Here is a 57,671-nt window from a genome sequence, read left to right as displayed (position 1 = left end):
GCATGCCGCCGAGGTTCTCGGCCATGTCGAATGCGGTCTCGGCGCGCAGGAAGAAGCCGCGCTTGTTCGGTCGTGGGCCACGAAGCATTCGAGAACCCCGCGGCGTGGTCTCGAGTTCGAGTACCTCGCCGAGGGCGCTGGTCACCTCGTCGAGTCGACGTGATTGCTGCGCCGCCCGACCACCACGGGCATCGATACCGAAACCCTCGGCGATCGCCTCGACGAGGGTCGATTTACCGGAACCGTTGTCGCCGACCAGAATTGTGACCGGTGCCAGGAACTCGAGTCCGTCGCGAGCGAGGTCGGCGACAGCAGGCACGGTGAAGGGCCAGTCCGATCCGACGTCGTCGGCGTGGACGTGGGCGCGTTCTACGAACATGGTTCAGGCAGTGACCAGACGGTCGACGTAACCGGTCTCGTGGGCGGTGTCGGCGCTGCAGGTGTAGTAGACCCACTCCGCCGACCGGTCCGCCGAATCCCCGAAACGATGGTCGACCTTCGCTGCGCACAAACTGCCCGTACTGGTGTCATGGCAACGGAGACTGCTGGGTATGTACATGACTCCACTGTAGGCGCGATCATGGGCGGCCATTACCGACCGCTCGATCGTGTCAAGACCGCGCTTCGCTGTTGTGGTGCCCTCGGTGAGACTCGAACTCACACTGGACGGGTTTTGAATCCGTTTCCTCTGCCAATTGGGATACGAGGGCTGGCGTCTTTCAAGCAACGATTGACGAGTTTAGAAGATGCGCTTTCGGGGGCGCGCACCGGTACCCTTCAGATGCTCGACGGCCCTGATGGGCGATGACTGTCAAAGGAGACCGATACAGATGAATGCTCCTGGTGCGCACGGTACTGGCAAGCCCCCGCTTCGCGTGGTGGTCGCGGAGGACGAATCCCTGATCCGACTCGACCTCGTGGAGATGCTCCGGGAAGAGGGTTACGACGTGGTCGGTGAAGCGGCCGACGGTCAGCAGGCGGTGGAGTTGGCCGTCGAACTGCGTCCCGATCTGGTCATCATGGATGTGAAGATGCCGCGTCGGGACGGAATCGATGCGGCATCGGAGATCGCCGAGAAGCGCATTGCGCCCGTTGTCATTCTCACCGCGTTCAGTCAGCGCGAGCTGGTGGAGAAGGCGCGCGATGCCGGAGCGATGGCGTATTTGGTCAAGCCGTTCACCAAAGCCGACCTGATGCCCGCGGTGGAGTTGGCCGCCAGTCGTTTCGGTGAGATCTCCGCTCTCGAATCCGAGATCGTGGATCTGCAGGACCGGCTCGAGACGCGCAAGCTCATCGAGAAGGCCAAGGGTATCCTGATGACCTCGCAATCGCTCACAGAACCGCAGGCGTTCAAGTGGATTCAGCGTGCCGCCATGGATCGCAGGACGACGATGAAGGCCGTCGCGGAGGTCGTGATCGAGACTCTCGGTACCCCCGCGAACAAGCCTGTGGCAGAGAGCTGATCGACCCGCGAAAGCTACGGACACGTAAAACTTCGACTCTCTAGGTCACAGTCAGGTCACGAGCGTCGTTCTAGGCCTTGCGAATCAGCTCCGAGCATTAGCGTCTGACCCACACGTGAGCCACATGTAACTCAGGTGCGCTTCATCGACGAGCAATTTCAAGGAGAACCTAGATGGCAATTCGGACCTATGTCCGCACGGCTGCGGTGCTGAGCGTTACCTCGCTCGCACTGTTCGGCTGTTCGTCGAGCGACGACTCGGGCTCGACCGACTCCACCAGTGCCAGCGGCGGCACTGCAGCCGCGGAAACGACCGTCTCCACCGACTGCACGCCCGAGCAGGCCACTGCCGGGGCAACCCCCGACACGGCACCGCTGGTGGTGGGAACCCTCCTCCCCGAGACCGGAACCCTGGCCTTCCTCGGCCCGCCCGAAGTTGCCGGCGTGCAGTTGGCCATCAACGACGTCAACGAAGCCGGTGGTGTCCTCGAGCAGCCCGTCACGCTCATCCCCGGTGACTCGGGTGACACGACGACAGATACCGCCAACACCACGGTGGACCGTTTGCTCGCCGGCGGCTCCGACGTCATCGTCGGTGCAGCGTCGTCCTCGGTCTCGCTCAAGGTCATCGACAAGATCGCCAGCGCAGGCGTCGTGCAGTTCTCGCCGGCGAACACGTCCGATCAGTTCGTCTGCTACCCGGACAAGGGCCAGTACTTCCGTACCGCACCCACCGACGTGCTGCAGGCCCAGGCCTTGTCCCAGCTGATCGCCCAGGACGGCGCGCAGCGCGTGTCCATCCTCGCGCTCAACGACCCGTACGGCACGGGCCTGGCCGCGAACACCGCGGACAACCTCGAAGAGGCGGGCATCGCGGCGGACCAGATCCAGACCACGATCTACGACCCGAACGCACAGTCGTTCAACGCCGAGGTCGACGGTGTGAAGAACTTCAACCCGGACGCCGTGGCCATCATCGGCTTCGAGGAGTCCGCGAAGATCATCACCCGTATGCACGAGATCGGCATCGGACCGTCCGACGGCACGCTGGTCTACGGCGTCGACGGCAACATGGGTAACGCCCTCGGTGAGTCGGTTGCACCGGGTCTGCTCGACACGATGCGCGGCACCACTCCGTTGACCGATGTCGGCACCGGATTCCAGGACCGTCTCAAGGTCGTCGATCCGGCTCTGGTGGACTTCAACTACGCGGGTGAGTCCTACGACGCAGTGATCATCTCGGCGCTCGCTGCAGAGCAGGCCAAGTCGACGGCAGGCACCGACATCGCTGCCAACATCAACAGTGTCACCAAGGACGGCACCAAGTGCACCAGCTACGCCGAGTGCCTTCCGCTCGTCAAGGCCGGAACCGATATCGACTACGACGGAATCACCGGCGCGCTGAACTTCAGTGACGCAGGAGAGCCCGCCACCGGTTCCTACGGCAACCTGGTCTTCGGACCGGACAACACCCTGACGACGGAAGATTACATCGTCGTCGGTGAGTGATCTGTAACTGTCACACAGCCTCTGGGCCCGAGTCCTCGATCAGGACTCGGGCCCAGAGGTTTTCGTATGCGTCGCATGTTCGACGGCAGCGAGAAGGCCCCGGTTCGATGGCGATCGAACCGGGGCCTTCGTCGTTGTCGAGCAGCTACTTCTTCTCTTTGCTTCCTGCCAGTGTGCCGAGGTACAGCTCGATCACCTTCGGGTCGTTCATCAATGCCGGACCGGTGTCGGTGTAGGCGTTGCGGCCCTGGTCGAGGACATAGCCACGGTCGCAGATCTGGAGGCAGCGACGGGCGTTCTGCTCGACCATGATGATCGAGACGCCAGCTGCATTGATCTTCTTGCAGCGGATGAACACCTCGTCCTGGAACATCGGTGACAATCCGGCCGACGGTTCGTCGAGGAGCAGTACCGACGGCTCCATCATCAGTGCGCGTCCCATGGCGACCATCTGTCGCTCGCCGCCGGACAGCGCGCCGGCCTTGACCTTCTTGCGCTCACCGAGCAGCGGGAACAGCTCGCTGACGAACTCGAAACGCTCGCCGAACTTCTTGGGACGCAGATAGATTCCCATTTCGAGGTTCTCTTCGATGGTGAGCGACGGAAACACGTTCTGCGTCTGCGGAACGTAGCCGACTCCCTTGGTGACCAATACGTGCGCTTCTGCGGAGGTGATGTTGTCACCTCGCAGTTTGACGCTGCCCTCACGAACGGCGACCAGCCCGAACAGGGTCTTGAGGAGGGTCGACTTTCCGGCACCGTTGGGCCCGATGATGCCGACGATCTCCCCGTCGTTGAGGAAGAAGTTGCATTCGCTGAGGATGTTGACACCGGGGATGTACCCGGCCACCAGCCCATCGGCGCGCAGCAGTGCACCCTCGGCGAGTCGCGCGTGCTCCTCGGGTGTCGCGGCGAATTCCGCAGGCGTCAATGTCTGTTCGCTCATCAGTTGTCCTCCTTGGCCCGGTGTGAGCCGCCCTCGGCGACGTCGGGCGTCACTGGGCTGACGAACTCCGGTTCCGAAAGATCGCCTCCCGCTTCGAGTTCCTCTTTCTCGGCCTGCTTCAAGGCCTCGGCCAGTTCGGCGGTGGCTCCGACCGGATTGCCGTCGGCGTCGAATTCCAGAGCCTGATCGTGATGGCTTCCGAGATACGCGTCGACGACGGCTCCGTTGTTGGAGAGCTCCTCCGGGGTGGACTCGGCGATGATGCTGCCCTGCGCCATCACCACCACCCAGTCACTGATGTCGCGGATGACGTCCATGTCGTGCTCGACGAACACCACCGTCATACCGTCGTCGCGAAGCGACTTGATGTGCCCCAGAAGTGACTGCGTCAGAGCCGGATTGACCCCGGCCATCGGCTCGTCGAGCATGACCACCGACGGATCGGTCATCAGTGCTCGCGCCATCTCCAGCAGCTTGCGCTGACCGCCGGACAACGAGCCGGCCAGGTCGTCGGCCTTGGCGTCGAGCTTGAAGCGGCTCAGTAGCTCGTATGCGCGTTCGGTGATCTGACGTTCCTGGGCCTTCCACGTCCACGGCATGAACGTGTTGATCATGCGTTCACCGCGCTGACCGGTTGCACCCAGTCGAACATTGTCCAGCACAGTCAGTTTCGACAGCGCCTTGGTCAACTGGAACGTGCGCACCACACCTTTGCGGGCCACCTGGTGCGGATGCATCCGACCCAGTTCCTGGCCGTCCATCGACCACGTGCCGGTGTCGGGTCGATCGAATCCGGTGAGCAGGTTGAACAGGGTGGTCTTGCCTGCACCGTTGGGCCCGATCAGACCGGTGATGCAGCCACGCTGAATTTCGAGGTGCGCCACGTCGACGGCTTTGAGGCCGCCGAAGGTACGCGAGACGCCGTCGACCACCATGGTGGCGTCCGGCTTCGGCGCGCCGGGTTCGTTGGGCACACCGGCGAACAGGGCGGCGAGTTGATCGCTCGACAACGCCTGGGCAGCGCGTGATTCGAGGGTGCTGGCTTTCTTGCTCGGTGCGGCCGTTGCAGCAGCATCCTTGCTCGGGTCAGGCATTGAGTTGAACCTCTCGCTTGTTGCCGAGAATGCCCTGAGGTCTGAACACCATCAAGACGGCGATCAGGATTCCCAGGAGCACGAATCGCGTGGCACCGACCTGGGCACCGGTGAGGTTGAGCACCGGGTCGTCGCCGGAGATCAATTGCCGCAGAATCGCATCGGGAATGGACAGCAGGAACCAGAAGAGCATCGCGCCCAGCACCGGGCCGAACACTGTTGCCGCCCCACCGAGGATCAGTGCGCCGAAGGCGAAGAACGTCTGCGCGGTCGAGTAGAAGTCGGGGTTGATGGACTGGGTCTGCAATGCGTTGAACACACCGCCCATGCCGCCGATGACGCCACCGAGAACCAGTGCCTGCATCTTGTAGACGAAGACGTTCTTGCCCAGTGAGCGGGCAGCGTCCTCGTCCTCACGGACGGCCTTGAGGACGCGTCCCCAGGGGCTGTGCGTCAGGAGGTAGATCACTCCGCACAACAGCAGGACCAGTGTCCAACCGACGAGCATGGCCCACAGGTCGTTGCCCAGGAAGCGCACGCCGAGGAAGCTGTACGACTTGCCGCCCTCGAACGGACTCATGCTGGTGAACGGTCCGGCGAAGCCGGTGATGCCGTTGGTCGACTTGGTCACCGAATCCGTTGCGGTCGAACGGAACACCAGTCGCAGAATTTCCGAGGCGGCGATGGTGACGATCGCGAGATAGTCGGCTCGCAGTCGCAGCGTCGGAATGCCGAGCACCAGGGCGAGCAGCCCCGCTGCGGCGAGTCCCACCAGAATGCCGAGCCAGAGCGGCTGTTCGTAGGTGATCGTGGTGATGCCGACGCCGTATCCGCCGAGCAGTGCGAAGCCGATCTGGCCGAAGTTGAGCAGTCCGGCGTAGCCGAAGTGCAGGTTCAGGCCGATGGCGAGCAGAGCGTAGAAGATGGCGGACGGGCCGACCAGCTGAGCGAGTGAGATCTGAAGTGCACCGATGATATCCATGTGAAGGTCACCCGATCCTTTGTCGCGAGCCGAGGATGCCCTGTGGGCGGACGACGAGGATGAGAATCAAGACGAGCAACCCTCCGATGTATTTGAGATCGGGATTGATGACCAGCGTCGACCACTGCACGAGCAGACCGACGATGACGCAACCGAGGAAGGCGCCGTAGGCCGTTCCCAGTCCACCGAGCGTGATGCCGGCGAACATGAGCAACAGGAGTTTGAAGCCCATCTCCCACTGCACGCGACCGCCGAGTTCGGAGAGCCCGAACAACACGCCGCCGAGGGCAGCCAGGCCACCGCCGAGGCACCAGACGAACGTGACCACGCGCTCGACGTTGATGCCGGAGGACGCGGCGAGGTCCCGGTTGTCGGCCACCGCACGCATGGCCTTGCCGATCTTGGTGCGCTGCAACATCAGTGCAACGCCGACCAGCACGACGATGCTGATGACGATGCAGGCGAGGTTGACGTTGGTGATCGACAGCGGACCCCAGTTGTTCTCGGTCTGAGCCTGGTAGTCGTCGAAGGGTTCGGAGCGGTCCGAGAAGAAGATCAGGATGAGATAGCGCAGTGCGATCGCGAGGCCGATCGTCACCACGAGCTGTGCGATGAGGCCGGTTCGTCGCTTGCGCAACGGCCGCCATATCAGGGCGTTGTTGAGCCAGCCGATCGCGACTCCCACGACGATCGCCAGCAGCGTGGCCGGAATCAGTTGTATCCCGACACTGACGTTGAAGAACCACGCCGCGACGGCACCGAGCGTGACCATTTCTCCGTGCGCGAAGTTCGTCAGACCGGTGGTGCCGAAGATCAGACTCAGTCCGACCGCGGCGAGCGCGATGACGAGGCCGAAGCGAAAGCCGTCGACGGTGGTGCGGACGAACTTCTCGTAGAACGGGATGCTGGTGGCGGTTCTGGCCTCACCGAACGAGAAGATGACGGTGTTGGAACGCCCTGCCTGCACATCGCGCTGGACCTCGCCCTGGACGCTGACCCCGTCGGGGAGCGTTTCCTGAACGACCTGGAATGTGTATGTGCCGGGAGACAATTCGAGGGTCCACCGGCCGCCGGTTTCGCTGGTGGTGCGGGCGACTTCGGAGCCGGACGCGTCCAGCGCCGCGACATCGACGCCGATGAGTCGTTCGCCACCGTTGTTGAGAGATCCGGCGACGCTGACCGCGTCCGCAGGCGGTGCTTGTTCGGCGCTGGTCCCCGGTGCTGCCGGGGGAGTGGGGGTAGGTTCCTGGGCCAATGCCGGCGCACTGAACAGCAGCGCGGCAATGGAACTCAGAACGGCGAGTAGGAGTGTTCGCTGGAAGAGCCGAACGGCAGATCTTGCGCGCAACCTCGGCGGTTGCACCTTTCTGGTCCATCGAACATTTGGAGCCACGCACGTCCTCCGGACGGTTGTCGTTGAGTCACGGGTTGGGGATTTACTGCAATTGTCGGACTCTATCCGCTGAAACGACGCAAAATCGGCGACTGAGATTTCCGGAAAGTATCGGTTGTGTTTCGCGGTGCGCGACGCGAGCCGTGAGTGCGTTCGCGTCGTGGCACCTGCATCCGGCTACGAGTTGTCGGACCGGCTCCCTAGACTGATCAATCGTGAGCCCAGTAACGGAGAAAAGTGCAGCGCCGGCAGCCGAGACCGATGCGAAAGCGGGCGGGGAGCGGCCCACGTTGCTGCTCATCGACGGCCACTCGATGGCGTTCCGGGCATTCTTCGCGTTGCCTGCGGACAACTTCAAGACCACCAGCGGTCAGTCGACCAACGCCGTCTACGGGTTCACCTCGATGTTGATCAATCTGTTGCGGGACGAGAAACCGACGCACATCGCGGCGGCGTTCGACGTCTCTCGGCAGACCTTCCGCGCCGAGCGGTTCCCCGAGTACAAGGCGAACCGCAGCAAGACGCCGGACGAGTTCGCCGGCCAGGTCGACATCACCAAGGACGTACTCGGGGCCATGGGTATCCCGGTGATGGCAGAGGCGGGCTTCGAGGCAGACGACATCATCGCCACTCTGGTGACCCAGGCGGAGGCGCTCGGCTACCGCGTTCTGGTGGTCACCGGCGACCGCGATGCGCTGCAACTGGTGACCGACAACGTCACGGTGTTGTATCCGCGCAAGGGCGTCTCGGATCTGACTCGCTTCACCCCCGACGAGGTCGCCACCAAGTACGGGTTGACGCCCTCGCAGTACCCGGACTTCGCGGCCTTGCGCGGAGACCCGAGCGACAACCTTCCTGGCATTCCCGGGGTCGGCGAGAAGACGGCCACCAAGTGGATCATCGAATACGGTTCCCTCACCGCGCTCGTCGACAACGTGGACAAGGTCAAGGGCAAAGTGGGAGATGCACTGCGCGCCAACCTGTCGAGCGTGGTGCTCAACCGCGAGCTCACCGAGATGGTGCGCGATGTGCCGTTGCCGTACACCCCAGATCAGCTCGAACTCGCTCCGTGGGACCGCGAGAAGATCCACGCCCTGTTCGACGATCTGGAGTTCCGCATTCTGCGGGACCGGTTGTTCGAGACTCTCGCGTCGGTCGAACCCGAGGCGGAGGAAGGGTTCGACGTCCGCGGTGGCATCGTCGCGCCGGGCGAACTGGCCGCGTGGCTGGCAGAACACGCAGCCGACGGCCGGCGGAGCGGGCTGTCGGTTCTCGGCCCGCGTCGGCCGTTCGACAGCGACGCGACGTCGGTGGCGATCGCCGCGGCCGACGGTGAGGGTGCGTTCGTCACGACGACCGCTCTGGACGAATCCGACGAGCAGGCACTCGCCGCCTGGCTCGCCGATCCGGCGCAACCCAAGGCACTGCACGAGGCCAAGTGGGCTCTGCATGCGGTTCGTGGGCGGGGCTGGACCCTCGCCGGGTTGACCACCGACACCGCCCTGGCGGCGTACCTGGTTCGGCCCGGTCAGCGATCGTTCAATCTCGACGACCTGTCGTTGCGCTACCTCAAACGCGAACTCCGGGTGGAGGATGCAGGCGAAGGTCAGATGTCGTTGCTCGACGCCGAGGACACCGCAGATGCGGCGTTCGCGGAGGGCGAGATTCTCAAGGCGCGGGCCGTCATCGACCTGGCCGATGCGCTGGACGCCGAGCTCGCCGCCATCGAGTCGACCACCCTGCTCTCCGAGATGGAGCTGCCTCTGCTGACGGTATTGGCCGATGTCGAGGCAACCGGTATCGCCGTGAACGGTGATCACCTGCGCGCACTGCAGTCCGGATTCGCCGCTCAGGTGGACGAGGCCGCGAACTCCGCGTACGGCGTGATCGACAAGCAGATCAACCTCGGGTCACCGAAGCAGTTGCAGGTGGTGCTGTTCGAGGAACTCGACATGCCCAAGACGAAGAAGACCAAGACCGGGTACACCACCGATGCCGATGCGCTGCAAGGGTTGTTCGAGAAGACCGAGCATCCGTTCCTGAAGTTCCTGCTCGATCACCGGGACGCGACGCGGATGAAGGTGACGGTCGACGGCCTGCTGAAGTCCGTTGCCGACGACGGACGTATCCACACCACGTTCAATCAGACGGTCGCGGCCACCGGACGACTGTCGTCCACCGAGCCGAACCTGCAGAACATTCCGGTGCGCAACGAGGCGGGTCGCCACATCCGGGACGGCTTCGTCGTCGGCGCCGGGTACGACACCCTGCTCACCGCCGACTACAGCCAGATCGAGATGCGCATCATGGCGCACGTCTCCGGCGACGAAGGGCTGATCGAGGCGTTCAACACCGGCGAGGATCTGCACAGTTTCGTCGGTGCCCGGGCGTTCGGCGTGCCGATCGAGGAGGTCACTCCCGAGCTGCGTCGTCGGGTCAAGGCGATGTCGTACGGATTGGCCTACGGTCTGAGCGCATTCGGTCTCGCCGCGCAGCTCAAGATCTCCACCGACGAGGCGAAGCAGCAGATGGAGGCGTATTTCGCGCGGTTCGGTGGCGTCCGTGACTATCTGCGCAACGCCGTCGAGGAAGCGCGCAAGGTGGGGTACACCTCGACGCTGTACGGCAGGCGTCGCTACTTGCCCGATCTGAACAGCGACAATCGTCAGCGCCGCGAGGTCGCCGAGCGGGCCGCACTCAACGCCCCGATCCAGGGCACCGCCGCAGACATCATCAAGGTCGCGATGATCGACGTGCACCGATCGCTGGCGGAGTCGACGCTGAAGTCACGAATGCTGTTGCAGGTGCACGACGAACTGGTGCTCGAGGTCGTCGAGTCCGAGCGTGAGGAAGTCGAGGCGCTGGTACGCGACAAGATGTCCTCGGCCATCGAACTGTCGGTGCCTCTCGAAGTGTCGGTCGGTACCGGCCGCAGCTGGGATGCCGCAGCTCACTGAATCGGGCCAGCTCACTGATCGAACCCGTGGCACAGCGAAGGGCCGCTCACCGAAAACTCGGTGAGCGGCCCTTCGCGTCGTTCTGTGTGACGAGCTACTCCGCTGCGGGAGCCTGCTCGGCGATCTGCTGGCGCACGACGTCCATGTCGAGTGCCTTGATCTGACCGACGAGGTCCTCGAGCGCCGGAGCAGGCAGTGCGCCTGGCTGTGCGTACACGAGAATTCCTTCGCGGAACGCCATGATCGTCGGGATCGACTGGATCTGCGCTGCGGCTGCCAGGCCCTGCTCGGCCTCGGTGTCCACCTTGGCGTGCACGACGTCGGGGTGTGCGTCGGACGACTTCTCGAACGTCGGCGCGAACTGGCGGCACGGTCCGCACCAGGATGCCCAGAAATCGACCAACACCACGTCGTTGTTCGTCACGATCTCGTCGAAATTCTGCTGGGTCAAAGTCTGAGTGGCCACGCGGTCCCTTTCGATTGATTGCGCTTCTGGATTGTCTCAACGCAGCTACCGGCCGGAATCATCCCGGCCGGGTCGGAGAGCGGCGTATCAGGCGGGCTGAGGTGCGGCGCGGAACGTGCGGCGGTACGAGTTCGGTGTGGTGCATCGCAACCGCACGAAGTGCTGCCGCAGAGCGGCGGCATTTCCGAAGCCGACCACCTCGGCGATCGAATCCATCGGCAGATCCGAGTTCTCCAACAGCTGCTGCGCTGCCAGTACTCGTTGGTCGTTGAGCCAGCGCGCGGGTGTGGTTCCGGTTTCGGCCGCGAACTTGCGGGCAAAGGTTCGCGCCGACATGTTCACCCGCGCCGCCAACCGACCGATGGTGAGCTCGGAGTCGAGATTCTCGGTCATCCAGTCCAGCAGCGGAGCCAGCGTCTCGGTGCGAGTGGCGGGCAGGGGACTGGTCACGAATTGAGCCTGGCCACCGTCACGATGAGGCGGAACGACCATCCGACGGGCAATCCCGTTGGCCACGACGCTGCCCTGGTACTTGCGCACGATGTGCAGGCACAGGTCGATGCCGGCTGCCGTGCCTGCGCTGGTCAGCACGTTTCCGTCGTCGACGTAGAGAACGTTCGGATCGACCTGCGCCAGTGGGTATTTCGCGGCCAGCAAAGCGGAATGCCGCCAATGCGTCGTGCAGGGGCGGCCGTCGAGCAGGCCGGCCTTGCCCAGAACGAACGCGCCGTTGCACAGGCTGGCGACCATGGCACCCCGGTCGACGGCCGCGCGAAGTTTGGCCAGTAACGGCTCGATGGACGAGTTGTATCCGACTCCGCAGACATAGGTACCGTCTTCGGCGGCTTCGGTGCCACCGGCCGGAATGATGATCAGATCGGCGCTGTCGAGACTGTCGAGATCGTGTGGCACGTCGATGGTGTAACCGACGCGGGTGCGGATCGGTTGGGGGACGCCTGCGATCAGGGAGAAGTCGTAGGTGGGTAGGCCCTCGTCCGAGCGATCGAATCCGAACACCTCGCAGGCGACGCCCAGCTCGAACTGTTCGGTCAACGGCATCAGCGCGACAACCACTCGTTTCAGCATGAAAAGCAGTATGGCAGAAAGTCGTCGATATATGGCGTTACTGCCACTCGTGCACGCTCTCCGCAGGTTGGAAGCTAGCGGCATGACAATTGTATTGGTAGTTGTGTTGTTGTTGCTCGCCCTCGACGCCCTCGTGGTTGCAGGCTTCGCTCCCGATACCCACGCGGAGGTGACCCAGTTCGGCGATTTCCGGTTCTGAGGTGCCCGGCCTCAGCCGATCCGCCATTCGCGCTTGGCCTCGCCGTCCCATCGGCGCAGCGCAACCGCAGATCCGACCAGATCGTCGACGTCGGCCGAGAGCAGGCGCACCGCCGCTCCTGCCTGCTCGGGCGTCAACCGTCGGGCCACCGTCACATGCGGTGTCCATCGGCCGGGTTCGAGGTGGTCGAGCGAACGTTCGCCCACGACCTCGTGCAGCCGTGCGTGCAGTTCGAGCAACTCGCTCGACGGAACGACCAATCGGGCCAGGGTGATCGTTCGCCCGCCGAACACGACGAGTCCTCCGAGACGCACATCGAACGGATCGAAGCGGACCGCGTCGCCATCGTCCACCGCGGCCGGCATCGACGACGCCACCGCGACGGTGACGTGCGGGCGGTTCGACTCACCGCGGTGGCGGTTCTGGCTCGGGAGTCCGGCTTCGGACAGCGCCGCCCACTCGCGGCGCACCGCTGCGTCGAGGCCGGCGTCGAGGAGAAGTTCTGCGGACTGCACCATGGAGGCCATGATGTCTCAGACGGACGGTCTCTATGCAACGGCGCTACGGATCGGAGCCGTGACCGGCGACGGCATCGGCCACGAGATCGTTCCCGCAACGATTCGGGTGGTCGACGCGGCCCTCGCAGCCGCCGATGGACCGGCCGTCGACTGGGTGCACCTGCCGCTGGGGCTCGGTGCCATCGACGAGCACGGAACGCCGATACCCGACAGCACGTTGGGAGAACTGTCCGCACTCGAATGCTGGATTCTGGGACCACACGACAGTGCGTCGTATCCGGAACCGTTCCGATCCCAGTTGACCCCGGGCGGACGAATTCGCAAGAACTTCGACCTGTTCGCCAACATCCGGCCGGCGAAGGCACTGCCCGGCGTACGGGCGGTGTCCCCGCGGATGGATCTGGTGGTCGTGCGGGAGAACACCGAGGGGTTCTATGCCGATCGCAACATGTTCGTCGGCAGCGGGGAGTTCATGCCCACTCCCGATGTGGCATTGGCGGTCGGAGTGTTCACGCGCGCGGCTTGCGAACGCATCGCACGCGAAGCGTTCTCGCTGGCCGAGCGACGCAGCAGGAAACTGACCATCGTGCACAAGACCAACGTCCTGTCGATGACGACGGGACTGTTCCGCGATGCGTGCCGCGCGGTGAGCGAGCAGTTCCCGCACGTCGATGTGACGGAGGAGCACGTCGACGCGCTCGCGGCGCATCTGGTTCGGCGGGGCGAGGACTACGACGTCATCGTGGCCGAGAACATGTTCGGCGACATTCTGTCGGATCTGACGGGTGAGCTGTCCGGGTCGCTCGGCACCGCGCCGTCGATCAATTCCTCGGAAACGCAGGCGATGGCGCAGGCCTCGCACGGATCTGCCCCGGACATCGCAGGCAAGAACCGTGCCAATCCGACGGCGCTCTTCCTGTCGGCGGCGATGTTGCTCGAGTGGCTCGCGCCGCGGCATCACGACGAACGGTTGGCCGCGGCCGCAGGCAGGATCCGACACGCTGTCGACGCCACGGTCGAATCCGGGGTCGCGACAGCCGACCTCGGCGGGCAGGCGTCGACCAGTGCATTCACCGAGGCCGTCGAGGCCCGAGTTCACCGGCGCTGATCGCGGCGCTCCCGGTCAGAGCGGTTTGCGGCTGCTGAAGATCGCGGTGCCCGGAAAGAGTTGCCCGCGCAGTGGGCTCCACTGACCCCACTCACGGTCGAGCCACTCCGGCCAGTCCGGTTCGACGATGTCGCGCACCTCGAGACCTGCGGCGACCAGCTCGCGCACACGGTCACCGATCGTGCGGTGATGCTCCACGTAGTTCGGGGTCCCGTCGGCGTCGTACTCGACGTACGGGGTTCGATCGAAGTACGGAATCGTCGCGGTCAGACCGCCGACGCCAGGATCGTCGGGGAACACCCAGCGCATCGGATGATTGACCGCGAACACCCAGATCCCGCCCGGCCGCAGTACCCGCGCGACCTCCTTCATCACATTGGCGGAGTCCGCGACGAACGGCACCGCCCCGAAGGCCGAGCAGACGATGTCGAACCGCTCGTCGCCGAACGGTAAGGACTCGGCACTGGCCTGGACCAGCGGAACCGTCGATCCGCCCGTGTTCATCGCGTCGACGCCGCGCTGCAACATGCCCATCGAGATGTCGAGGCCGATGGCGTGCGCACCCTGAGCTCCGAGCCAGCGGGCGCACGGTGCGCTGCCACAGCCCACTTCCAGGACGTCCTTGCCCACGACGTCACCGAGCAGATGCACGTCGCCCTCGTGCAGTCCCTCCGGGCACCAGACGAACTCCCCGGATTCGGTCGTCACGCCGAGAAACGCGCCGTGCGTACGGTGGTAGTTGTCGGCGTCGGAATCCCACCAGAGACGACTCGCACGGTCGCTGGCGACCGAATCGATTCGGCCGCGGCCGGGAGTGGACGACGGTGTGGAAAGATCGGTCACACGCCGACTCTAACCGGGTTTGTGCTGGTACTGCGGCATCGCGTACCCTGTTCAACGCGAGTGTGTTCATGCTGCGCCCAGGTCGGGTTCGCTCGACGTCGGCGCATACGGATCCGTCAACGGATTCGCCGAAGATGCTCGTGTTGCACACGTTTCACCAAGTCCGACCGAACATCCATCAACCGATACCCAACCCGTCCGGAGCAACTCAACACATGCCCTCAACCACAACCTCACCGCAGGTAGCCGTCAACGATATCGGCTCCGCAGAGGATTTTCTCGCCGCCATCGACGCCACGATCAAGTACTTCAACGATGGTGACATCGTCGAGGGCACCATCGTCAAGGTCGATCGTGACGAGGTTCTACTCGACATCGGTTACAAGACCGAAGGCGTCATTCCTTCCCGCGAGCTCTCCATCAAGCACGACGTCGACCCCAACGAGGTCGTCTCCGTGGGAGATGAGATCGAAGCACTCGTCCTCACCAAGGAGGACAAGGAAGGCCGTCTGATCCTGTCCAAGAAGCGAGCTCAGTACGAGCGCGCTTGGGGCACGATCGAGGAGCTCAAGGAGAAGGACGAGGCCGTCAAGGGCACCGTCATCGAGGTCGTCAAGGGTGGACTCATCCTCGACATCGGTCTTCGTGGCTTCCTTCCCGCCTCGCTCGTCGAGATGCGTCGCGTCCGCGATCTCCAGCCGTACGTCGGCAAGGAGATCGAGGCCAAGATCATCGAGCTCGACAAGAACCGCAACAACGTGGTCCTGTCGCGCCGCGCATGGCTCGAGCAGACCCAGTCCGAGGTCCGCAGCGAGTTCCTGCACCAGCTTCAGAAGGGCCAGGTCCGCAAGGGCGTCGTGTCCTCCATCGTCAACTTCGGTGCCTTCGTGGACCTGGGTGGCGTCGACGGACTCGTGCACGTCTCCGAGCTGTCCTGGAAGCACATCGATCACCCGTCCGAGGTTGTCGAGGTCGGCACCGAGGTCACCGTCGAGGTTCTCGACGTCGACCTGGACCGCGAGCGTGTTTCCCTGTCGCTCAAGGCAACTCAGGAAGATCCGTGGCGCCAGTTCGCTCGCACCCACGCGATCGGCCAGATCGTGCCCGGCAAGGTCACCAAGCTGGTTCCCTTCGGTGCATTCGTGCGCGTCGAAGAGGGCATCGAGGGCCTCGTGCACATCTCCGAGCTGGCCGAGCGCCACGTGGAGGTTCCGGACCAGGTCGTGGGTGTCGGCGACGACGCACTCGTCAAGGTCATCGACATCGATCTCGAGCGTCGCCGGATTTCGTTGAGCCTCAAGCAGGCCAACGAGGATTACGCAGAAGAGTTCGATCCGTCCAAGTACGGCATGGCCGACTCGTACGACGAGGGTGGCAACTACATCTTCCCCGAGGGCTTCGACTCCGAGACCAACGAATGGCTCGAAGGTTACGAGAAGCAGCGTGAAGAGTGGGAAGGTCGCTACGCCGAGGCAGAGCGTCGCCACAAGATGCACACCGCTCAGATGGAGAAGACGGCCAAGGACGAAGCTGCCGAAGCCGCCAACACCAACTACTCCTCCGAGTCGGGTCAGGCCCCCGCCGATGCAGAAGGCGACGCTCCCGCAGCGTCGGCTCCGGCCTCGACCGGTGGATCGCTTGCCAGCGATGCGCAGCTCGCTGCACTTCGCGAGAAGCTGTCGGGCAACGCCTGATAGAAGTGGTCCACCCGTGAGGGTGTGACACCGAGCCCCGGTTCTCCACGTGAGAACCGGGGCTTTCTCGTTCGAATCAGGTGAGCGGAGAACGTGCGGACACGACAATGGACCCGGTTCGGATGAACCGGGCCCATGGTGGAGGGGGAGTGCGAACTACGCGGCGGTGGCTGGACTCCACTGGCCGACGCTCTCCGTGCGCTTGCGCATGGTGGCGAAGCTGTGGCGGGCGGGGGTCAGGAGGTTGGTGAACCAGTTACGCCGGTGGTCGGCCAACGCCGAGGCAACTTCCGGGATGAGAATGCAATGAACGCCTGCATCCATGCCAAGGCGGTGCCGACCCGGTTGGATCTGATTGCTTCGCATGGGTGTCCTTTTCAATAGCTGCGGGTCGGCACATCGAGGTCGCGCTCGTCGAAGATAACCGACCGACCTCCGAAACCGGTGCATTTGAGGCTGGTGTGCTTCGGCGTGTTCGAGTGTCAGACTGGGTGCATGCTGAGACTGGGACTGACCGGTGGAATAGGTGCCGGAAAATCGACCGTTGCCAAGGTGCTGACCGAACTCGGGGGAGTGCTCGTCGACTCCGATGTACTTGCCCGTGAAGTCGTGGAGCCGGGAACACCTGGGCTGCAACGCCTGACGGATACCTTCGGAGCCGACATACTCGCACCCGATGGCTCGCTCGACCGTCCGGCCTTGGCGGCCAAAGCATTCGGCGACGAGGAATCCCGCAAGAAACTCAACGCGATCGTTCATCCGTTGGTCGGTGAGCGCACCGCCGAGATCATCGACGGAGCAGCGCCGGATGCCGTAGTGGTGCAGGACATTCCGCTCCTCGTCGAGGGATCGATGGGCCCGTTCTTCCACCTCGTGGTCATCGTGTGGGTCGACGCCGAGGAACGGGTGCGTCGTCTGACGGGACAGCGAGGTATGCCCGAGGCCGACGCTCGCGCGCGGATCGCAGCGCAGGCAACCGATGATGCGCGCCGAGCCGCGGCAGACGTGTGGATCGACAACACCGGCGCGCCGGGCAGCGTCGACGACGTCGTCCGAGCCCTGTGGAACGACCGTCTGATCCCCTTCGAGCGCAACATCAGGGAGGGAGTCATCGCTCGTGTTCATCCGGAACAGGTGACGGCCGACCCCACGTGGGAGTTGCAGGCCCGACGCATCATCTCGCGCCTGGCCCTGGCCTGCGCGGACAAAGCGGTCCGAATCGATCACATCGGATCCACCGCAGTGCCCGGCCTCGACGCCAAGGATGTCATCGACATTCAGATCACCGTGCGAGGCCTCGACGACGCTGATTCCGTCGCCGAGGAGCTGCGTGTGGCGGGGTTCCCCCGACGAGAGGCGAGCAACTTCGACCATCCGAAGCCCGCATACGGAATCGGCGGCGAAGCGGATCCGGCCGTGTGGGCCAAGCGTTTTCACGGCAGCGCGGACCCCGGCCGGCCGGCGAACGTGCACATCCGGGTGGACGGCTGGCCGAATCAGACATTCGCACTGCTGTTCCGTGACTGGCTGCGGGCGGACGACAGCATCACGACCGAGTACGGCGGAATCAAGCGACGAGCCTCCGAGGCCGCTGCCGGAATCACCGACTTCCGATCTGCGATCGAGGCCTACGAGAACGCGAAGGCCCCATGGTTCGATGTGGCATACCGTCGGGCATGGCAGTGGGCGGAGCAGACGAACTGGACCGCGTGAATCGGGGTCGACCGACTCAGGACGGCTTGCCGTTCCACTCGGTGGGCATTCCGACGGATGCGAGCCACGCGTTCAGGTCGTAGTCGTGCCGCGTCAGTCCTTCGATGGCGGTGATCGATCTGGCCAGCGCGAGCTCGGCGGTCGGGGTGTCGAGGTGTTGCGCCACCCGAGCGTCGAACAGTTCGTCGACGTCCAACAGGTCGTAATCACGGCCGGTACGGACACTGAGGTCGAGATAGTGGTCGACGGACGTCCACTCGGTGGTGCCGGCGGTGTACTCGCCGATGTCGACGTAGTAGTCCTGGTCCCTCGCGTGAGCCGGCAGGTAATGGAACACCGAGGCGCGGAGCCCGAGAGCGGGCAGTAGCCAGGACTCGAGGTAGTCGAAGTGGGCATGGTCCGAGGGTCGGGCCATGTACAACCCCCACGGCTCGACGCGGTATTCGTCGACGACACGGACGAACCCCTTGGGATCCACGTTCGTCTTGGCGACGAGGTCGAACGTCTCGTGCTTGGGGGCATGAACGACGGCGTGCGCACCGGCTGACGTGTGAGCGACCATGCCTGTAGAAGCTACCGGGAACCGACGTCCTGGGTCTGCCCGACGGAACTTGTCGGTGGTCGCGTCTACGCTTGTGTAATGGCGTTTGCATCCGAACATCCCGTTGTCGCGCACTCCGAACACCGTCCGGTGGGTGCCATCGAGCGCACCGGACCGGCGTTCGAGGTCGTCAGCGAACACGTGCCGGCCGGCGATCAGCCGACCGCCATCGCCGAGCTCGAACGGCGGATCAAGGCGGACGAGAAGGACGTCGTTCTTCTCGGTGCCACGGGTACCGGTAAATCGGCCACCACGGCCTGGCTCATCGAGAAGCTGCAGCGCCCCACTCTGGTGATGGCACCGAACAAGACTCTGGCTGCGCAGTTGGCGAACGAGCTGCGAGACATGTTGCCCAACAACGCAGTCGAGTACTTCGTCTCCTACTACGACTACTACCAGCCCGAGGCGTACATCGCGCAGACCGATACCTACATCGAGAAGGACTCGTCCATCAACGACGACGTCGAGCGGCTGCGGCACTCGGCGACGGCATCTCTGCTCTCGCGCCGCGACGTGGTCGTGGTGGCGTCGGTGTCGTGCATCTACGGTCTCGGTACCCCGCAGTCGTACGTCGATCGGTCGATCGAGCTGGAGGTCAACGTCGAAGTACAGCGTGACGCGCTGCTGAGGCTGCTGGTGGACGTGCAGTACACCCGCAACGACATGGCCTTCACCCGCGGATCGTTCCGGGTTCGCGGTGACACCGTCGAGATCATTCCGTCCTACGAGGAACTGGCGATTCGCATCGAGTTCTTCGGCGACGAGATCGAGGCGCTGTACTACCTCCATCCGCTCACCGGCGACATCGTTCGGCAGGTGGATTCGGTGCGCATCTTCCCGGCCACCCACTACGTTGCCGGTCCGGAGCGGATGGAGCGAGCCGTCAAGGACATCGAAGCCGAACTCGAAGGTCGGCTCGCCGAGCTGGAGGGCAAAGGAAAGCTGCTCGAGGCGCAGCGGCTACGGATGCGGACGCAATACGACCTGGAAATGATCAAACAGGTCGGGTTCTGCTCGGGCATCGAGAACTACTCGCGGCACATCGACGGCCGTGGGGCGGGCACTGCGCCCGCCACGCTGATCGATTACTTTCCTGAGGACTTTCTGCTCGTCATCGACGAGTCTCACGTGACGGTGCCGCAGATCGGGGCGATGTACGAGGGCGACATGTCGCGCAAGCGCAACCTCGTCGACTTCGGGTTCCGCCTGCCGTCCGCGACCGACAACCGACCGTTGACGTGGGAGGAGTTCACTCAGCGGATCGGTCAGACGGTCTACCTCTCGGCTACTCCGGGGAAGTACGAGCTGGGGCAGACCGGGGGAGAGTTCGTCGAACAGGTGATTCGTCCGACCGGACTCGTCGATCCTCAGGTCGTCATCAAACCGACCAAGGGCCAGATCGACGACCTCGTCCACCAGATCCGGGAACGCGCGGAGAAGGACGAGCGTGTGCTGGTGACGACGCTGACCAAGAAGATGTCGGAGGATCTGACCGACTACCTGCTCGAACTGGGCATTCGTGTCCGCTACCTGCACTCCGACATCGACACGCTGCGCCGCGTCGAACTGCTCCGGCAACTCCGGCTGGGGGAGTACGACGTACTGGTGGGCATCAACCTGCTCCGTGAGGGTCTCGACCTGCCCGAAGTCTCGTTGGTGGCGATTCTCGACGCCGACAAGGAAGGCTTCCTCCGCAGCGGTACCAGCCTCATCCAGACCATCGGACGTGCCGCCCGAAACGTCTCCGGTGAAGTCCACATGTACGCGGACAAGATGACAGACTCCATGACCTACGCGATCGAGGAAACCGAACGTCGGCGCGAGAAGCAGATCGCGTACAACAAGGAAAGAGGCGTCGATCCTCAGCCGCTGCGCAAGAAGATCGCCGACATCCTCGACCAGGTGTACCAGGAAGCCGAGGACACCGAGTCGGTCGTGGAGGTCGGTGGGTCCGGTCGCAACGCCAGCCGGGGTCGACGCGCGCAGGGCGAGGCGGGCCGGTCGGTCAGCACCGGGGTGTACGAGGGCCAGGACGTGTCGTCGATGCCGCGCGCCGAACTGGCCGATCTGATCAAGAACATGACCGATCAGATGATGAACGCCGCACGCGAGCTCAAGTTCGAGCTCGCCGGCCGACTGCGCGACGAGATCCAGGACCTGAAGAAGGAACTGCGCGGGATGGATGCGGCCGGCCTCAAATAGGTTCGGTTACGGTTCAACGATGGACGCAACCACCGCAGGCCGCACCTCTCGCGCGCTCGAACTGATCCACTCGATGACCTATTTCCTTCCGGAGACGCAGGACGCACTCGTCGCCACCGGGTTGCCGCCGCGGGCCTGCTACTTCGCGGGCCGGGCAGCGCCTCTGGGCCGGGTCGGTGCAGGTGTCGTCACCGCGACGTTCTACAACTTCAACCGAGAGCTGGTGGCGCCGCTCATCCCAGCCGCCTGGGACATCGCATCACCCGACGAGATCATGGCCATCCGGTACGCCACTCTCGATGCCGCCTTCGGTCGATTGCTCGGCCCCGAGGTTCTCACGTCAACGGACATGGCCGAGGCCGCCGACCTGGCATCGATCGCGGCCCGTGGAATTCCCGGTGACGACGGTCGACCCCTGTACGCCGCGTACGCCGAGCTCGACTGGCCGACGGCTCCGCACCTGGTGCTGTGGCACGCCCTGACTCTGATCCGCGAATACCGCGGTGACGGCCACATCGCGGCGCTGCAGACGGCGGGCCTGAGCGGTCTCGAAGCGCTCATCACCCATACCGCCACCGGCTACGGCTTCGAGAAGGAGTTCGCGCGCAAGCGTCGCGGATGGTCGACCGAGCAGTGGGACGGGGCGGTCGCGTCTCTGGCCGACCGAGAGTTGCTCTCGTCCGACGGTGCGCTGACCCAGGACGGGAAAGATCTCCGTACGTTGGTCGAGGACATCACCAACGACCTCGCAGTTGCGCCGTGGGCCGCTCTCGGCGAGGACGGTGCCGCTCGGCTGGTTTCGCTCGCGACGCCGTGGCGCGAGACGATCGTCGGTGCGGGCGCCATTCCCGAGGGTGTCTTCGGGCCCGCAATCAAGAAGAAGTAGGCCGCTTCAGCTGGTGATGTCCTTGGTGCCGAAACGTCGCCACGCGATCAACCCGAACACGGCTGCGTACGTGATGGCCGAGAACGAGCCGACCACCATGTCGTTCCAGTCGATGCTCGTGCCGAAAGCGTCGATCCAGGAATTGGCGTAGTGCCCGGGCAGGTAGTTGCGGAGTGATCCCAGTGCCGTGATCTGATCGAGAATCTGCATCAGAATCGACGTCATCACGGCGCCGCCGACGGCCCCGAGAGGGGCGTCGGTGAGCACCGACAGCAGCATCGCGAGGCCGGCGACCCACAGCAGGTTGATCCCGATGTAGGCGACCGCGATCAGCAGCCGTACCAGCGAGGTGCCGTAGGGCAGTCCTTCACCCAACGGGGTGATCAGCGACTCCGCGCCGTACATCACGGTGCCGATCAACAGCGACACCCCGACGAGCACCAGGATCGCAACACTGGACAGGGTCGCCGACACCAACGCCTTCTGCGTCAGCAGACGACTCCTGGGCACGGGAATGGCCAGCAGGTATCGCAGGCTCGACCACGAGGCTTCGCTTGCCACCGAGTCGCCGAAGAACAGGGCCACCACCACGATCAACAGAAAGCCCACCGACATGAACAGAGCGAAGACCGTGAAGTTCATGCCACCGCGGGTGCCGAGCTCGATGAGCCCATCGGCATCCGAGTCCGCACTCGAGCTGCCGACGGTGAAGGCGATGGCCAAGATCACCGGAAGCAGGGCGAGGAAGCCGATGGCCAGCTGAGTGCGGCGACGTCCCAGTTGCCTGCGCAACTCGGTACGGAACGGCAAGGTGCTGCCGCCGGTGTATCCGGCAGCGCGCCCGTCTGCGTGTGTGGTGCTCATGAGCGATCCTTGCTGGTGTCGGACCCTGGGGTGTCTCGGTGGACGAGGTCGAGGAACACGTCTTCGAGACGCGTCGACTGCGAGAATCCGCGTACCGAGATCCCCGCGGTGACGAGCTCTCTGATCACGACGGCGGCATCCGCATCGGTCAGGTCGACGGTCACCGTGCCGTCGTCGACGATCACCGCGCCGTCGTGGCCGGAGGCACCCAGCACCGACTGCGCGCGGGTGGCGTCGTCGACCCTGATCTCCGTTTGTCCTCCTGCCGCGGTCAGTTCGCGGACGGTGCCCGAACTGATCACCGATCCGCGATTCATGACGACCACGTGGGTGCAGGTCTGCTCCACCTCGGCGAGTAGATGGCTCGACACCAACACGGTTCGTCCGGTTTTCGCGTAATCGATCAGCACGTCGCGCATCGTCCTGATCTGCGGTGGGTCGAGTCCGTTGGTCGGCTCGTCCAGGACCATCAGATCCGGCAGCCCCAGCATGGCCTGCGCGATCGCGAGCCGCTGCCGCATGCCTTGGCTGTACGACTTGACCTTGCGTTCGATCGCTGTGCCGAGGTCGGCGATCTCCAGGGCTTCCTCGAGATGAGCGTCCTCGATCGGGCGACCGGTCGCTTCCCAGTACAGCCGCAAATTCTGTGTTCCGGTCAGGTGCGGCAGGAAGCCGGATCCCTCGACGAAGGAGCCCAACCTGGACAGCACCGGGGCTCCGGGCGTCACCTTGTGGCCGAAGACCCTGATGTCGCCGCCGGTGGGAGTGATCAGGCCCATCAACATGCGCAGGGTAGTGGTCTTTCCTGCACCGTTGGGCCCGAGGAGACCGAGAACCTGGCCCTGCTTCACCTCGAAGCTGACGCCGTCGACCGCGCGGAAGCCGTTGGAGTACGTCTTGGCCAGATCGGTGATCACCAGGGGAGTGTCGATCAGACTCTCGTCCACTTCGGCAACTGCGCGGCGTCTGGTCCGTACGACTCCGGCCACGATCGCACCGGCGACCGCGAGCAGGACGACCCCGATGCCGATCAGCGGTGCCACCGGCACGGTGCTGTTCGAACTCGCCTCTGCGGGGACCGTGGGCAAAGCGATGGTGTTGTCGGCCATGGCCACGCTGAACTGCGCCGGTTCGAGCGGAACGGCGTAGGCCTGATCGGTGGTGGAGATGCTCAGTTCGAGGCGATGACCCTGCTGCACGGTGTAGCTGATGCCAGGCAGCGCAACGGTGACGTCGACGGGGTCGATGCCCTCGGTGGTCGGCAGGCGGATCGCCGAGACCGCACCACCCGGAAGTGTTCTCGTGCCGTTCGGCGCGACGTCGTAGAGCTTCGCGAACAGAACGGTTTGATCGGGTGCGGCCAGAGACGCCACGCGCAGGTTCACTCGCGGGGCACCGGTGATCGTCACGGACGTATCGACGGGATCGCTGGTGAACGTTGCCGATTGGCCTGGCAGGTCCGCGGTCAGGGCTGCTCCGGCCCCGGTCGATCCAAGAGTCGAGAGCACCGAGCCCAAACCGGGTACCGACGAGATCGCCGACGGGGACGCTCCGGGCGGACGAATGATCGACTGGTTCTCCGCAGCGGGAGTGAACGTCACCGATCGGGTCCGGGTGGGTTCGGAGTCGTCGGTCAGCCCCGGGTAGTCGGGAGCTGTCATGCGGCGGTTGCGGTCGCCGCCGCGCTCGTCGGCTGCCCGCTGAGTGGAGTAGACGAACGGTTCGGCGCCGGCGTCGGTGTCGGTGTCACGCAACGTCGTGTCGAAGAAGTCGGCGATGGCCTGATCGCTCGTGCTGTCCGTTCCGCCGGCGTCGTGGCCGCCGTCGAACCATCGGACGGTGACGTTCCCACCGGCCGCCGCGATTTGACGCGCCGTCGCATCGGCCTGATCCAGACCGAACAGCGTGTCCTGGGTGCCCTGGACCAACAGGGTCGGTGCGGTGATGTTCGACGCCACCGCGACCGGCGAGTGGGCCGTGAGCAGATCGAGGAGTTCTTGGCTGGGAATTCCGGTCACCGCGGATTGGGTGTAGGCGTCGCAGAATTCGGGTGCGAACCGTCCGCAGGCCGAGGTGCCCTCGGCGGTGCCGGAATCGGTGCCGCCGTCGCCGCTGCCGCCGGGCGGTGCACTCGCTGCGCCCACTCCGAAGAACACTCCGGCCCAGCCGCGCTTGAGTACCCCGGGTCCGCCGTATTCGGCAGCTGCGGGAGTGACGGTGTCGCCGAGGCTTTCTCGGCCCTCGGCGGAGGTGACGCCGTAGTTGGGGAACAGGGCCTGACCCAGGTCGTTCCAGGTGATCGCTGCGGCTATCGAATCGATCCGTGGGTCGGTGCCGCCTGCGCTCAGTGCCAGTGCGCCGCCGTACGATCCGCCGGCGACGCCGACGTGCGGGTCACCGGGAGCGTCGAGTTCCACCTCCGGTTGTTCGGCGAGCCAGTCGATGAGTCCACGGGCATCGGCGACCTCACGATCGGGGTCGTTGAGCGAGATCGAACCCGTGCTGTCGCCGAACCCGCGTGCGCTGTAGGCGAGCACGGTGTAACCGCGCGCCGCGAGGTCACGTGCCTCACCGTCGACCGAGTCCTTGCTGCCGCCGAAGCCGTGGGCGAGCAGCACCGTCGGCGCGGGGGTGACGGCGGGGGCGTAGAGCCGTGCGTCGATGTCGACGGTGCCCGTCGACCCGGGGCTGTCCGGTAGCGTGATGCGCGCATCACGCGTGGATGTGTCGGCGCTCGAATCCTGGGGGAGGACTACGAATGCGAGAGCGGCTACCGCCAGAACTGCAATCACTGCGGCACCGACGGTCATGGCCCGTCTCGACAGTGGCGGGCGGGGAATCGGCATGCAAACCAATGTATGTGAGTGGCGCGGATCGTGTTGTTCCCCAAGTTCACGTGCCGATCGGCCGCTTGCGGCTAATGTCAGCGAATCAGTCCCCGGACCACGTCTTTCGGTCCTGTGACTTGCACCAATCGAGTTGGACCAGAAGTGTCACATCTGTGTGTGACCGACAAATGGAGGAATGAATGAGCGCCTACCGCACCGTCGTCGTCGGGACCGATGGCTCCGAATCGTCACTGCGGGCAGTGGAGAAGGCCGCGGCTCTGGCGGGAGACGCCGATGCCACCCTGGTGATCGCCTGCGCGTACTACCCGGCCGATCCGAAGGACACGTCCGCTGCCGCCGACGCATTGCGCGAGGACGCCTACCAGATCACCGGATCGGCACCGACGCGTGAGATTCTGCGCACCGCGCGCGAGCACGCCACCAAGGCCGGTGCGAAGAACATCGAGGAGAAGGCGATCGTCGGTGCTCCCGTCGAGTCGCTGTTGGCACTCGTGGACGAGGTCAAGGGCGACCTCCTCGTCGTGGGTAACCGCGGCCTGAACTCGTTGACGGGCCGCCTGCTGGGATCGGTCCCGTCGGACGCCGCTCGCAAGTCCACCTGCGACGTTCTGATCGTGCACACCGTCCGCTGATTTCACCCCCGCTCGAGCAACGGCCCGCTCCGTCGAATCGACGGAGCGGGCCGTTGGTGTGTGCGGTTCTCTAGGCTTCCGGCTCGAACGGTTGCAGCGCCGAGAGTTCACCCGGTAATGCGTCGACGTGCACCACGCCGAGTCGCTGCGTGGCTCTGGTGAGCGCCACGTACAGATCGTTCATACCTTTGACCGAATCGGCCACGATGGCACCGGGTTCGACGATCAGGACCGAGTCGAACTCGAGTCCCTTGGCCTCCTTGACCGTCGATACGGTGACCAGCTCCGATGCCAGATGGCGGAATCGGTCGACGTGGCCTGCGGGAACCAGCACGGCGCTCAGGCCCGGGCGCGGGTGATCGGCCACTCGCTTCTCCACCGCGGTGACCAGATCAGCATCTGCCACTCGCTGTGCCCACGGTCGCGCTCCGGTGCTGCGAATGGACCGGGGCTCGGACTGCTCGGGATCGATGGCAGCCAACACGTCGTGCGCCACGGCCATGATCTCGGAGGGTGTTCGGTAGTTCACCGTCAGTTCGGTTCGCTTCCAGCGCTTGGCCACATACGGTTCGAGAACCGAACCCCACGACGAGGTCCCGGCGGGGTCACCGGTCTGCGCAGTATCGCCCACCAGTGTCATCCACCGATTCGGTATGCGCCGCATCACCATTCGCCACGCCATCGCAGAGAGTTCCTGCGCCTCGTCGACGATCACGTGCCCGTAGGTCCACGTTCGGTCACCGGCGGCCCGTTCGGCCGTTGTGAGTCGCTGACCCGAATTCTGCCGTCGCGCAAGCTGATCGGCATCGATGAGGTCGTAGGCCATCAGGATCTCCGGATCGAGTTCGTCCTCGAGGTCCTGAGGTGCCGAACCGGTCAGGATGTCCAGTGCACCCTGGGCATCGGCGATCTGACCGCGCCATTGACGTTGTGCCTGTTCACGTTCGGCCGCGTCGTCGACGCCGAGCAGCTCGGCGAGTTCGTCGAGCAGGGGAGCGTCGGCCGACGAGAAGCCGTGGCCCCGACGAACGAGCGCCGCACGCTCCACCTCGTCCAGTGCAGGCGCGGCCGAGGCGATCTTCTCGGGCGATGCGAAGAGGTCGCGGAGAACCTGCTGGGGAGACAGGTCCGGCCACAGTTCGTCCACGGCCGCCATGACGTCCCGGTCCTCGCGCATCTCGTCGCGCATGTCCGCGATGTCGTCGGCGCTGAGCAGGCTGGACCCGTCGACGAGGTTCTGCCCGAGTTTCGCGGCCAATTGGTTGGCCAGCTGGTCGATGACCGAGGACACGAACAGTGGCCGAGCCAGGTTGTGTGGTCGCCGCGACGAGCGGGCGCGACCGCGAGCCCTGGTGACGATCTTGCGATCGAGTGTGATGTCGTAGGTGTCGAACTTCAGTCGACGGGGCTGCGCGGGGACTTCCTGACGGTCGCGTACCGCTTGGGTCAGCACCTCCACCATCGACAGTCTGCCCTTGACCTCGGTCGCCACGGCCGAGTCCTCGCGTTGTGCGCGGACTCCCGGGTAGAGATCGCCGATCGTCGACAGCAGTACTCCCGTCTCGCCGAGTGACGGCAGCACCTGACCGATGTAGTCGAGGAACGTGGCGTTGGGTCCGATGATCAGCACGCCGCTCTTACCGAGCTGCTGGCGGTAGGTGTAGAGCAGGTAGGCGGCGCGGTGCAGTGCGACGGCTGTCTTGCCGGTGCCCGGTCCGCCCTGAACCACCAACACACTGCGATGCTGCGATCGGATGATCGCGTCCTGCTCGCTCTGGATCGTCTCGACGATGTCGTTCATCTGACCGGTACGGGCGGCATCGAGCGCCGAGAGCAGTGCGCCTTCGCTCGCGACGCCGCCTGCCACGGCTGCGTCGCTCGACGATCGGGCGGAGTTCAGGTCGAGGAATTCGTCGGCGATCGACGTCACTCGCCGACCGCGGGTCCGAATATGTCTGCGCCGCAACACGTTCTCGGGTGCGGCGGGTGTCGCCAGGTAGAACGGCCGGGCCATCGGTGCTCGCCAGTCCAACAGCAGCGTCTCGTAGTCGTTCTTGTCGTCGAGAATTCCGACTCGGCCGATGTAGCGCTCTGGCCGGTCGTCGACCTTGGGGTCGAGGGACTCGGGATCGAGGTCGATGCGTCCGAAGCAGAGTCCGTTCTCGGCGGCGTCGTACTTGGCGATGTCCTCGGTGTACATCTGGTTGAACGATTCGCGTTCACTACGGGCCTGCGGAGTGCCGCCGGTCTCCAACAGCACTGCACGCAGTCGGTTCGCGGCGTACTCACGTAAGGCGTCGAGCTGCGTGTACAGCCGCGTCAGATGCGCCTGCTCGAAGTCTTCTTCGAGCGGCACGGCGGAGTCGCTCGATGTGTGGCCGTCGTCCGGCAAAGGGTCTCCTCGGGAGTTCGGCCGAGGCGTAGATATCGCCTCGAAATCAGCCAGAGCAGTCTACGCCGCACAACGGCCCTGCCGCAGAACCGCTGGTTCCGGGGCAGGGCCGTATGTGCGAACGTCGCTGAGTTGCTATCGGCGCGAAACTACTTCGCGTACTGCTGCAGCTTCTTGTCCAAGTTCTTCTGAGCCTTGGCAACTCGCTTCTCGAGCTTGGCGCGAGCCTGCTCGGTCACCTTCTCGAGTTCCTTGCTCTGCTTCTCGGCGCGCTTGCGCGCGCGCTTGCTCAGCGTCTCGACGCGGTCGGACGCCAGATCGGCCCACGTGACTCCGCGCTTCTGCGCTTCGTCGGCGAGGACGGAACCCTTCTCGGCAGCCAGATCGGCGAACTTGGACGCGCGCTTCTGCGCGACATCGGCCAATTCACTGCGGCGATCTGCGGCAACGTCGACGAGCTTGGATCCGCGCTTCTGCGCGAGCTCTGCGAGGTCGGTTCCGCGATGCGCTGCCTTGTCGGCGAGCTTGGATCCGCGCTTCTGTGCCTCGTCGGCCAAGTCGCTGCCGCGGTCGGCAGCGAGCTCGGCGAGCTTGGATCCGCGCTTCTGTGCTTCGTCGGCCAGGTCGCTGCCGCGGTCGGCGGCCAGTTCGGCGAGCTTGGATCCGCGCTTCTGTGCTTCCTCGGCGAGCACGGAGCCCTTGTCGGCGGCCACGTGAGCCCAGCGGCTCAGTGCCGGCTGAGCGACCTCGGCCAGCTCCGAGCCCTTGTCGGTAGCGATGTCGGCGAGCTTGGCCAACTTGGGCTGGGCGGCGTCGGCGAACTTGGCCAGCTTCGGCTGCGCAGCCTCGGCGAGATCGGCGCTGCGGCTCGCGGCGACGGCTGCGATTTCCTTGACGCGCTCACCGGTCTCGTGGGTGGAGTGCCCCGGCAGTGCCGAGACGACGGTCTCCTGCGCGCGGCGTGCTGCCCGCTTGCTACGCCACGCGACGGACGGCTTGCCCTCGGTGTCGACTGCTGCGATGAGCAGTCCGCCGAGCAGGCTCAGGTTCTTGAAGAAGTGAATACGCTGCGCAGCCTTGGTCTCCGGGTCGGTCTCGTTCCAGAAGGCGTGTCCGGCGAGCGTCGTCGGTACGAGACTTCCGGCGAGAGCGAGCGAGGCGATGCGCGGTGCCTTGCCGGTGGCCAGCAGGATGCCGCCCGCGACCTGGATTCCGCCGTTGATGCGGACCAGCGTCTCCGGGTCGCTCGGCACGTTCGCGGTGACCTCGTTGGGGAGGACGTCCTTGCCCTGCTCGATCAGCGGGGTGGCGGCCTGCGCCTTGCCGGCGGGATTACGGAGTGCGTCGACGCCCCCTGCGATGAAGATCGTAGACATCAGCGGACGGGCGATACGGCGGACCAGCATTGACAGCCTCCTGCATAGTTTCTCGTGTCATCGGCGGTGGAACCAGAACGGCACGGCGGTACGAAAACCTACCGCTGCGCGTCCTTTTGTCACACTATTCATACCCCGTGGTTCTCGGTCTCAAGCACGCCGATCGTCACCAACCCCGTGCGCGCCATTCGTCCAGGTGAGGACGCTCGGCACCGAGCGTCGTGTCCTTCCCGTGGCCGGGGTAGACGACGGTCTCGTCGTCGAAGCGGTCGAACAGTTTCGCCGTCACGTCGTCGAGCAGGTGGGTGAAATCCTCGGGGCTGCCCGTCTTGCCGACGCCACCGGGAAAGAGCGAATCTCCGGTGAAGAGGTGAGTGCGCGCGCCGTCGGCATCGGTGAGTGCGAGTGCGATGGAGCCGGGGGTGTGTCCGGTCAGGTGCACCACCTCGAACGTGAGCTCACCCACCGACACGGTGTCCCGATCGGCCAGCAGGCGGTTCGGAGCCACCGGTAGAGGTTCGGCGTCGAGTTCGTGGGCAGCGGTCGGAGAATCCGTTCCGCCCGCGATGTCCGCCAGCGCCTGCCAGTGATCGGCGTGCTGGTGGGTGGTCACGATGAGTGAGAGTGTCGGCGCGTTCTCGTCGATGAGCAACGAGATTCGGTCGGCCTCGTTGGCGGCGTCGATCAGAAGCGAGTGACCTGTCGCGGAACAGACGACAAGGTAGGTGTTGTTGTCCATGGGGCCGACCGACATCTTCGTGATCGTCGCTCCGGGAATCGTTCGCCGCTGCGGCTGCGAACCCTGAGAGACGACGCCGGTGTAATTGTCATCGATGACCATGAGGTGCTCGTCCATTTCGAGGACGCTACCGTCGTCGACGGCACGAGGGGCGGCGGGGTCGCGCACATGGAAAAGTGTGTCGGTGCCTGGATCTACCATTGCTACTGCGTGAGGTTCGTCCCTCACCACAACAGGTTTTCGACGTGGGGTCCACGGTTACACGAGATGTGACCGATGCGTCGGCATCACACGTCATCACGCGACTCGACAGTCGTGCAGTGCTGCGTCCTGCAGCAACTCGGCTGAACGTGCTCGTTCGGAAAGAAGGGAACACAGTGGCGGATCGCCTGATAGTGCGAGGTGCACGAGAGCACAATCTGCGGGGAGTCGATATCGACCTGCCCCGCGATGCGCTGATCGTGTTCACGGGTCTGTCCGGCTCGGGCAAGTCGTCCCTCGCCTTCGACACGATCTTCGCCGAAGGTCAGCGCCGCTACGTGGAGTCGCTGTCCGCGTACGCGCGGCAGTTCCTCGGCCAGATGGACAAGCCGGACGTCGATTTCATCGAGGGCCTCTCGCCTGCGGTCTCCATCGATCAGAAGTCGACCAACCGCAACCCGCGATCGACGGTGGGCACCATCACCGAGGTCTACGACTACCTGCGTCTGCTGTACGCGCGTGCAGGCACGGCCCACTGTCCGGTGTGCAACGAACAGATCGCGAAGCAGACTCCGCAGCAGATCGTCGATCAGGTGCTGGACATGGAGGAGGGCCTGAAGTTCCAGGTTCTCGCACCGGTGGTGCGCACCCGCAAGGGCGAATTCGTCGACCTGTTCGACTCGCTGAACACCCAGGGCTACTCACGTGTTCGCGTCGACGGCGTCGTACATCAGCTCACGAGCCCACCGGTGCTCAAGAAGCAGGAGAAGCACGACATCGAGGTCGTCGTCGACCGCCTGACCGTCAAGTCGAGTTCGAAGCAGCGTCTGACCGACTCGGTGGAAACCGCCCTTCGCCTGGCCGACGGCATCGTGGTGCTCGATTTCGTCGACCGTGACGAGAATGCATCGGACCGCGAGCGCCGGTTCTCCGAGAAGCTCGCCTGCCCCAACGGTCACCCGTTGTCCATCGACGATCTCGAACCGCGGTCGTTCTCCTTCAACTCGCCGTACGGTGCGTGCCCGGATTGCGTCGGACTCGGCGTCCGCAAGGAGGTCGACCCGGAGCTGGTCGTTCCCGACGGTGATCTCAGCCTCGCGGACGGCGCCATCGCACCGTGGTCGATGGGCCAGACGTCGGAGTACTTCGGCCGCCTGCTGTCCGGACTTGCCGACGCCATGGGGTTCGACCTGAACGCGCCGTGGAACAAGTTGCCCGCCAAGGTCAAGCGTGCGGTCCTCGAAGGCAGCGATCACCAGGTGCACGTGAAGTACAAGAACCGCTACGGCCGCACGCGGTCGTACTACGCCGAGTTCGAGGGTGTGATGCCGTTCCTGCACCGCCGGTTGGAGCAGACCGAGTCCGAGCAGATGAAGGAACGCTACGACGGCTACATGCGCGACGTGCCGTGTCCCACCTGCAACGGTGCCAGGCTGCGGCCCGAGATCCTGTCGGTGACGATCGCGGCAGGCGACTTCGGGCCGAAGTCGATCGCCGAGGTGTGCGAGTTGTCGATCGCCGACACCGCAAATTTCCTGAACAGCCTCACTCTCGGTCGCCGCGAGGAAGCTATTGCAGGTCAGGTCCTCAAGGAGGTGCAGGCTCGCCTCGGCTTCCTGCTGGACGTCGGCCTGGAATACCTGTCACTGGCCAGGACCGCCGGCTCGCTGTCGGGCGGCGAGGCCCAGCGCATCCGACTCGCCACCCAGATCGGATCGGGACTCGTCGGCGTTCTCTACGTGCTCGACGAGCCGTCGATCGGACTGCATCAGCGCGACAACCGTCGGCTCATCGACACGTTGACGCGGTTGCGCGATCTCGGAAACACGCTGATCGTCGTCGAGCACGACGAGGACACCATCCGCACCTCGGATTGGATCGTCGACATCGGTCCGTTGGCGGGTGAACACGGCGGGCGCGTCGTGCACAGCGGTTCGTACGAGGACCTGCTGACCAACGAGGAATCACTGACCGGCGCCTATCTGTCCGGGCGGATGAAGATCCCGCTGCCCGACACCCGTCGTGTCGTGGACAAGAAGCGTCAGGTCACCGTGGTCGGTGCCCGCGAGCACAATCTCCGTGGCATCGACGTCAGCTTCCCGCTCGGCGTGCTGACCTCGGTCACCGGGGTGTCGGGTTCGGGCAAGTCCACACTCGTCAACGACATCCTCGCGACGGTGATGGCCAACAAGCTCAACGGTGCCCGTCAGGTTCCCGGTCGGCACACGCGCATCAACGGACTCGACCAGCTCGACAAGCTCGTGCGGGTGGATCAGTCGCCGATCGGACGAACGCCGCGCTCGAACGCGGCCACGTACACCGGTGTGTTCGACAAGATCCGCACGCTGTTCGCGGCGACCACCGAGGCCAAGGTGCGCGGCTATCAGCCCGGTCGATTCTCGTTCAACGTCAAGGGCGGCCGGTGCGAGGCATGCTCGGGAGACGGCACGCTCAAGATCGAGATGAACTTCCTGCCCGACGTCTACGTTCCGTGCGAGGTCTGTGAGGGTGCGCGGTACAACCGCGAGACACTCGAAGTCCATTACAAGGGCAAGACCATCGCCGAGGTCCTGGATATGCCGATCGAGGAGGCTGCCGACTTCTTCGAGGCGATCACGTCGATCCACCGCTACCTCAAGACGCTCGTCGAGGTCGGTCTCGGGTACGTCCGACTGGGACAACCGGCAACGACGTTGTCCGGCGGCGAGGCGCAACGCGTCAAGCTGGCAGCGGAACTGCAGAAGCGGTCAACCGGCCGCACGGTCTACATTCTCGATGAACCGACCACCGGCTTGCACTTCGAGGACATTCGCAAGCTGCTCGGGGTCGTGAACGGCTTGGTGGACAAGGGCAACACGGTGATCGTGATCGAGCACAATCTCGACGTCATCAAGGTCTCGGACTGGGTCATCGACATGGGCCCCGAAGGTGGTTCCGGCGGCGGAACGGTTGTGGCGCAAGGTGATCCGGAGGCGGTGGCGGCGGTCTCGGAGAGCTACACCGGCAAGTTCCTGCAGGAGGCGCTCACCCGTGAGTCGGTCGTCGCTCCGCCGGTGAAGGCCGCTCCGAAGAAGCGCAGGCCCCGCAAGGTCGCCGCCGTCCGATGAGCGCAGCGGCCTGCTGGAGGCAGTAGTCCGATTCACACCGCGTGAACGACGAAGCCGCATCCGGTACTCACCGGATGCGGCTTCGTCGGGCTGTATGGACTCGGCTGGTGTTCTGCTCAGTGAACCGGACCCGTGTACTTTTCGCCGGGGCCCTTTCCTGGCTCGTCCGGGTGGGCCGACGCTTCCCGGAAGGCGCGCTGCAGTGCCTGCAGCCCGTCGCGAATGGGTCCGGCATGGGGGCCGAGGTATTCCACCGACGCGGTGACCAGGCCTGCCAACGCAGTGATGACGCGTCGTGCCTCGTCGAGGTCCAGGTAGGGGCTCTCCGCGGGATCCGGCTCGGAGAGTCCCAACTTCTCGGCGGCGGAACTCATCAGCATCACCGCAGCGCGGCTGATGACCTCGACCGCGGGGACCTCGGCGAGTTCACGGACTTCGGGCTCGGTGCCGACTGGGTCGGCACCCGCGGGATCGCCATCGGCGGGAGTGGGGGAGCTGGTCATGCCTACGAGAATCCCACGCCGCCTGCCGCAGGGAGAATCGGGTGCCGACGCTGTCGGGGGCGATCGGGCTCGATTGTCGGTTTCTCGAATCGGCTGGTAGTGTGACTCGACGACCGTCTTCGGCGTGCGCTCCTCGATGGAGTTCACCGCACGGAGGCAGCAAGTGGAGCCCGACTCCCACCGGCACGTAGCCTTCAACAAGCTACTTCCGGTCCGGTCGCACGACGGAAGTCTTCACCGATTTCCTCCGTGCTTCCTCCCAGTGAGGAGACTGTACGACGACAGTTGTCGTGCGGGTCGACCGGTCGACATCGGGCCCTGCTATCGGATCACACCGAGAGCGGGGTTTTTTCGTTGCAGCGGTTCGTACCGCTGCGGGGAATGTCGAGGATCGACGGCGACGGGCTGTGCCAGTGGCAGGCGGTCGGGTTACACACCACACCGCACTACCTAGGAGGCCCCATCAGCACTGAGACCCGCATCAACGATCGCATCCGAGTTCCCGAGGTCCGGCTTGTCGGACCGGGCGGTGAACAGGTGGGGATCGTGCGTGTTGAAGATGCACTCCGCTTGGCTCTCGAAGCCGACCTCGATCTTGTAGAAGTAGCTCCCGACGCACGTCCGCCGGTCTGCAAGATCATGGACTACGGGAAGTTCAAGTACGAGGCTGCGCAGAAGGCGCGCGAATCGCGCAAGAACCAGACGCTCACCGTCATCAAGGAGCAGAAGCTCCGTCCCAAGATCGACGCGCACGACTACGAGACGAAGAAGCGCAACGTCGTTCGCTTCCTCGAAGCCGGCTCGAAGGTCAAGGTCACGATCATGTTCCGCGGCCGCGAGCAGTCGCGTCCCGAACTCGGCTTCCGTCTGCTGCAGCGCCTGGGCGCGGACGTCGCGGAGCTCGGCTTCGTGGAGACCTCGGCCAAGCAGGACGGCCGCAACATGACGATGGTGTTGGCGCCGCACAAGGGTGCCAAGACTCGCGTCAAGGCACAGGAGAGCGCAGCGGCTCCGCCCGCACAGCGTGCACCGGCCCCCGCGCCGGAACAGCCCGCCGACGCAGCCCCGGCTGCCGAGGCACCGGCCGCAGCAGCTCCGGCTACTCCGGCGCAGACCAACTGAGCCTCGCGCTCTACCAGTAAGACAGCCCTACACCTGCTTCGGTGCACAGGATTTCCGTTGCGATGTGCGGCTGTGCCATGCAACACCGAAGAGCTATTACAGAAGAAGAGGATTTCATGCCCAAGCAGAAGACCCACAGTGGTGCCAAGAAGCGATTCAAGGTGTCCGGCAGCGGCAAGATCCTGCGCCAGAAGGCCGGCCGTCGCCACCTGCTCGAGCACAAGCCCACCAAGGTGACTCGTCGCCTCGATGGTGTCGCCGTTGTCAAGAAGGCCGACGTGCCGCGGATCAAGCGCCTGCTCGGCATCTGATTCGGCCCGCCGCCGACTGATTTCGGTCGGCTTCATCCCATTACCATTCGGGGTTTCACACACCCCCAGATCGACAGGATTCACCAGTGGCACGCGTAAAAAGGGCCGTCAACGCCCAGAAGAAGCGCCGTTCGATTCTCGAAGCGTCCAAGGGCTACCGCGGACAGCGCTCACGTCTGTACACCAAGGCCAAGGAGCAGCAGCTCCACTCGCTGACCTATGCGTACCGGGACCGCCGCGCGCGCAAGGGTGACTTCCGCAAGCTGTGGATCACGCGTATCAATGCTGCAGCTCGCGCCAACGACATCACGTACAACCGCTTCGTCCAGGGCCTCAAGGCCGCGGGCGTCGAGGTCGACCGCAAGATCCTCGCTGAGCTCGCTGTGTCGGATGCTGCGGCGTTCGCAAGCCTGGTCGCCATCGCCAAGGCTGCACTGCCTGCCGATGTCAACGCTCCGGCCGGAGAAGCAGCCTGAGCGAGTCGACGTACGACGACTCAACACCGAAACGACCCGTGGATTCGCTGACCGAGCGAACTCCGCGGGTCGTTTCGGCCGTCAAGCTCGCTCGAGCCGCGGAGCGCAAGAAGACCGGACTCTTTCTGGCCGAAGGCTTCAATGCGGTGTCCGAGGCGGCGCAGTCCCGGTTGGTTCGTGAGCTGTTCTTCACCGCGGAGGCTCTCGAGCGCCACCATGACCTCATCGCGTCCGTCGAGGCGGGTGGCGCACGAGTTCATCAGATCACCGACCGTGCTGCGAAGGCGTTGTCCGACACCGTCACTCCGCAGGGCCTGATCGCAGTCACCGAGTTGGTCGACGTCCCGATCGACCGTGCGTTGGCCGGGACACCGCGGCTGGTGGCCGTACCGGTGGAGATGGCCGAGCCGGGTAACGCCGGGACGGTCATCCGCGTCGCCGACGCGGCAGGAGCGGATTCGGTTGTTCTGCTGGGCGATTCGGTGGATCCCCACAACGGCAAATGCGTCCGCGCCTCGGCAGGCAGCGTGTTCCACCTGCCCATCGCTCGGGAGCGATCGATCGAGTCCGGAATCGACGCGTTGCGCAGGGCGGGACTGACCATCGTCGCCACGGCCGCCGATGGCGAAGTGGACTTGGACGACGCCGACGAACTGCTCACGCAACCGACCGCGTGGTTGTTCGGCAACGAGGCGCACGGGCTCCCCGAGTCCGTGACGCGCGATGCCGATCACCGCATCCGAATCCCGATCCACGGCCGCGCCGAGAGCCTCAACCTGGCAACCGCCGCAGCGATCTGCCTGTACGCCAGCGCCAGGGCGCAACGACGCTCCGAAACCCCGTGAGCACGTCTCGCCTAGGATCGATACCTGTCTGCTCCGCGCAGGAGCGAAGCCTGCGCAACGACCGTTCGTGGCAGACACCGACTATTACTCGAGGAGTGCAGCTGTCGTGGCGAAGAAAGAAGCCGGACCCGAGCCGGTAGATCCGAGCGTTCTCGAGGAGTCTGCGCTCGGATCCGCAGTGGACTCGGCCGAGCAGGCGTTCGCCGGCGCGTCGGACCTCGATGCTCTGACCAAGGTCAAGATCGATCACGTGGGTGGCAAGGCTCCGCTGGCACTGGCGCAGCGCGCACTCGGTGCGCTCCCCGGGGACCAGAAGGCGGACGCGGGCAAACGTGTCAAGGCAGCGCGTGATCGAGTGCAGAAGGCCTTCGACGAGCGACGCGCCGTGCTGTCTGCCGAGCGTGACGCCGCCATCCTGGTCGCAGAGACCATCGACGTGACGCTGCCGACCGACCGAGCTCCCGTCGGTGCCCGGCACCCCATCACGATCATTTCCGAACAGGTGGCCGACGTGTTCGTCGCCATGGGCTGGGAGGTCGAAGAAGGCCCCGAGGTCGAAACCGAGCATTTCAATTTCGATGCGCTCAACTTCCTGCCCGACCACCCGGCGCGCACGATGCAGGACACGTTTCACATCGCGCCCGAGGGTTCGCGGCAGGTGTTGCGCACCCACACCTCTCCGGTGCAGGTCCGGTCGATGCTCTCGCGCGAGGTTCCGATCTACGTCGTCTGCCCGGGACGGACGTTTCGCACCGACGAACTCGACACGACGCACACTCCGGTCTTCCATCAGGTAGAGGGTCTTGCCATCGACAAGGGCCTGACCATGGCGCACCTGCGCGGCACACTGGATGCATTCGCCAAGGCGTTGTTCGGCAACGACACCCGTACTCGCATGCGCCCCAACTACTTCCCGTTCACCGAGCCGTCGGCCGAGGTCGACGTGTGGTTCCCGAAGAAGAAGGGCGGGGCCGGTTGGGTCGAGTGGGGTGGCTGCGGAATGGTCAACCCGAAGGTGCTGCAGGCCAGCGGTATCGACCCCGAGGTCTACACCGGATTCGCGTTCGGAATGGGTCTGGAGCGGACGCTGCAGTTCCGCAACGACATCCCGGACATGCGCGACATCGTCGAGGGCGACATCAGGTTCACGTTGCCCTTCGGTGTTCAGGCCTGACGGAAATTTCTCACCCGCCCCACTTCTTCTCGGATACAAGAAAGAGCTGAGCACACGTGCGAGTCCCACAATCCTGGCTGACCGAGGTCCTGCACGCGGGGACTCCCGACTGGGCCGTGTCGCCCGAGGAACTCGACGCCGGTTTCGTGCGGGTCGGGTTCGAGGTCGAGGAACTCGATTCACTGGACAATGTGACCGGACCACTGGTGGTGGGTCGGGTGAGTTCGATCGAGGAGCTGACCGAGTTCAAGAAGCCGATTCGCTTCTGCCTGGTGGACGTCGGAGCTGCCGAGCCTCAGGAGATCGTGTGCGGTGCCAGGAACTTCGCCGAGGGTGACCTGATCGTGGCCGCCTTGCCGGGCAGCGTCCTGCCCGGGGGATTTGCCATCGCGTCGCGCAAGACCTACGGCCGCAACTCCAACGGCATGATCTGCTCGACGCTCGAGCTCGGGCTGGGCCGGGATCACTCCGGGATTCTGGTGTTGCCGGAGGGCACGGCCGCTCCGGGTGACGATGCCAAAGTTGTTCTCGGGCTGCAGGACTCGGTGATCGAGCTGAACGTGACCCCGGATCGCGGTTACGCCTTCTCGGTCCGCGGCCTCGCCCGCGAACTGGCCTGCAGTTTCGACCTCCCGTTCGTGGATCCGGCGCGCACGGTCCCCACCGAGGTCACCGGTGATGCATGGTCTGTCACCGTCGAACCGAACTCGGGCGCATCGCGATTCGCGTTGCGCAAGATCGTCGGTATCGATCCGGCGGCGACGACGCCCTGGTGGATGCAGCGTCGACTGCTGCTGGCCGGCGTACGCCCGATCTCGGCGGCCGTCGATGTCACCAACTACGTGCTCCACGAACTCGGGCAGCCGTTGCACGCATTCGATGCGGCCAAGCTCGACGGCGATCTGGTCGTCCGGCGTGCGAATGCGGGGGAGAGGCTGACCACACTGGACGGCGTCGAGCGTTCCCTCGATCCCGAGGACGTCGTGATCGCCGACGGATCGGGAGCGATCTCGTTGGCCGGTGTCATGGGCGGCGCGTCCACCGAAGTCGACGACTCGACCACCGAGGTCGTACTCGAAGCTGCGTCGTTCGATCCGCTCGCGGTGTTCCGCACCGGGCGCCGTCACAAGCTCTCCAGCGAGGCCAGCAAGCGTTTCGAGCGGACCGTGGATTCGGCACTTCCGGTGGCGGCGCTCGATCGCGCAGCACAGTTGCTGGTCGAGATCGCCGGCGGACGGATCGAGCCCGTGCTGACCGACATCGGCGAAGCCGCCGAATATCCCACGGTCACGATGGACTTCGACCTGCCGGATCGGATCGCCGGAGTGCAGTACCCCAACGGAACCGCTGCCCGACGGTTGACGCAGATCGGCTGCACAGTCGAGGTGTCGGTCGACGACGGCGGGCACGGCCAGCTCATCGTCACCCCGCCGTCCTGGCGACCGGACCTGGTGCAGCGCGCCGACCTGGTGGAAGAGGTGCTGCGGCTCGAAGGGCTCGAACAGATCCCGTCGGTACTGCCGTCGGCTCCGGGAGGTCGTGGCCTCACCGCCGAACAGAAGCGCAGGCGCGCCGTCGGCAAGGCACTCGCGTTCTCCGGGTACGTCGAGGTGTTACCTCCGGTGTTCCTGCCCAAGGGCGTGTTCGACACGTGGGGTCTCGACGCGGACGACCCACGGCGCGCCACCACCTCGGTGCTCAATCCACTCGAGGCCGACCGTCCCGAGCTCGCGACCACTGTGCTTCCCGGTTTGCTCGAGATGCTGAGCCGGAACATCGCGCGCGGTCAGCGAGACGTCTCACTGTTCGGCATTGCTCAGGTGGTGCTCCGACACGACGCCACCGCAGCTGTGGACGCGTTGCCGGTCGACCGTCGTCCCACCGACGACCAGATCGCCATGCTTCGTGGTTCGTTGCCTGCGCAGCCGGTGCACGTGGGCATGGTGCTCACCGGTCAGCGTGAGTTGTCGGGTCCGTGGGGTCCCGGCCGCGCCGCAGAGGCCGCCGATGCGTTCGCTGCGGTACGTACGGTTGCCGAGGCGTCCGGAGTGCACGTCGATCTTCGGGCGGCACAGCACCTTCCGTGGCATCCGGGTCGGTGCGCGGAGGTCCTGCTCGACGGTGAGGTCGTCGGATACGCGGGCGAGCTGCATCCGGCGGTGCTCGAGCGGGCGGGCCTGCCGCCGCGTACGTGTGCCGTGGAGTTGAGCCTGAGCGCTCTCCCCGTCGTCGAGTCGCTCCCTGCCCCCGAGGTGTCTCCGTATCCGGCGGTGCTGCAGGACGTGGCCGTGGTGGTCGACGCGTCCGTACCAGCGGCGTCGGTGGAAGCCGCGCTCACGATCGGCGGTGGCGACCTGCTCGAGTCGATTCGACTGTTCGACGTCTACGAGGGTGAACAGGTCGGCGAGGGTCGCAAGTCGCTGGCGTTCGCGCTGCGGTTCCGCGGTGCGGACGGCACCTTGACCGAGGATCAGGCAACGGCTGCGCGCGATGCGGCGGTCGAGGCGGCATCGAAGGCTGTCGGCGCGCAGCTGCGCAGTTGAATCAGCGCAGCCGCGCAGTTGATCCGAGCACGCCCGGGCTCGTGTGTCCGTAGCGTGGAGTCACGAGTACCACGGGTGACGGGAGCAGCGCATGAGTGAATTCGGAACAGACGGTGCGACGGATCTTCAGGTGATCGAGGAGATTCGTGCCGCCGTGGCGGGTCGTCCGCGACTCGCCCCGGTGGCAGCTGCCGCGTCTGCTCTGGCCGCCGAGTTGGGTACTGCCCGGCCGGAGCCGATCACGCCCGATCGCGGAGCGCCACCCGGAACGGTTCCCGACGTGGACGTTCCGCAGGTGACGAAGCCGCGGATCGACCAGCCGCTCGGTGATCCACCACCGGGGGCTCCGCTCGGCGGCACGGTACCGGGGATCATCGATGCGGAGCTGGTCGACGACCTGCCTGTCGGTACCGCATACGGTTCCGGTGCGGTGAGCGCGCCGATCGGTGACTTCACCGATTCGGGGGTGCCCACGTGGGACGGTGTGCGCGACAAGGTGGAACAGCGATCGGGCACAGCCGTGGGCGCGGAGGAGTTGGACCGAGAGTCCAGGGCAGGCCGTGACCTCGACGAGCAGTGGAACGAACGCCAGGAAGCCGGCCGAAAGAAGCTCGACGAGATCCGCAGGTCCATGGGCGGACGCTGACACACCGGACCCGTTCATGAATGAGCTTGCATGATGCTGCATAATAAACCGCATGACTATTTCGGAGGCCACGCCGAGGCGCATCGCGGTGGCGGGTGCAAGTGGGTACGCCGGCGGTGAAATTCTTCGACTGCTGCTCGGGCACCCGGGAGTGCGCGACGGTTCGCTGGTCATCGGCACTCTGACCGCGGGCGGCAATGCCGGTGCGACGCTGGGTGAATTCCATCCCCATCTGTTGCCTCTCGCAGACCGAGTTCTCGCCCCGACCACCGTCGACGAACTCGCAGGGCACGACGTCGTGTTCCTGGGGCTCCCACACGGCAAGTCCGCCGAGCTCGCGCTGCAACTGCCCGAGTCCGTGGTGATCATCGATTGCGGGGCCGATTTCCGCCTCACCGACGGTGCGGCCTGGGAGAAGTACTACAAGAGTCCTCACGCGGGCAGTTGGCCGTACGGCTTGCCGGAGTTGCCGGGCTGCCGTGAGCGGTTGGTCGGTGCCACTCGCATCGCGGTTCCCGGGTGCTACCCGACGGTGTCGTCTCTCGCGCTCGCACCCGCTGTCGCCGCAGGAATCATCGAGCCGCGTGTCAATATCGTTGCCGTCAGCGGTACTTCGGGTGCAGGCCGAGCTCCCAAGGCCGATCTTCTCGGTTCGGAGGTGATGGGTTCGGTTCGGGCGTACGCGGTTGCGGGCGCGCACCGCCACACTCCTGAGATCGTGCAGAACCTCTCGGCCGTCGCCGGTAGCGCTGTTGCGGTGTCCTTCACTCCGGTTCTCGCGCCGATGCCTCGCGGAATCCTGGCCACCTGCACCGCGATCACCACCGCCACGCAGGGACAGGCCGTCGAGGTCTACGAGAAGGCGTACGCGGCAGAGCCGTTCGTGCACGTGCTTCCGGCCGGACGACTTCCGCAGACCGGTTCGGTCATCGGGTCGAACGCCGTGCAGATGAGCGTGTCGGTCGATGCGGACGCCGGCTTGCTCGTCGTGATCGCGGCCATCGACAATCTGGCCAAGGGCACGGCGGGAGCTGCAGTTCAATCCATGAATCTTGCCCTGGGAATCATCGAGACCGAGGGTCTCTCTACCGTAGGAGTAGCACCATGAGCAGCGTCGGGAGCCAGGCGGAGGCCGTCGGCATGGTTGCGGGCAAGCTCGTGCGCACGCAGGGCGTCACCTGTCCCGCGGGTTTCCGCGCCGCCGGTATTACGGCCGGTATCAAGGCAAGTGGCAAGTCCGATCTGGCCTTGGTGTTCAACGAGGGTCCCGATTTCGCTGCGGCGGGTGTCTTCACCCGAAACAAGGTCAAGGCTGCGCCGGTGCTGTGGTCGCAGCAGGTGCTCTCCACCGGACGGCTGCGCGCGGTGATTCTGAATTCCGGTGGTGCCAATGCCTGCACGGGTGCGCCCGGCTTTCAGGATTCGCACCGGACAGCCGAGGAAGTGGCGTCCGCACTGAGCAATTGGGGTTCCGAGACCGGAGCGATCGAGGTTGCCGTGTGCTCGACGGGTCTCATCGGTGATCGGCTCCCGATGGACAAACTGCTGCCCGGCGTGACCGAGGTGGTGCACGAACTCGCGGGCGGTATTTCGGGTGGTACCGACGCGGCGTACGCGATCATGACCACCGACACCGTGCCCAAGCAGGCGGCCGTTCATCATGCCGACAAATGGAACGTCGGCGGCATGGCCAAGGGTGCAGGCATGCTGGCACCGTCGTTGGCCACGATGCTCAGCGTCATCACCACCGATGCCGTCGCCACCGCAGATCAGCTGGACAAGGCGCTGCGCGCGGCGACCCGGATGTCCTACGACCGGCTCGACGTCGACGGCGCGTCCTCGACGAACGACACCGTGCTGCTGCTCTCCTCCGGGGCCAGCGGAGTGGCACCGTCGCAGGAAGAACTCGACGCCGCGGTCCTGGCGGTGTGCGACGACCTGGCCGACCAGATGATGGCCGACGCCGAGGGCGTGACCAAGCGGGTGCGGATCACCGTGTCTGGTGCGATGAGCGAGGACGACGCCCTGATCGGCGCGCGCGCGGTCGCCAGGGACTCGCTGACCAAGACGGCCCTGTTCGGGTCGGATCCCAACTGGGGTCGGGTGCTCGCGGCTATCGGTATCGCCCCGATCGAGCTCGATCCGGATCGAATTGCCGTGTCTTTCAACGGCAATCCGGTGTGCATCGACGGCGTGGGAGCGCCGGGGGCTCGGGAGGTCGATCTGTCCGGTGTCGACATCGCGGTGACCATCGATCTCGGTCTCGGCGCAGGGTCGGCCACCATTCGAACCACCGATCTCTCGCACGCGTACGTCGAAGAGAATTCGGCGTACTCGTCATGACCTCGGCCGCTCTGCAATTGACGGCCGCGCAGAAGGCCTTCACGCTCGCGGAGGCTCTGCCCTGGCTGCAGCGATTCTCGGGCAAGGTCGTCGTCGTCAAGTACGGCGGAAACGCCATGATCGACGACGATCTGAAGCGGGCCTTCGCGGCCGACATGGTATTTCTGCGCACCGTCGGAATCCATCCGGTCGTCGTTCACGGCGGCGGGCCACAGATCTCGGCCATGCTGACCAGACTCGGCCTGGCAGGTGAATTCCGCGGCGGATTCCGCGTCACCACCCCCGAGGTCATGGACGTCGCGCGGATGGTGCTGTTCGGGCAGGTCGGGCGCGAGCTCGTCGGCCTGATCAACGGCCACGGTCCCTACGCCGTGGGAATTTCCGGTGAGGATGCGCACCTGTTCACCGCGACGCGGCGCACCGTGCTGGTCGACGGCGCCGAGACCGATATCGGTCTCGTCGGCGACGTCACGTCGGTGAACCCCGAAGCGGTCTTCGATCTCATTGCGGCAGGACGTATTCCGGTGGTGTCCACCATCGCTCCCGACCGCGACGGCGTCGTCCACAACATCAACGCGGACACTGCGGCAGCGGCGCTGGCCAGTGCCATCGGTGCCGAGAAGATGGTGGTGCTCACCGATGTCGAAGGCCTGTACACGGATTGGCCCGATCGCAGCTCGTTGACCTCCGAGATCGACGCGTCCACGCTCGAGGCGTTGCTGCCCTCGCTCGACGCCGGGATGGTGCCGAAGATGGAAGCGTGCCTGCGGGCGGTTCGAGCCGGTGTTCCGTCGGCTCATGTCATCGACGGTCGCGTCGAACATTCCGTGCTGGTGGAGCTGTTCACCGGTGAGGGAATCGGCACCATGGTCACCCCCGATCACTCGTCTACGTCAGGAGTCACGCCATGACCGGCACCGAGTCCACCCTCGATCTGCAACAGCGGTGGTCGAATTCGTTGATGGACAACTACGGTGTTCCGCGCGTGGCGCTCGTCCGCGGCGAGGGTGCGGTGGTGACGGACGCCGACGGAAAGCAGTATCTGGATCTGCTCGCGGGTATCGCCGTGAACATTCTCGGACACGCCCATCCGGCGGTGATCGAGGCGGTCACCACTCAGCTGTCCACTCTCGGGCACACCTCGAATCTCTATGCGACAGAACCCGGTATCGCGTTGGCAGAGCAATTGCTCGCGCACCTCGGTGCCGGGGCCACCGGCCGGGTGTTCCTGTGCAATTCGGGAACCGAGGCCAACGAGGCGGCGTTCAAGATCGCTCGCCTGACCGGCCGCCCCAACATCGTGGCAGCCGAGAAGTCCTTTCACGGCCGGACGATGGGCGCTCTCGCACTGACCGGTCAGCCGGACAAGCGGACCCCGTTCGAGCCGATGCCTGCCGGCGTGCACCACGTTCCGTACGGCGATGTGGCCGCGCTGGAAGCCGTCGTCGATTCCGATACCGCCGCAGTGTTTCTCGAACCGATCATGGGCGAGGGCGGAGTGGTGGTTCCGCCCGAGGGATACCTCCTCGCTGCGCGCGAGATCACCGCGAAGCACGGTGCACTGCTGGTCCTGGACGAGGTGCAGACCGGTATCGGCCGAACGGGATGGTTCTACGCCCACCAGTCGGTCGGCATCGTGCCCGACATCATCACACTCGCCAAGGGCTTGGGCGGTGGCCTGCCCATCGGGGCCTGCATCGGCATCGGAGCGGCGGGGGAGTTGCTGCATCCGGGCAAGCACGGCACCACGTTCGGTGGCAATCCCGTGTGCGCGGCGGCGGCTCTGGCCGTCTTGCGCACCATTGCCGACGAGGATCTGCTCTCGCACGCGGACAGCATCGGCAAGACCATCGCGCACTCCATCGAGGGTCTGAATCACCCTCTGGTGAGCCATGTTCGGGGTTCGGGTCTTCTCCTCGGCGTGGTTCTCACCGCCGCCGTCGCGCCGGCGGCCGAAGCAGCCGCGCGCGAGGCAGGCTTCCTCCTCAACGCGGCACAGCCCGACGTGCTCCGGCTCGCACCACCGTTGATCATCACCGAAGACCAAGCCGCGTCGTTCGTGACGGCGCTACCGGCAATTCTCGACGCAGCACAGGAGGCTCATCAGCCATGACCGTTCAGCATTTCCTTCGGGACGACGACATCACGCCTGTGCAGCAGGGCGAAATCCTCGCCCTGGCAGCAGAGCTCAAGCGTGCACCGTTCTCGAAGCGTCCGCTCGAGGGTCCCAAGGGGATCGGTGTCATCTTCGAGAAGAACTCGACCCGCACCCGTTTCTCGTTCGAGATGGGCATCGCGCAGTTGGGTGGTCATGCCGTGGTGGTGACGGGCCGCGACACCCAGTTGGGTCGTGAGGAGACGCTGCAGGACACGGGGCGGGTTCTCTCGCGCTATGTCGAGGCGGTCGTGTGGCGCACGTTCGGGCAGAAGCGGCTCGAGCAGATGGCCACCGGCGCAACGATTCCGATCGTCAACGCCCTCTCCAACGAGTTCCACCCGTGCCAGGTTCTGGCGGATCTGCAGACCCTGATCGAACACAAGGGAAATCTGCAGGGGCGCACCCTGGCCTACTTCGGTGACGGTGCCAACAACATGGCGCACTCGCTGCTCATCGGCGGAGTGACGGCCGGGCTGAACGTGCGGATCGCCGCGCCCAAGGAATTTGCGCCGCTCGGCTACGTTCTCGACGCGGCGCATGCGCGTGCCGAGGAAACCGGGGCCACCATCACCATCACCGAGGACCCGGTCGAGGCCGCCGCCGGTGCCGACGCGCTCGTCACCGACACCTGGACGTCGATGGGCCAGGAGAACGACGGTCTCGATCGCGTCGCCCCGTTCCGGCCGTATCGAATCGATTCCGATCTGCTCTCGAAGGCCCAGTCGGACGCTGTCGTGCTGCACTGCCTACCGGCACATCGAGGCGAGGAGATCACCGACGAGGTGCTCGACGGTCCCCAGAGTGTGGTCTGGGACGAGGCCGAGAACCGCCTGCACGCGCAGAAGGCGCTGCTGGTGTGGCTCCTCGAACAGGCCCGACGACCATGAGCGAGGACGTCACTGCGGTGCCGTTGACCGCGTCGACCCGCGCGGGGAGGCAGGCACGGATCATCGCGTTGCTGGCCACGCATCAGGTGCGCAGTCAACCGCAGCTGGCGTCGTTGCTCGCGGCCGAGGGGATCGACACCACTCAGGCAACTCTCTCGCGGGACCTCGAGGAATTGGGTGCCGTGAAACTGCGCGCGCCGGACGGTGGAGTGGGGGTGTACGTCGTGCCCGAGGACGGCAGCCCGGTCCGGGGAGTGTCCGGCGGCACCGACCGTCTCCTGAAGTTGCTGGGGGAGTTGTTGGTGTCAACCGATCACAGCGGGAACCAGGCCGTCCTCCGCACACCACCGGGCGCGGCGCACTACCTGGCCAGCGCTCTGGATCGTGCTGCGATGCCCGAGATCGTCGGGACCATCGCCGGTGACGACACGATTCTGTTGATAGCCCGCGAGCCACATACCGGTGGCGAGGTCGCGGACAAGATCGAAAAGCTTGCTCGACGCGGTAACTGAGATGCGGTTACCCATCATGCGCAACAAGAACAACGAAGGAGCTTGAACACCATGGCCGAACGCGTCATCCTCGCCTATTCCGGCGGACTCGACACCTCCGTCGCCATCAGCTGGATCGGGAGGGAGACCGGCAAGGAGGTCGTTGCCGTCGCCATCGATCTGGGGCAGGGCGGCGAGGACATGGACGTCGTGCGCCAGCGCGCACTCGATTGCGGCGCAGTCGAATCCGTCGTCGTCGATGCCAGGAACGAGTTCGCCGACGAGTACTGCCTGCCGACGGTCCAGTCCAACGCGCTGTACATGGATCGGTACCCGCTCGTGTCGGCCATCAGCCGTCCGTTGATCGTCAAGCACCTCGTCGAGAACGCGCGGGCGCACGGCGGAACCGTTGTCGCCCACGGTTGCACGGGCAAGGGCAACGACCAGGTTCGGTTCGAGGTCGGCTTCAACACCCTCGCCCCCGAGCTCGAGGTGTTGGCACCGGTTCGCGACTACGCGTGGACGCGCGAGAAGGCGATCAAGTTCGCCGAAGAGAACGACATCCCGATCAATGTGACCACCAAGTCGCCGTTCTCGATCGACCAGAACGTCTGGGGACGCGCGGTGGAGACCGGTTTCCTCGAGGACCTGTGGAACGCGCCGACCAAGGACGTCTACGACTACACCGAGGATCCGACGGTCAACTTCCAGGCTCCTGACGAGCTCATTGTCTCGTTCGACAAGGGTCGCCCCGTCGCGATCGACGGCCGTCCGGTCTCGGTACTCGAAGCGATCCAGGAGCTCAACACTCGTGCCGGAGCGCAGGGTGTCGGCCGCTTGGACGTCGTCGAGGATCGGCTCGTCGGCATCAAGAGTCGCGAGATCTACGAGGCACCCGGTGCCATGGTGCTCATCCGCGCCCACGAGGAGCTCGAGCACGTGACCCTCGAGCGCGAGCTCGGTCGCTACAAGCGCCACACCGATCAGAAGTGGGCCGAGCTGGTGTACGACGGCCTGTGGTACTCCCCGCTCAAGGGTGCTCTCGACACGTTCGTGCAGCACACGCAGGAGCACGTCTCCGGCGACATCCGCCTGGTTCTGCACGCGGGCGGGATCATCGTCAACGGACGCCGCAGTGGTGAGTCGCTGTACGACTTCAACCTCGCCACCTACGACGAGGGCGACACGTTCGACCAGTCCGCGGCCAAGGGATTCGTTCAGCTGCACGGACTCTCGTCGAAGATCGCCGCGAAGCGGGACCTGGGCCTGTGACGAATTCGGAGACCTCGCACGGAACCAACGAGGGTTCGCTCTGGGGCGGCAGATTCGCATCGGGTCCGGCCGCAGCCATGGCGGCGTTGAGCAAGTCGACGCACTTCGACTGGGTCCTCGCGCCGTACGACATCCGCGCATCCATGGCGCACGCGCGGGTGCTGAACGGTGCCGGACTGCTCACCCCGCAGGACCTCGAGACCATGCTCGACGGTTTGCAGCGCCTCGCCGACGATGTCGCGTCGGGCGCGTTCGTGGCAGCCGAGTCGGACGAGGACGTGCACGGCGCTCTCGAACGCGGGTTGATCGACCGGGTCGGACCGGAGGTCGGTGGCCGGCTGCGCGCGGGCAGGTCGCGCAACGATCAGGTGGCCACACTGTTCCGCATGTGGCTGCGTGACGCGGTTCGCCGGGTGTCGGTCGGCGTTCTCGATGTGGTCGACGCGTTGGCCACCCAGGCAGCGGCGCATCCGACTGCCGTCATGCCGGGCAAGACGCATTCGCAGGCCGCGCAGCCGGTGTTGCTGGCGCATCATCTGCTCGCGCACACCCATCCGTTGTTGCGCGATGTGCAGCGCTTCGCAGATTTCGACACGCGAGCAGCGGTGTCCCCGTACGGTTCCGGTGCCCTCGCCGGTTCGTCACTGGGTCTGAGTCCGGAGAAGATCGCAGCCGAGCTCGGGTTCGACTCGTCCGCCGAGAACTCGATCGACGCCACGTCCTCGCGCGACTTCGCCGCCGAAGCAGCCTTCGTATTGGCGATGACGGCCGTCGATCTGTCGCGGTTCGCCGAGGAGGTCATCTCGTGGAGCACTCCCGAGTACGGCTACGTGACGTTGGCCGATGCGTGGTCCACCGGCAGTTCGATCATGCCGCAGAAGAAGAATCCGGACGTCGCGGAATTGACCCGCGGAAAGACCGGCCGATTGATCGGTAATCTGACCGGCCTGCTGGCCACGCTCAAGGCGCAGCCGTTGGCATACAACCGTGATCTCCAGGAAGACAAGGAGCCGGTGTTCGATTCGGTGGCGCAGCTCGAGCTGTTGCTGCCCGCGCTCACCGGATTGACGGCAACGCTCGAATTCCACACCGAACGGATGGCCGAGCTGGCACCGGCCGGGTTCACGCTCGCCACCGATATCGCCGAATGGATGGTGCGGCAGGGGATTGCGTTCCGCGTTGCTCACGAGGCTGCAGGAGCCTGCGTCCGGGCGGCCGAGGCGCGAGGCGTCGGGCTGGCGGATCTGACCGACGACGAGCTGGCCGCGATCGATTCGTCCCTCACTCCGGCCGTTCGTGAGGTGCTCACGGTGGAGGGTTCCATCTCGTCGCGGGATGCGCGTGGTGGCACGGCCGCTGTGCAGGTTGCGCATCAGCTCGGGGGCGTGCGGGCCACGGCCGCGACCCTGCGCGCATGGGCCGAGGAACCGGTGTTGCGGCACTGAGTGCGCAATCGATATCCATGCCGGTTTCCTCGAGTGTGATGTGAGAAGCTTTCGTCACGCGAAGATCGATGCCGGTCGTTCGTCGGGGCCGAACGCAGGAGTGTATTTGTGGGACTGAATGCAGACGCCGTACGTGGTCCACTGCGCCGTGCCATCGCCACGGCGCAGAACGGTCTCGAGGTCATCCGTCTCGGTGGTCTCGAGACCGAGGTGGATCCGTCGCCGTTTCGGGTGATGGACCGCGAGCCGATGTATCGGCTTCGGCGGTACTTCCCCGACGATGTGCCTGCCGACAGTCCTCCGGTGGTGCTCATTCCGCCGATGATGGTCTCCGCGGACGTCTACGACGTGACGACCGACCAGGGCGCTGCCGGGATCCTGCACGGCATGGGGCTGGATCCGTGGGTGGTCGACTTCGGCTCGCCGGATACAGAAGAAGGCGGGTGGGGCCGTACGCTCGCCGATCACGTCGTGGCGATCAGCGAGGTCGTCGACAAGGTGCACGAGCACACCGGCCGCGACGTCCACCTGGGTGGTTACTCCCAGGGCGGAATGTTCTGCTACCAGGCGGCCGCGTACCGAGGCGGCCGAAATCTGGCCAGTCTCATCACGTTCGGGGCTCCGGTCGACACGCTCGCCGGTCTGCCTCTCGGGATCCCGGCCGGCGTGGCCACGCGGGGAGCGGAGTTCCTGGCCGACCATGTGTTCACTCGGCTCGCTGTATCGGGGTGGATGGCGCGGACGGGATTTCAGCTACTCGATCCGGCGAAGACCGTGCGATCGCGAGTGGATTTTCTGCGTCAGCTTCACGACCGTGAGGCGCTGTTGCCGCGAGAGCCGCAGCGACGCTTTCTGGCGATGGACGGGTGGGTGGCGTGGTCCGGCCCGGCCGTTGCGGAGTTGTTGAAGCAGTTCGTCGTTCACAACCGCATGATGACCGGCGGGTTCGTCATCAAGGACAGATTGTTGACTCTGGCCGAGCTCACCGTGCCCGTGCTCGCCTTCGTCGGCGAAGTCGACGACATCGGTCAGCCGTTGGCCGTGCGCGGCATTCAGCGCGCAGCCCCCCGCGCCCAGGTGTTCGAAACCACTTTGCGTGCAGGCCATTTCGGTCTGGTTGTCGGAAGTACCGCGGCTGCACAGACCTGGCCGACGACGGGAAACTGGATTCGGTGGCGTGAGGACCTCGGACCGAAGCCGGAGGCGGTCCGCGTGATGGAGCGCGAGGGCCACGGCGATTCAGAGAGCGGTGTGTCGATCACCAATCGCCTGATCCACACCGCTGCCTCCATCGCCGAGGTGGGCGTCGGTGTCGGCCGCGGGCTGGCATCGGCGGCGACCGGCGCAGTGCGTGGAACCCGCGAGATCTCCTCCGAGGCCGTGCGCACGTTGCCGAGGCTCGCCCGCCTCGGGCAGATGCAGCCGCACAGTCGAGTCTCGTTGGGCCGCTTGATCGCCGAGCAGGGACGTAAGTCTCCGAACGGAGAGTGCTTCCTGTTCGACGACCGAGTGCACACCTACGACGCTGTCAACGTCCGCATCGACAACGTGGTGCGCGGACTGATCAGTGTCGGGGTGCGACCCGCGTCGCGCATCGGTGTGTTGATGGAGACTCGTCCCAGCGCATTGGCCGCGATGGCGGCGCTCTCGCGGATCGGGGCAGTGCCTGTTCTGCTGCAGCCGGGCAGCGACCTGACCGCAGCGCTGCGGACCGTCGACGTCGACACCGTGATCGCCGATCCGGAAAATGCTGCGGCTGCGGTCCCGGTGGCACCGAACGTTCTGGTGCTCGGCGGTGGTGAGGTTCGGCAACTCGACATCCCGGCCGGCTACGAGGTGGTCGATCTCGAGGCCATCGATCCCGACGCAGTGCGTTTGCCTCAGTGGTACGAGCCGGATCCGGGCCGTGCCCGCGAACTGGCGATGATCCTGTTCACGACGACCGATCGCGGTCTCGAACCGCGATACATCACCAATCATCGCTGGGCGTTGTCTGCATTCGGAACAGCGACGACGGCCGCGCTCGGACCCGGCGATACTGTCTATTGCCTTGCCCCGCTGCATCATTCGGCCGGAATCCTCGTCACGATCGGTGGCGCGCTCGCGGGCGGGTCGCGCATCGCACTCTCCCGTGGTCTCGAGCCGGAGCGGTTCAGCGAAGAGGTGTACCGCTACGGCGTCACCGTCGTGAGCTACACCTGGACGATGATGCGGCAGATCCTCGACGACGGCCGGTTCCCGGTCGACTCCGGCCACCCGGTGCGCCTGTTCATCGGCTCCGGTATGCCGGTGGGGCTCTGGCGACGCACGCTGGCGCGGTTCAGCCCGGCTCGGGTGCTCGAGTTCTACGCATCCACCGAGAACGACGTGATTCTGGCCAATGTGGCGGGCTCGAAGATCGGTTCCAAGGGCCGTCCGCTGCCGGGCAGCGCACGGGTGGCGCTGGCGGCCTACGACCCCATCACCGGCCGCCTCGAAGAGGACGACGACGGCTTCGTCCGGCAGTGCCGCGACGACGAGATCGGGCTGCTCCTCGGCCGACCGAGCGGAGATGGCGAAGCGACCAGTCACGTCATGCGCGGAGTGTTCGAGGCCACGGACGCCTGGATCCCCACCGAGAACCTGTTCCGTCGCGATTCCGACGGCGATTATTGGCTCGTCGACCGCAAGGACAACGTGGTGCGTTCGGCGTGCGGTCCGGTGTACACCCAGCCGATCGTCGACGCGGTGGGTGACCTGGACCAGGTCGACTCGGCCGTGGTCTACGGAGTGCGGGTGACGTCGGATCGGCCACGATCGGTGCGCGTCGAGGCGTCGGCCACCGAGGTGGCGGTCTGCGCCATCTCGCTGCAACCGGAGGCGGTGATCACCGCTCGTGCTTTGACCGACACTCTCGGAGTACTGCTTCCGGCCGAGCGTCCGGCGATCGTGCACGTGGTGACCGAAATTCCGGTGGGACGCGCGTATCGACCCAACGCGACGGCGCTGAAGCAAGCGGGCATCCCGACGCCAAGCGCTCGGTCATGGTTTTACGACTCGGAGTCGAACAGCTACCGTCGATTGACGAAAGCTGTTGTGGCCGAACGGTTCGTCGGGCGCGAGACCGCGGCCGAAAGATCGTCGTAGGAACGAGACTGCACAGAAGAAAACGGGTTCGGTAGCGTAAGCGAGTACACCACTCCGGTTCGACCGGAGCAGAGCGAAGGACACCTGTGGCAATCGATTCGACACTGCTTTCCATTCTCGCGTGCCCGGTGGACAAGGGCCCGCTGCTGTTGATCGAAGGGGAACTGCTCTACAACCCGCGACTGCGTCGCGCATATCCGATAGAGAACGGCATCCCGGTGTTGCTTGCCGACGACGCCCGCGATGTCGACGACGCCGAGCACGAGTCGATCCTGGCGCGCGCCACGTCCTAGAGCGTGCGATCGGTCACCGGGTTCGTCGACTACTGGGTTCGTCGACGCAATGTCGCGGCGGCTCCGCTCAGCGCGGCGACGGTGAACGCCGTGACCACGGCGATATCGGTCCGCATGGGCCCGGTGACTCCGGGGTACCGGGAAATCTCCTGGAGCGCGTCGACCAGGTAGCTCAGCGGCAGGACATTGCTGATCGTGCTCAACCAATTCGGCATCTGGTCGCGCGGCACCAGGAGTCCGCAGAGAAACAGCTGTGGAATCACGACGACCGGCATGAACTGGACGGCTCGAAATTCGGTGCGGGCGAATGCGCTGCACAGCAGTCCGATGGCGACCCCGAGCATCGCTCCCAGGACTGCGATCACCAGAACCCAACCGACCGAGCCCTCGATGTCGAGCCCGAGAAATTCGAACGCGACGGTGCATGCCAGTAGCGCCTGTCCGACGGCGGCCAGTGAAAAGGCGGACCCGTAGCTCGCGAGTAGGTCCAGTTTGGACATCGGAGTCGTCAGCAGGCGTTCAAGCGTTCCCGAGGTGCGTTCACGCTGCATCGAGATCGACGTGATCAGGAACATGACGACGAACGGCAGGATGCCGAGCATCGTGATCGCGATCCGATCGAACAACGACTGCTGGTTCGGCGGGGTCGGCACGTCTCGGTACAGGAAGTACAGCAACACCATCAGCAGGGACGGAACGAGCAGAACCATGGCCACCGATCGATGGTCGGCTCGCAGCTGTCGCAGGATGCGGCCGGTGCCCGCTGCGTAGATCCGCGCGTTCACGATGTCTGCTCGGTAGATCTGATGAGAGACAGGAATGCGCGATCGAGCGTCGTTTCGTTCGTGCGCTCGAGTAATGCATCGGGGCTCGACTGGGCCAGGACGACGCCGTCGCGCATCAGAACGAGACGGCCACAGTGCTCCGCCTCTTCCATCACATGGCTCGAGACCAACACCGTTGTGCCACTTGCCGCGATATCGGCGAACCGCGACCACAGCTCCGAGCGCAGCACGGGATCCAAGCCGACCGTCGGTTCGTCGAGGACGATCAGCTCGGGTTCGGCAACCAGGGCGCTGGCCAGGGAGACCCGCCCCAGTTGGCCGCCGGAGAGTTCGCCCGCCCGTGACGACGCGTGGTCGGCCAGTCCGACCGCCTCGATGGCCGACGCCACGTCCGCGCGCCGGCGGCCGTACAGCGACCCGAAGTACTGCACGTTCTCGCGAACGGTGAGATCTCGGTAGACGCTCGGTGCCTGGGTCACGTATCCGACTGTGCGGCGCAACGGTGCCGAGCCGGCCGGAGATCCGAGAACTGTCACGGTTCCGCTGTTCACGATCTGAGTGCCGACGATTGCTCGCATGAGAGTCGTCTTGCCGCAGCCCGACGGACCGAGAAGTCCGGTGATGGCACCACGAGGGATAGTCACGGACAGACTGCGCAGCACCGTTCGCTTACCGCGGCGAACCGTCAGCCCTGTGATCTCGACGGCGTGCTCACCGGTGAACGCCATATCGGCCTCCAGACTTGTCGATGTCGAAGTCATAGCCCCGTCGGCGCCGCGTGGTCAAGGGCGAAGCATCATGGGACGGATGAATGTCGCTGACTTGGAGATCGGAGAACCCGACGACGCAGCCCGACGCATCCTCGGCGGAACCGTCACCGTGGGCGACGTGTCGGTGCGCATCGTGGAAGTCGAGGCCTACGGCGGTCCGCTCGATGGTCCATGGCCGGATCCGGCCGCGCACTCCTTCCGGGGCCCGACTCCTCGTAACGAGGTGATGTTCGGTCCGGCGGGCCGGCTGTACGTATACCTGAGTTACGGCATGCACTTGTGCATGAACGTCAGCTGCGGCCCGGACGGTACGGCAGCCGCCGTGCTGCTCCGAGCGGCTGAAGTGGTGAGGGGCCACGATGTCGTCGAGACCAGGCGCGCCGGGCGCGATCCTCGGTCCGCACGGGTCGAGGCCGGTTGGGCCCGCGGGCCGGGGAATCTCGGTCGAGCCTTGGGCGTCTCGCTGGCGGACAACGGAACGGACGTGTTCGACGCGTCGTCGGCTGTCACCCTCGAACTACTCGAGCCACGACTGCACGAGAAGGCAGTTGCGTCCGGCCCACGGGTAGGGGTGAGTTCGGCGGCCGATCGTCCCTGGCGCTTCTGGTTGCTCGGGTCGCAGGCGGTGTCGAGCTACAAACGCAGTCCCCGCGCCGCCGCGCCCGGTGGCTCGGAGGCCTGAGCGCCGGCTGGATGCGTCCATGCGGGAGGATCGACGTCGTGAGTGAGAACATCATCGACGAAATGACCTGGCGTGGACTGATTGCGCAGTCCACCGATGTGGACGCGCTGAAGAAGGCCACGTCCGAGGGGCCGATCACGCTGTACTCCGGTTTCGATCCGACAGGGCCCTCGCTGCACGCAGGGCACCTCGTGCCGTTGCTGGCGCTCAAGCGTTTCCAGCGGGCCGGGCATCGCCCGATCATTCTCGCCGGCGGTGCGACGGGACTCATCGGTGACCCACGCGACGTGGGGGAGCGCACCATGAATTCCCCCGAGGTCGTCACCGAGTGGGCGTCGCGTATCCGTGGTCAGCTCGAGCGGTTCGTCGACTTGGACGAGAGCCCGACGGGTGCAGTGGTGGTGAACAATCTGTCCTGGACGGGGGAGTTGTCCGCGATCGATTTCCTTCGCGACATCGGTAAGCACTTCTCGATCAACGTGATGCTTGCTCGCGAGACGGTGAAGAACAGGCTCGAGAGCGACGGAATGTCGTACACCGAGTTCAGCTACATGCTGCTGCAGGCGAACGACTACGTGCAGCTCCGCAGGCAATACGGCTGCAGTCTTCAGATCGGCGGCTCCGACCAGTGGGGAAACATCATCGCCGGGGTGGAGCTGAATCGGCGCCAGGACGCCGAGTCGGTGCACGCCATGACGGTTCCGCTGGTCACCTCCGCCGACGGCAAGAAATTCGGCAAATCCACCGGAGGCGGCAGCCTGTGGCTCGACCCGGAGATGACGAGCCCGTACGCCTGGTACCAGTACTTCGTGAACACCGGCGATGCAGACGTCGTGAAGTACCTGCGCTGGTTCACCTTCCTGTCGAAGGACGAGTTGGCAGAACTCGAGTCGGCGACCACCGAGCGTCCGCACGCGCGTGAGGCACAGAAGCGCCTGGCCGCCGAGATGACCACGCTCGTCCACGGCGAAGCAGCGACTCGTTCGGTCGAACTCGCCAGTCAGGCACTTTTCGGGCGAGCCGAACTGACCGAACTCGACGAAAAGACGCTCGCTGCCGCGCTGCAGGAAGCATCTGTGGCGGACATCGAAGCAGGTGCACCGAACACCATCGTCGATCTGCTCGTCGCTACGGGGTTGAGCGAGAGCAAGGGCGCTGCCCGACGCGCAGTCAAGGAGGGTGGCGCATCGGTCAACAACGTCAAGATTTCCGACGAAGAATGGACGCCCGGTGCGGACGATCTCCTGCACGGCCGGTGGTTGGTTGTCCGACGCGGAAAGCGGAACTTCGCAGGCGCCCGAATCGCGGACTGAGCTTTTCGTTGTAGTCAGTGGGCGGAGTCACATCCATGTAATTTGGTTACGACGCCCGTCAGGTGGGTAAGTGACCGGTTGCGACCAGGCCGTTCACGCGAATCACGCGTGAACGACCTGGGGATTTGACGCGTTGTTATCCGGGGCGTAACTTTGTCCAGGTCAGAGCGACACGGACGCCAGCCCAGACCGCAAGGCCTGAGCGAAGCGGAGATCGCTTCCGACACCAAGAAGGAGTCAGAGCCGCGAGGTTCGACTTCTTCGCGGATGAGAAGCCAGTTTGACTGTGCTCGATCATCTGATCTAAGCTGGAACGGTTGCCCCGGACACCTACGAGCTTCAGCTCGAAGGTGAATGGTGTGTGCGTGTTCTTTGAGAACTCAACAGTGTGTCGATGAATGTCAGTGCCGAATTTATTTGGTGAAAGCATTCGATGTATCAGCCATCCGCTTGTGGTGGTTGTTGTCGGGTGTTGTTTGAAAATGCTAGTTGAGTTTTTTTGCTAGTGATTTGACTCTTTTGTCTATGACTGATTCACGGCTCTTCCTTTCGGGGGAGCGCTGTTGTTTCGAGAGTCTTTTACGGAGAGTTTGATCCTGGCTCAGGACGAACGCTGGCGGCGTGCTTAACACATGCAAGTCGAGCGGTAAGGCCTTTCGGGGTACAC

At 65.0% G+C, this 57,671-nt stretch carries 49 protein-coding genes, 1 tRNA gene and 1 rRNA gene (1 of these 51 running past the window's edge); 30 read left to right on the top strand and 21 right to left on the bottom strand.

Features of this window, described 5'->3' with window-relative positions; genetic code table 11:
* The 3 genes from CH271_RS25415 to CH271_RS25405 all read right to left on the bottom strand — a co-directional run.
* Positions 1 to 379: the 5' portion of an AAA family ATPase gene (locus CH271_RS25415; RefSeq protein ID WP_094635402.1), read on the bottom strand. It extends 353 nt beyond the left edge of the window; the window shows 379 of its 732 coding nt (coding positions 1-379); it begins with the start codon at positions 377 to 379; the stop codon falls past the left edge of the window.
* A 3-nt stretch (positions 380 to 382) separates the two neighbouring features.
* A complete protein-coding gene (locus tag CH271_RS29030; RefSeq protein ID WP_179274615.1) occupies positions 383 to 559 on the bottom strand; it encodes a hypothetical protein in 177 nt (58 codons plus the stop codon).
* 74 nt (positions 560 to 633) lie between these two features.
* Positions 634 to 710, bottom strand: a tRNA-Leu gene (locus tag CH271_RS25405).
* Between the two features lie 120 nt (positions 711 to 830).
* Here CH271_RS25405 and CH271_RS25400 point away from each other — a divergent pair.
* Positions 831 to 1,463: an ANTAR domain-containing response regulator gene (locus CH271_RS25400; RefSeq protein WP_037192661.1), complete on the top strand. Its 633-nt coding sequence runs from the start codon at positions 831 to 833 to the stop codon at positions 1,461 to 1,463.
* A 173-nt stretch (positions 1,464 to 1,636) separates the two neighbouring features.
* Positions 1,637 to 2,971, top strand: coding sequence for an ABC transporter substrate-binding protein (locus tag CH271_RS25395; RefSeq protein ID WP_037192660.1), 1,335 nt, complete (start codon positions 1,637 to 1,639; stop codon positions 2,969 to 2,971).
* Positions 2,972 to 3,116: 145 nt separating this feature from the next.
* Here the strand turns inward: CH271_RS25395 and CH271_RS25390 are convergent, their stop codons facing one another.
* The 4 genes from CH271_RS25390 to CH271_RS25375 are packed head-to-tail and all read right to left on the bottom strand — an operon-like array spanning position 3,117 to position 7,341.
* Positions 3,117 to 3,917 (bottom strand): ABC transporter ATP-binding protein, encoded by an 801-nt coding sequence (locus CH271_RS25390; RefSeq protein WP_032394315.1) that lies wholly within the window; start codon positions 3,915 to 3,917, stop codon positions 3,117 to 3,119.
* Positions 3,917 to 5,011: an ABC transporter ATP-binding protein gene (locus CH271_RS25385; RefSeq protein WP_256986554.1), complete on the bottom strand. Its 1,095-nt coding sequence runs from the start codon at positions 5,009 to 5,011 to the stop codon at positions 3,917 to 3,919. Before CH271_RS25385 ends, CH271_RS25390 begins: the two co-directional genes overlap by 1 nt.
* The gene (locus tag CH271_RS25380; RefSeq protein WP_032404006.1) at positions 5,004 to 5,993 is read right to left on the bottom strand and encodes a branched-chain amino acid ABC transporter permease; all 990 of its coding nucleotides are present in this window, start codon (positions 5,991 to 5,993) and stop codon (positions 5,004 to 5,006) included. Before CH271_RS25380 ends, CH271_RS25385 begins: the two co-directional genes overlap by 8 nt.
* A gap of 7 nt (positions 5,994 to 6,000) precedes the next feature.
* Positions 6,001 to 7,341, bottom strand: a complete 1,341-nt coding sequence (locus CH271_RS25375; protein ID WP_052047893.1) for a branched-chain amino acid ABC transporter permease — start codon at positions 7,339 to 7,341, stop codon at positions 6,001 to 6,003.
* A gap of 260 nt (positions 7,342 to 7,601) precedes the next feature.
* On the opposite strand from CH271_RS25375, the gene polA reads away from it, so the two are divergent.
* On the top strand, positions 7,602 to 10,343 hold the full coding sequence (gene polA / locus CH271_RS25370; RefSeq protein ID WP_037192659.1) for a DNA polymerase I: 2,742 nt from the start codon (positions 7,602 to 7,604) through the stop codon (positions 10,341 to 10,343).
* A 94-nt stretch (positions 10,344 to 10,437) separates the two neighbouring features.
* Here polA and trxA read toward each other — a convergent pair whose 3' ends face one another.
* The 3 genes from trxA to CH271_RS25355 form a co-directional block, all read right to left on the bottom strand.
* A complete protein-coding gene (gene trxA, locus CH271_RS25365; RefSeq protein WP_037192657.1) occupies positions 10,438 to 10,809 on the bottom strand; it encodes a thioredoxin in 372 nt (123 codons plus the stop codon).
* Between the two features lie 87 nt (positions 10,810 to 10,896).
* Positions 10,897 to 11,895, bottom strand: a complete 999-nt coding sequence (locus CH271_RS25360; protein ID WP_094635400.1) for a GlxA family transcriptional regulator — start codon at positions 11,893 to 11,895, stop codon at positions 10,897 to 10,899.
* Between the two features lie 210 nt (positions 11,896 to 12,105).
* Positions 12,106 to 12,612: a 2'-5' RNA ligase family protein gene (locus tag CH271_RS25355; RefSeq protein WP_094635633.1), complete on the bottom strand. Its 507-nt coding sequence runs from the start codon at positions 12,610 to 12,612 to the stop codon at positions 12,106 to 12,108.
* A gap of 10 nt (positions 12,613 to 12,622) precedes the next feature.
* On the opposite strand from CH271_RS25355, the gene CH271_RS25350 reads away from it, so the two are divergent.
* Entirely contained in the window at positions 12,623 to 13,720 is a 1,098-nt protein-coding gene (locus CH271_RS25350; RefSeq protein ID WP_094635632.1) for an isocitrate/isopropylmalate dehydrogenase family protein, read from the top strand.
* A 15-nt stretch (positions 13,721 to 13,735) separates the two neighbouring features.
* On the opposite strand, the gene CH271_RS25345 is transcribed toward CH271_RS25350, so the two are convergent.
* Complete coding sequence (locus tag CH271_RS25345; RefSeq protein WP_094635399.1) at positions 13,736 to 14,563, bottom strand: class I SAM-dependent methyltransferase; 828 nt, start codon at positions 14,561 to 14,563, stop codon at positions 13,736 to 13,738.
* Positions 14,564 to 14,778: 215 nt separating this feature from the next.
* Between CH271_RS25345 and rpsA the strand changes: the two genes are divergently transcribed.
* Entirely contained in the window at positions 14,779 to 16,257 is a 1,479-nt protein-coding gene (gene rpsA / locus CH271_RS25340) for a 30S ribosomal protein S1 (RefSeq protein WP_027497255.1), read from the top strand.
* A 156-nt stretch (positions 16,258 to 16,413) separates the two neighbouring features.
* Here rpsA and CH271_RS25335 read toward each other — a convergent pair whose 3' ends face one another.
* Positions 16,414 to 16,623, bottom strand: a complete 210-nt coding sequence (locus CH271_RS25335; RefSeq protein ID WP_032394307.1) for a hypothetical protein — start codon at positions 16,621 to 16,623, stop codon at positions 16,414 to 16,416.
* Between the two features lie 129 nt (positions 16,624 to 16,752).
* Here CH271_RS25335 and coaE point away from each other — a divergent pair, with 129 nt between their 5' ends.
* Positions 16,753 to 17,970, top strand: coding sequence for a dephospho-CoA kinase (gene coaE, locus CH271_RS25330; protein WP_094635398.1), 1,218 nt, complete (start codon positions 16,753 to 16,755; stop codon positions 17,968 to 17,970).
* Between the two features lie 16 nt (positions 17,971 to 17,986).
* On the opposite strand, the gene CH271_RS25325 is transcribed toward coaE, so the two are convergent.
* A complete protein-coding gene (locus CH271_RS25325) occupies positions 17,987 to 18,532 on the bottom strand; it encodes a DUF402 domain-containing protein (protein ID WP_037192648.1) in 546 nt (181 codons plus the stop codon).
* 78 nt (positions 18,533 to 18,610) lie between these two features.
* On the opposite strand from CH271_RS25325, the gene uvrB reads away from it, so the two are divergent.
* The gene (gene uvrB, locus CH271_RS25320; RefSeq protein WP_037192646.1) at positions 18,611 to 20,773 is read left to right on the top strand and encodes an excinuclease ABC subunit UvrB; all 2,163 of its coding nucleotides are present in this window, start codon (positions 18,611 to 18,613) and stop codon (positions 20,771 to 20,773) included.
* 19 nt (positions 20,774 to 20,792) lie between these two features.
* Positions 20,793 to 21,659 (top strand): SCO6745 family protein, encoded by an 867-nt coding sequence (locus CH271_RS25315; RefSeq protein WP_094635397.1) that lies wholly within the window; start codon positions 20,793 to 20,795, stop codon positions 21,657 to 21,659.
* Positions 21,660 to 21,665: 6 nt separating this feature from the next.
* Here the strand turns inward: CH271_RS25315 and CH271_RS25310 are convergent, their stop codons facing one another.
* Both CH271_RS25310 and CH271_RS25305 read right to left on the bottom strand, forming a co-directional pair.
* On the bottom strand, positions 21,666 to 22,523 hold the full coding sequence (locus tag CH271_RS25310; RefSeq protein WP_094635396.1) for an ABC transporter permease: 858 nt from the start codon (positions 22,521 to 22,523) through the stop codon (positions 21,666 to 21,668).
* On the bottom strand, positions 22,520 to 25,369 hold the full coding sequence (locus CH271_RS25305) for an alpha/beta fold hydrolase (RefSeq protein ID WP_094635395.1): 2,850 nt from the start codon (positions 25,367 to 25,369) through the stop codon (positions 22,520 to 22,522). The genes CH271_RS25310 and CH271_RS25305 overlap by 4 nt, the downstream gene beginning before the upstream one ends.
* Positions 25,370 to 25,551: 182 nt before the next feature.
* Here CH271_RS25305 and CH271_RS25300 point away from each other — a divergent pair, with 182 nt between their 5' ends.
* Positions 25,552 to 26,004, top strand: a complete 453-nt coding sequence (locus CH271_RS25300; RefSeq protein WP_032378962.1) for a universal stress protein — start codon at positions 25,552 to 25,554, stop codon at positions 26,002 to 26,004.
* A 70-nt stretch (positions 26,005 to 26,074) separates the two neighbouring features.
* Here the strand turns inward: CH271_RS25300 and CH271_RS25295 are convergent, their stop codons facing one another.
* The 3 genes from CH271_RS25295 to CH271_RS25285 all read right to left on the bottom strand — a co-directional run bounded on the left by CH271_RS25295 (position 26,075) and on the right by CH271_RS25285 (position 30,628).
* Entirely contained in the window at positions 26,075 to 28,396 is a 2,322-nt protein-coding gene (locus CH271_RS25295; protein ID WP_094635394.1) for a HelD family protein, read from the bottom strand.
* Positions 28,397 to 28,545: 149 nt separating this feature from the next.
* A complete protein-coding gene (locus CH271_RS25290; protein WP_094635393.1) occupies positions 28,546 to 29,802 on the bottom strand; it encodes a DoxX family protein in 1,257 nt (418 codons plus the stop codon).
* 136 nt (positions 29,803 to 29,938) lie between these two features.
* A complete protein-coding gene (locus CH271_RS25285; RefSeq protein ID WP_037192630.1) occupies positions 29,939 to 30,628 on the bottom strand; it encodes an MBL fold metallo-hydrolase in 690 nt (229 codons plus the stop codon).
* Positions 30,629 to 30,888: 260 nt separating this feature from the next.
* Between CH271_RS25285 and uvrA the strand changes: the two genes are divergently transcribed.
* On the top strand, positions 30,889 to 33,819 hold the full coding sequence (gene uvrA, locus CH271_RS25280) for an excinuclease ABC subunit UvrA (RefSeq protein WP_094635631.1): 2,931 nt from the start codon (positions 30,889 to 30,891) through the stop codon (positions 33,817 to 33,819).
* Between the two features lie 116 nt (positions 33,820 to 33,935).
* Here the strand turns inward: uvrA and CH271_RS25275 are convergent, their stop codons facing one another.
* Complete coding sequence (locus CH271_RS25275) at positions 33,936 to 34,322, bottom strand: DUF1844 domain-containing protein (protein ID WP_037193458.1); 387 nt, start codon at positions 34,320 to 34,322, stop codon at positions 33,936 to 33,938.
* Positions 34,323 to 34,703: 381 nt separating this feature from the next.
* Between CH271_RS25275 and infC the strand changes: the two genes are divergently transcribed.
* From infC to CH271_RS25190, 17 genes are all read left to right on the top strand, one after another.
* Entirely contained in the window at positions 34,704 to 35,444 is a 741-nt protein-coding gene (gene infC / locus CH271_RS25270) for a translation initiation factor IF-3 (protein WP_045199680.1), read from the top strand.
* A gap of 116 nt (positions 35,445 to 35,560) precedes the next feature.
* A complete protein-coding gene (gene rpmI / locus CH271_RS25265) occupies positions 35,561 to 35,755 on the top strand; it encodes a 50S ribosomal protein L35 (RefSeq protein WP_008715923.1) in 195 nt (64 codons plus the stop codon).
* Between the two features lie 86 nt (positions 35,756 to 35,841).
* A complete protein-coding gene (gene rplT / locus CH271_RS25260) occupies positions 35,842 to 36,231 on the top strand; it encodes a 50S ribosomal protein L20 (protein ID WP_032378959.1) in 390 nt (129 codons plus the stop codon).
* 38 nt (positions 36,232 to 36,269) lie between these two features.
* Positions 36,270 to 37,076: a TrmH family RNA methyltransferase gene (locus tag CH271_RS25255; protein ID WP_094635392.1), complete on the top strand. Its 807-nt coding sequence runs from the start codon at positions 36,270 to 36,272 to the stop codon at positions 37,074 to 37,076.
* 106 nt (positions 37,077 to 37,182) lie between these two features.
* The gene (gene pheS / locus CH271_RS25250; protein ID WP_037193457.1) at positions 37,183 to 38,250 is read left to right on the top strand and encodes a phenylalanine--tRNA ligase subunit alpha; all 1,068 of its coding nucleotides are present in this window, start codon (positions 37,183 to 37,185) and stop codon (positions 38,248 to 38,250) included.
* Positions 38,251 to 38,306: 56 nt separating this feature from the next.
* Entirely contained in the window at positions 38,307 to 40,793 is a 2,487-nt protein-coding gene (gene pheT / locus CH271_RS25245; protein WP_094635391.1) for a phenylalanine--tRNA ligase subunit beta, read from the top strand.
* Positions 40,794 to 40,884: 91 nt separating this feature from the next.
* On the top strand, positions 40,885 to 41,439 hold the full coding sequence (locus tag CH271_RS25240; protein WP_094635390.1) for a hypothetical protein: 555 nt from the start codon (positions 40,885 to 40,887) through the stop codon (positions 41,437 to 41,439).
* 52 nt (positions 41,440 to 41,491) lie between these two features.
* Complete coding sequence (argC, locus tag CH271_RS25235) at positions 41,492 to 42,547, top strand: N-acetyl-gamma-glutamyl-phosphate reductase (protein ID WP_094635389.1); 1,056 nt, start codon at positions 41,492 to 41,494, stop codon at positions 42,545 to 42,547.
* Between the two features lie 32 nt (positions 42,548 to 42,579).
* The gene (gene argJ, locus CH271_RS25230) at positions 42,580 to 43,782 is read left to right on the top strand and encodes a bifunctional glutamate N-acetyltransferase/amino-acid acetyltransferase ArgJ (RefSeq protein ID WP_170946009.1); all 1,203 of its coding nucleotides are present in this window, start codon (positions 42,580 to 42,582) and stop codon (positions 43,780 to 43,782) included.
* Positions 43,779 to 44,693: an acetylglutamate kinase gene (gene argB, locus CH271_RS25225; RefSeq protein WP_094635388.1), complete on the top strand. Its 915-nt coding sequence runs from the start codon at positions 43,779 to 43,781 to the stop codon at positions 44,691 to 44,693. Before argJ ends, argB begins: the two co-directional genes overlap by 4 nt.
* On the top strand, positions 44,690 to 45,895 hold the full coding sequence (locus CH271_RS25220; RefSeq protein ID WP_094635387.1) for an acetylornithine transaminase: 1,206 nt from the start codon (positions 44,690 to 44,692) through the stop codon (positions 45,893 to 45,895). Before argB ends, CH271_RS25220 begins: the two co-directional genes overlap by 4 nt.
* Positions 45,892 to 46,827: an ornithine carbamoyltransferase gene (argF, locus tag CH271_RS25215; protein ID WP_094635386.1), complete on the top strand. Its 936-nt coding sequence runs from the start codon at positions 45,892 to 45,894 to the stop codon at positions 46,825 to 46,827. The genes CH271_RS25220 and argF overlap by 4 nt, the downstream gene beginning before the upstream one ends.
* Entirely contained in the window at positions 46,824 to 47,339 is a 516-nt protein-coding gene (locus tag CH271_RS25210; protein ID WP_037192611.1) for an arginine repressor, read from the top strand. Before argF ends, CH271_RS25210 begins: the two co-directional genes overlap by 4 nt.
* Before the next feature lie 51 nt (positions 47,340 to 47,390).
* On the top strand, positions 47,391 to 48,590 hold the full coding sequence (locus CH271_RS25205; protein ID WP_094635385.1) for an argininosuccinate synthase: 1,200 nt from the start codon (positions 47,391 to 47,393) through the stop codon (positions 48,588 to 48,590).
* Positions 48,587 to 50,035 (top strand): argininosuccinate lyase, encoded by a 1,449-nt coding sequence (gene argH, locus CH271_RS25200; protein WP_094635384.1) that lies wholly within the window; start codon positions 48,587 to 48,589, stop codon positions 50,033 to 50,035. Before CH271_RS25205 ends, argH begins: the two co-directional genes overlap by 4 nt.
* Positions 50,036 to 50,143: 108 nt before the next feature.
* Positions 50,144 to 53,161, top strand: a complete 3,018-nt coding sequence (locus CH271_RS25195) for an AMP-binding protein (RefSeq protein WP_094635383.1) — start codon at positions 50,144 to 50,146, stop codon at positions 53,159 to 53,161.
* An 86-nt stretch (positions 53,162 to 53,247) separates the two neighbouring features.
* Positions 53,248 to 53,454 (top strand): Trm112 family protein, encoded by a 207-nt coding sequence (locus CH271_RS25190; RefSeq protein WP_037192601.1) that lies wholly within the window; start codon positions 53,248 to 53,250, stop codon positions 53,452 to 53,454.
* 29 nt (positions 53,455 to 53,483) lie between these two features.
* Here the strand turns inward: CH271_RS25190 and CH271_RS25185 are convergent, their stop codons facing one another.
* Both CH271_RS25185 and CH271_RS25180 read right to left on the bottom strand, forming a co-directional pair.
* Positions 53,484 to 54,239 (bottom strand): ABC transporter permease, encoded by a 756-nt coding sequence (locus tag CH271_RS25185; RefSeq protein ID WP_094635382.1) that lies wholly within the window; start codon positions 54,237 to 54,239, stop codon positions 53,484 to 53,486.
* Positions 54,236 to 54,967 carry an ABC transporter ATP-binding protein gene (locus CH271_RS25180; RefSeq protein WP_037192597.1) on the bottom strand — a complete coding sequence of 244 codons (732 nt, stop codon included), beginning with the start codon at positions 54,965 to 54,967 and terminating at the stop codon, positions 54,236 to 54,238. The genes CH271_RS25185 and CH271_RS25180 overlap by 4 nt, the downstream gene beginning before the upstream one ends.
* Before the next feature lie 79 nt (positions 54,968 to 55,046).
* On the opposite strand from CH271_RS25180, the gene CH271_RS25175 reads away from it, so the two are divergent.
* The 3 genes from CH271_RS25175 to CH271_RS25165 form a co-directional block, all read left to right on the top strand.
* Entirely contained in the window at positions 55,047 to 55,691 is a 645-nt protein-coding gene (locus CH271_RS25175) for a DNA-3-methyladenine glycosylase (protein WP_094635380.1), read from the top strand.
* Positions 55,692 to 55,729: 38 nt separating this feature from the next.
* A complete protein-coding gene (gene tyrS / locus CH271_RS25170; RefSeq protein ID WP_094635379.1) occupies positions 55,730 to 57,004 on the top strand; it encodes a tyrosine--tRNA ligase in 1,275 nt (424 codons plus the stop codon).
* Positions 57,005 to 57,582: 578 nt separating this feature from the next.
* A 16S ribosomal RNA gene (locus CH271_RS25165) occupies positions 57,583 to 57,671 on the top strand; the annotation flags it as partial.

It is taken from the genome of Rhodococcus sp. 05-340-2, assembly GCF_002258915.1.
Taxonomy (GTDB): Bacteria; Actinomycetota; Actinomycetes; order Mycobacteriales; family Mycobacteriaceae; genus Rhodococcoides.
The sequence above is the reverse complement of the archived record's forward strand: the minus strand, read 5'-3'. Positions and strand labels throughout refer to the sequence as shown.

Excerpts from the sequence above, each read along its gene's own strand:
- argJ (WP_170946009.1), top strand. The coding sequence starts at position 42,580 with ATGGTTGCGGGCAAGCTCGTGCGCACGCAGGGCGTCACCTGTCCCGCG.
- CH271_RS25210 (WP_037192611.1), top strand. The coding sequence starts at position 46,824 with ATGAGCGAGGACGTCACTGCGGTGCCGTTGACCGCGTCGACCCGCGCG.
- CH271_RS25360 (WP_094635400.1), bottom strand. The coding sequence starts at position 11,895 with ATGCTGAAACGAGTGGTTGTCGCGCTGATGCCGTTGACCGAACAGTTC.
- CH271_RS25300 (WP_032378962.1), top strand. The coding sequence starts at position 25,552 with ATGAGCGCCTACCGCACCGTCGTCGTCGGGACCGATGGCTCCGAATCG.
- CH271_RS25335 (WP_032394307.1), bottom strand. The coding sequence starts at position 16,623 with ATGCGAAGCAATCAGATCCAACCGGGTCGGCACCGCCTTGGCATGGAT.
- CH271_RS25390 (WP_032394315.1), bottom strand. The coding sequence starts at position 3,917 with ATGAGCGAACAGACATTGACGCCTGCGGAATTCGCCGCGACACCCGAG.
- CH271_RS25275 (WP_037193458.1), bottom strand. The coding sequence starts at position 34,322 with ATGACCAGCTCCCCCACTCCCGCCGATGGCGATCCCGCGGGTGCCGAC.
- CH271_RS25220 (WP_094635387.1), top strand. The coding sequence starts at position 44,690 with ATGACCGGCACCGAGTCCACCCTCGATCTGCAACAGCGGTGGTCGAAT.
- rpmI (WP_008715923.1), top strand. The coding sequence starts at position 35,561 with ATGCCCAAGCAGAAGACCCACAGTGGTGCCAAGAAGCGATTCAAGGTG.
- CH271_RS29030 (WP_179274615.1), bottom strand. The coding sequence starts at position 559 with ATGTACATACCCAGCAGTCTCCGTTGCCATGACACCAGTACGGGCAGT.
- argF (WP_094635386.1), top strand. The coding sequence starts at position 45,892 with ATGACCGTTCAGCATTTCCTTCGGGACGACGACATCACGCCTGTGCAG.
- rpsA (WP_027497255.1), top strand. The coding sequence starts at position 14,779 with ATGCCCTCAACCACAACCTCACCGCAGGTAGCCGTCAACGATATCGGC.
- CH271_RS25285 (WP_037192630.1), bottom strand. The coding sequence starts at position 30,628 with ATGGACGAGCACCTCATGGTCATCGATGACAATTACACCGGCGTCGTC.
- CH271_RS25305 (WP_094635395.1), bottom strand. The coding sequence starts at position 25,369 with ATGCCGATTCCCCGCCCGCCACTGTCGAGACGGGCCATGACCGTCGGT.
- CH271_RS25310 (WP_094635396.1), bottom strand. The coding sequence starts at position 22,523 with ATGAGCACCACACACGCAGACGGGCGCGCTGCCGGATACACCGGCGGC.
- CH271_RS25395 (WP_037192660.1), top strand. The coding sequence starts at position 1,637 with ATGGCAATTCGGACCTATGTCCGCACGGCTGCGGTGCTGAGCGTTACC.
- coaE (WP_094635398.1), top strand. The coding sequence starts at position 16,753 with ATGCTGAGACTGGGACTGACCGGTGGAATAGGTGCCGGAAAATCGACC.
- CH271_RS25325 (WP_037192648.1), bottom strand. The coding sequence starts at position 18,532 with ATGGTCGCTCACACGTCAGCCGGTGCGCACGCCGTCGTTCATGCCCCC.
- CH271_RS25350 (WP_094635632.1), top strand. The coding sequence starts at position 12,623 with ATGTCTCAGACGGACGGTCTCTATGCAACGGCGCTACGGATCGGAGCC.
- CH271_RS25315 (WP_094635397.1), top strand. The coding sequence starts at position 20,793 with ATGGACGCAACCACCGCAGGCCGCACCTCTCGCGCGCTCGAACTGATC.
- argC (WP_094635389.1), top strand. The coding sequence starts at position 41,492 with ATGACTATTTCGGAGGCCACGCCGAGGCGCATCGCGGTGGCGGGTGCA.
- CH271_RS25400 (WP_037192661.1), top strand. The coding sequence starts at position 831 with ATGAATGCTCCTGGTGCGCACGGTACTGGCAAGCCCCCGCTTCGCGTG.
- uvrB (WP_037192646.1), top strand. The coding sequence starts at position 18,611 with ATGGCGTTTGCATCCGAACATCCCGTTGTCGCGCACTCCGAACACCGT.
- CH271_RS25380 (WP_032404006.1), bottom strand. The coding sequence starts at position 5,993 with ATGGATATCATCGGTGCACTTCAGATCTCACTCGCTCAGCTGGTCGGC.
- argB (WP_094635388.1), top strand. The coding sequence starts at position 43,779 with ATGACCTCGGCCGCTCTGCAATTGACGGCCGCGCAGAAGGCCTTCACG.
- CH271_RS25385 (WP_256986554.1), bottom strand. The coding sequence starts at position 5,011 with ATGCCTGACCCGAGCAAGGATGCTGCTGCAACGGCCGCACCGAGCAAG.
- CH271_RS25180 (WP_037192597.1), bottom strand. The coding sequence starts at position 54,967 with ATGGCGTTCACCGGTGAGCACGCCGTCGAGATCACAGGGCTGACGGTT.
- CH271_RS25205 (WP_094635385.1), top strand. The coding sequence starts at position 47,391 with ATGGCCGAACGCGTCATCCTCGCCTATTCCGGCGGACTCGACACCTCC.
- infC (WP_045199680.1), top strand. The coding sequence starts at position 34,704 with ATGTCGAGGATCGACGGCGACGGGCTGTGCCAGTGGCAGGCGGTCGGG.
- CH271_RS25175 (WP_094635380.1), top strand. The coding sequence starts at position 55,047 with ATGAATGTCGCTGACTTGGAGATCGGAGAACCCGACGACGCAGCCCGA.
- CH271_RS25355 (WP_094635633.1), bottom strand. The coding sequence starts at position 12,612 with ATGGTGCAGTCCGCAGAACTTCTCCTCGACGCCGGCCTCGACGCAGCG.
- CH271_RS25290 (WP_094635393.1), bottom strand. The coding sequence starts at position 29,802 with ATGCTGGTCCGCCGTATCGCCCGTCCGCTGATGTCTACGATCTTCATC.
- CH271_RS25240 (WP_094635390.1), top strand. The coding sequence starts at position 40,885 with ATGAGTGAATTCGGAACAGACGGTGCGACGGATCTTCAGGTGATCGAG.